Origin of the sequence: Rhodococcus sp. APC 3903, from assembly GCF_030407755.1 — a bacterium.
Classification (GTDB): domain Bacteria; phylum Actinomycetota; class Actinomycetes; order Mycobacteriales; family Mycobacteriaceae; genus Rhodococcus_F; species Rhodococcus_F erythropolis.
Map to the genome: position 1 here is coordinate 1 of NZ_JASDCV010000012.1, position 56,028 is coordinate 56,028.

55 protein-coding genes and 1 pseudogene (1 of these 56 only partly in view) are annotated in these 56,028 nt (G+C 62.5%); 35 read left to right on the forward strand and 21 right to left on the reverse strand.

All coding sequences use genetic code 11. The features are described from left to right. Window positions 1-454, reverse strand: a pseudogene (locus QMA15_RS17975) (hypothetical protein); the annotation flags it as partial. A gap of 178 nt (window positions 455-632) precedes the next feature. Here QMA15_RS17975 and QMA15_RS17980 point away from each other — a divergent pair. Further along, window positions 633-1,133: an ImmA/IrrE family metallo-endopeptidase gene (locus QMA15_RS17980; RefSeq protein WP_003946241.1), complete on the forward strand. Its 501-nt coding sequence runs from the start codon at window positions 633-635 to the stop codon at window positions 1,131-1,133. Further along, the gene (locus QMA15_RS17985) at window positions 1,130-2,131 is read left to right on the forward strand and encodes a hypothetical protein (RefSeq protein ID WP_060939738.1); all 1,002 of its coding nucleotides are present in this window, start codon (window positions 1,130-1,132) and stop codon (window positions 2,129-2,131) included. Before QMA15_RS17980 ends, QMA15_RS17985 begins: the two co-directional genes overlap by 4 nt. Before the next feature lie 42 nt (window positions 2,132-2,173). On the opposite strand, the gene QMA15_RS17990 is transcribed toward QMA15_RS17985, so the two are convergent. Further along, entirely contained in the window at window positions 2,174-2,590 is a 417-nt protein-coding gene (locus QMA15_RS17990; protein WP_003946231.1) for a helix-turn-helix domain-containing protein, read from the reverse strand. Between the two features lie 492 nt (window positions 2,591-3,082). Between QMA15_RS17990 and QMA15_RS17995 the strand changes: the two genes are divergently transcribed. From QMA15_RS17995 to QMA15_RS18005, 3 genes are all read left to right on the forward strand, one after another. Continuing rightward, window positions 3,083-3,226 (forward strand): hypothetical protein, encoded by a 144-nt coding sequence (locus QMA15_RS17995; RefSeq protein WP_162267916.1) that lies wholly within the window; start codon window positions 3,083-3,085, stop codon window positions 3,224-3,226. A gap of 142 nt (window positions 3,227-3,368) precedes the next feature. Next, window positions 3,369-4,214 (forward strand): SDR family oxidoreductase, encoded by an 846-nt coding sequence (locus QMA15_RS18000; RefSeq protein ID WP_060939739.1) that lies wholly within the window; start codon window positions 3,369-3,371, stop codon window positions 4,212-4,214. Between the two features lie 48 nt (window positions 4,215-4,262). Further along, the gene (locus QMA15_RS18005; RefSeq protein WP_047888452.1) at window positions 4,263-4,745 is read left to right on the forward strand and encodes a DUF2505 domain-containing protein; all 483 of its coding nucleotides are present in this window, start codon (window positions 4,263-4,265) and stop codon (window positions 4,743-4,745) included. On the opposite strand, the gene soxR is transcribed toward QMA15_RS18005, so the two are convergent. Together soxR and QMA15_RS18015 are read right to left on the reverse strand one after the other, a co-directional pair. Further along, window positions 4,731-5,210, reverse strand: coding sequence for a redox-sensitive transcriptional activator SoxR (gene soxR, locus QMA15_RS18010; protein ID WP_019744715.1), 480 nt, complete (start codon window positions 5,208-5,210; stop codon window positions 4,731-4,733). The two genes, QMA15_RS18005 and soxR, sit on opposite strands and share 15 nt — an antisense overlap. Window positions 5,211-5,215: 5 nt before the next feature. Beyond that, window positions 5,216-5,704, reverse strand: a complete 489-nt coding sequence (locus QMA15_RS18015; protein ID WP_020970333.1) for an FABP family protein — start codon at window positions 5,702-5,704, stop codon at window positions 5,216-5,218. Between the two features lie 99 nt (window positions 5,705-5,803). On the opposite strand from QMA15_RS18015, the gene arcA reads away from it, so the two are divergent. Next, window positions 5,804-7,021: an arginine deiminase gene (arcA, locus tag QMA15_RS18020; RefSeq protein WP_019744713.1), complete on the forward strand. Its 1,218-nt coding sequence runs from the start codon at window positions 5,804-5,806 to the stop codon at window positions 7,019-7,021. Window positions 7,022-7,031: 10 nt separating this feature from the next. On the opposite strand, the gene arsC is transcribed toward arcA, so the two are convergent. Next, window positions 7,032-7,385, reverse strand: a complete 354-nt coding sequence (gene arsC / locus QMA15_RS18025; RefSeq protein WP_020970331.1) for an arsenate reductase (glutaredoxin) — start codon at window positions 7,383-7,385, stop codon at window positions 7,032-7,034. 94 nt (window positions 7,386-7,479) lie between these two features. Between arsC and QMA15_RS18030 the strand changes: the two genes are divergently transcribed. From QMA15_RS18030 to QMA15_RS18045, 4 genes are all read left to right on the forward strand, one after another. Further along, window positions 7,480-8,163 carry an SDR family oxidoreductase gene (locus QMA15_RS18030; protein ID WP_020970330.1) on the forward strand — a complete coding sequence of 228 codons (684 nt, stop codon included), beginning with the start codon at window positions 7,480-7,482 and terminating at the stop codon, window positions 8,161-8,163. 25 nt (window positions 8,164-8,188) lie between these two features. Then, entirely contained in the window at window positions 8,189-8,548 is a 360-nt protein-coding gene (locus QMA15_RS18035) for a GntR family transcriptional regulator (RefSeq protein ID WP_020970329.1), read from the forward strand. A 48-nt stretch (window positions 8,549-8,596) separates the two neighbouring features. Then, window positions 8,597-9,028: a DoxX family protein gene (locus QMA15_RS18040; protein ID WP_020908616.1), complete on the forward strand. Its 432-nt coding sequence runs from the start codon at window positions 8,597-8,599 to the stop codon at window positions 9,026-9,028. A gap of 84 nt (window positions 9,029-9,112) precedes the next feature. Next, window positions 9,113-10,747, forward strand: a complete 1,635-nt coding sequence (locus QMA15_RS18045; RefSeq protein WP_019744709.1) for a BCCT family transporter — start codon at window positions 9,113-9,115, stop codon at window positions 10,745-10,747. 54 nt (window positions 10,748-10,801) lie between these two features. Here the strand turns inward: QMA15_RS18045 and QMA15_RS18050 are convergent, their stop codons facing one another. Then, window positions 10,802-12,361: a phospholipid carrier-dependent glycosyltransferase gene (locus tag QMA15_RS18050; RefSeq protein ID WP_024487795.1), complete on the reverse strand. Its 1,560-nt coding sequence runs from the start codon at window positions 12,359-12,361 to the stop codon at window positions 10,802-10,804. 23 nt (window positions 12,362-12,384) lie between these two features. Between QMA15_RS18050 and rsmI the strand changes: the two genes are divergently transcribed. Continuing rightward, complete coding sequence (gene rsmI / locus QMA15_RS18055; RefSeq protein ID WP_021332320.1) at window positions 12,385-13,215, forward strand: 16S rRNA (cytidine(1402)-2'-O)-methyltransferase; 831 nt, start codon at window positions 12,385-12,387, stop codon at window positions 13,213-13,215. Here rsmI and QMA15_RS18060 read toward each other — a convergent pair. Together QMA15_RS18060 and metG are read right to left on the reverse strand one after the other, a co-directional pair. Then, the gene (locus QMA15_RS18060) at window positions 13,212-14,459 is read right to left on the reverse strand and encodes a DUF2786 domain-containing protein (RefSeq protein ID WP_223257847.1); all 1,248 of its coding nucleotides are present in this window, start codon (window positions 14,457-14,459) and stop codon (window positions 13,212-13,214) included. The two genes, rsmI and QMA15_RS18060, sit on opposite strands and share 4 nt — an antisense overlap. 81 nt (window positions 14,460-14,540) lie before the next feature. After that, window positions 14,541-16,139 carry a methionine--tRNA ligase gene (gene metG, locus QMA15_RS18065; protein ID WP_060939741.1) on the reverse strand — a complete coding sequence of 533 codons (1,599 nt, stop codon included), beginning with the start codon at window positions 16,137-16,139 and terminating at the stop codon, window positions 14,541-14,543. A 21-nt stretch (window positions 16,140-16,160) separates the two neighbouring features. On the opposite strand from metG, the gene QMA15_RS18070 reads away from it, so the two are divergent. Together QMA15_RS18070 and QMA15_RS18075 are read left to right on the forward strand one after the other, a co-directional pair. Then, the gene (locus QMA15_RS18070; RefSeq protein WP_060939742.1) at window positions 16,161-16,988 is read left to right on the forward strand and encodes a TatD family hydrolase; all 828 of its coding nucleotides are present in this window, start codon (window positions 16,161-16,163) and stop codon (window positions 16,986-16,988) included. A gap of 77 nt (window positions 16,989-17,065) precedes the next feature. Further along, entirely contained in the window at window positions 17,066-17,455 is a 390-nt protein-coding gene (locus tag QMA15_RS18075; protein WP_060939743.1) for a DUF6578 domain-containing protein, read from the forward strand. Between the two features lie 36 nt (window positions 17,456-17,491). On the opposite strand, the gene QMA15_RS18080 is transcribed toward QMA15_RS18075, so the two are convergent. Beyond that, a complete protein-coding gene (locus tag QMA15_RS18080) occupies window positions 17,492-18,238 on the reverse strand; it encodes an amino acid ABC transporter ATP-binding protein (RefSeq protein ID WP_141488724.1) in 747 nt (248 codons plus the stop codon). A 17-nt stretch (window positions 18,239-18,255) separates the two neighbouring features. Further along, complete coding sequence (locus QMA15_RS18085; RefSeq protein ID WP_019744701.1) at window positions 18,256-19,704, reverse strand: ABC transporter permease subunit; 1,449 nt, start codon at window positions 19,702-19,704, stop codon at window positions 18,256-18,258. Window positions 19,705-19,940: 236 nt separating this feature from the next. On the opposite strand from QMA15_RS18085, the gene QMA15_RS18090 reads away from it, so the two are divergent. From QMA15_RS18090 to rsmA, 3 genes are read left to right on the forward strand one after another with little or no spacing between them, the layout of a single operon-like run. Next, window positions 19,941-21,065 (forward strand): resuscitation-promoting factor, encoded by a 1,125-nt coding sequence (locus tag QMA15_RS18090; RefSeq protein ID WP_019744700.1) that lies wholly within the window; start codon window positions 19,941-19,943, stop codon window positions 21,063-21,065. A 33-nt stretch (window positions 21,066-21,098) separates the two neighbouring features. Further along, window positions 21,099-22,226 carry a resuscitation-promoting factor gene (locus QMA15_RS18095; protein ID WP_019744699.1) on the forward strand — a complete coding sequence of 376 codons (1,128 nt, stop codon included), beginning with the start codon at window positions 21,099-21,101 and terminating at the stop codon, window positions 22,224-22,226. Between the two features lie 9 nt (window positions 22,227-22,235). Next, a complete protein-coding gene (gene rsmA / locus QMA15_RS18100) occupies window positions 22,236-23,135 on the forward strand; it encodes a 16S rRNA (adenine(1518)-N(6)/adenine(1519)-N(6))-dimethyltransferase RsmA (RefSeq protein ID WP_003946263.1) in 900 nt (299 codons plus the stop codon). A 58-nt stretch (window positions 23,136-23,193) separates the two neighbouring features. On the opposite strand, the gene QMA15_RS18105 is transcribed toward rsmA, so the two are convergent. Genes QMA15_RS18105 through QMA15_RS18115 form a run of 3 tightly spaced genes read right to left on the reverse strand, consistent with a single transcriptional unit; the run spans window position 23,194 to window position 26,586 of the window. Further along, window positions 23,194-25,455, reverse strand: coding sequence for a heavy metal translocating P-type ATPase (locus QMA15_RS18105; protein ID WP_019744698.1), 2,262 nt, complete (start codon window positions 25,453-25,455; stop codon window positions 23,194-23,196). Then, entirely contained in the window at window positions 25,455-26,369 is a 915-nt protein-coding gene (locus QMA15_RS18110; RefSeq protein ID WP_019744697.1) for a hypothetical protein, read from the reverse strand. The genes QMA15_RS18105 and QMA15_RS18110 overlap by 1 nt, the downstream gene beginning before the upstream one ends. Before the next feature lie 7 nt (window positions 26,370-26,376). Continuing rightward, window positions 26,377-26,586, reverse strand: a complete 210-nt coding sequence (locus tag QMA15_RS18115) for a heavy-metal-associated domain-containing protein (RefSeq protein WP_003946267.1) — start codon at window positions 26,584-26,586, stop codon at window positions 26,377-26,379. Between the two features lie 314 nt (window positions 26,587-26,900). Here QMA15_RS18115 and QMA15_RS18120 point away from each other — a divergent pair, with 314 nt between their 5' ends. Beyond that, window positions 26,901-27,104: a cold-shock protein gene (locus QMA15_RS18120; protein WP_003946232.1), complete on the forward strand. Its 204-nt coding sequence runs from the start codon at window positions 26,901-26,903 to the stop codon at window positions 27,102-27,104. A gap of 97 nt (window positions 27,105-27,201) precedes the next feature. On the opposite strand, the gene QMA15_RS18125 is transcribed toward QMA15_RS18120, so the two are convergent. Then, window positions 27,202-28,170 (reverse strand): YafY family protein, encoded by a 969-nt coding sequence (locus QMA15_RS18125; RefSeq protein ID WP_019744696.1) that lies wholly within the window; start codon window positions 28,168-28,170, stop codon window positions 27,202-27,204. 96 nt (window positions 28,171-28,266) lie between these two features. On the opposite strand from QMA15_RS18125, the gene QMA15_RS18130 reads away from it, so the two are divergent. From QMA15_RS18130 to QMA15_RS18145, 4 genes are all read left to right on the forward strand, one after another. Further along, a complete protein-coding gene (locus tag QMA15_RS18130; protein ID WP_019744695.1) occupies window positions 28,267-29,262 on the forward strand; it encodes an ATP-binding cassette domain-containing protein in 996 nt (331 codons plus the stop codon). A 37-nt stretch (window positions 29,263-29,299) separates the two neighbouring features. Beyond that, window positions 29,300-30,076 carry an ABC transporter permease gene (locus tag QMA15_RS18135; RefSeq protein ID WP_019744694.1) on the forward strand — a complete coding sequence of 259 codons (777 nt, stop codon included), beginning with the start codon at window positions 29,300-29,302 and terminating at the stop codon, window positions 30,074-30,076. A gap of 81 nt (window positions 30,077-30,157) precedes the next feature. Continuing rightward, window positions 30,158-31,093 (forward strand): 4-(cytidine 5'-diphospho)-2-C-methyl-D-erythritol kinase, encoded by a 936-nt coding sequence (locus QMA15_RS18140; protein WP_024487798.1) that lies wholly within the window; start codon window positions 30,158-30,160, stop codon window positions 31,091-31,093. Beyond that, complete coding sequence (locus tag QMA15_RS18145) at window positions 31,093-32,901, forward strand: ABC-F family ATP-binding cassette domain-containing protein (RefSeq protein WP_290285695.1); 1,809 nt, start codon at window positions 31,093-31,095, stop codon at window positions 32,899-32,901. The genes QMA15_RS18140 and QMA15_RS18145 overlap by 1 nt, the downstream gene beginning before the upstream one ends. Here the strand turns inward: QMA15_RS18145 and QMA15_RS18150 are convergent. Then, on the reverse strand, window positions 32,898-33,395 hold the full coding sequence (locus tag QMA15_RS18150) for a TetR family transcriptional regulator (protein ID WP_019744692.1): 498 nt from the start codon (window positions 33,393-33,395) through the stop codon (window positions 32,898-32,900). The genes QMA15_RS18145 and QMA15_RS18150 overlap by 4 nt on opposite strands. A 273-nt stretch (window positions 33,396-33,668) precedes the next feature. On the opposite strand from QMA15_RS18150, the gene QMA15_RS18155 reads away from it, so the two are divergent. Then, window positions 33,669-34,907 carry an HNH endonuclease signature motif containing protein gene (locus QMA15_RS18155; RefSeq protein ID WP_290285698.1) on the forward strand — a complete coding sequence of 413 codons (1,239 nt, stop codon included), beginning with the start codon at window positions 33,669-33,671 and terminating at the stop codon, window positions 34,905-34,907. A 66-nt stretch (window positions 34,908-34,973) separates the two neighbouring features. Here QMA15_RS18155 and QMA15_RS18160 read toward each other — a convergent pair whose 3' ends face one another. Continuing rightward, complete coding sequence (locus QMA15_RS18160) at window positions 34,974-36,464, reverse strand: acetyl-CoA acetyltransferase (protein ID WP_019744689.1); 1,491 nt, start codon at window positions 36,462-36,464, stop codon at window positions 34,974-34,976. 139 nt (window positions 36,465-36,603) lie between these two features. Here QMA15_RS18160 and QMA15_RS18165 point away from each other — a divergent pair, with 139 nt between their 5' ends. Next, window positions 36,604-37,428, forward strand: a complete 825-nt coding sequence (locus QMA15_RS18165) for an AraC family transcriptional regulator (protein WP_003946247.1) — start codon at window positions 36,604-36,606, stop codon at window positions 37,426-37,428. Between the two features lie 43 nt (window positions 37,429-37,471). Here QMA15_RS18165 and QMA15_RS18170 read toward each other — a convergent pair whose 3' ends face one another. Together QMA15_RS18170 and QMA15_RS18175 are read right to left on the reverse strand one after the other, a co-directional pair. Next, a complete protein-coding gene (locus QMA15_RS18170; protein WP_021332707.1) occupies window positions 37,472-39,229 on the reverse strand; it encodes an ABC transporter ATP-binding protein in 1,758 nt (585 codons plus the stop codon). After that, a complete protein-coding gene (locus QMA15_RS18175) occupies window positions 39,226-40,884 on the reverse strand; it encodes an ABC transporter ATP-binding protein (protein WP_252858526.1) in 1,659 nt (552 codons plus the stop codon). The genes QMA15_RS18170 and QMA15_RS18175 overlap by 4 nt, the downstream gene beginning before the upstream one ends. A gap of 258 nt (window positions 40,885-41,142) precedes the next feature. Here QMA15_RS18175 and QMA15_RS18180 point away from each other — a divergent pair, with 258 nt between their 5' ends. Genes QMA15_RS18180 through QMA15_RS18200 form a run of 5 tightly spaced genes read left to right on the forward strand, consistent with a single transcriptional unit; the run spans window position 41,143 to window position 46,112 of the window. Next, window positions 41,143-42,030 carry a siderophore-interacting protein gene (locus QMA15_RS18180; protein ID WP_020970316.1) on the forward strand — a complete coding sequence of 296 codons (888 nt, stop codon included), beginning with the start codon at window positions 41,143-41,145 and terminating at the stop codon, window positions 42,028-42,030. Beyond that, window positions 42,027-43,154 carry a Fe(3+)-siderophore ABC transporter permease gene (locus tag QMA15_RS18185; protein WP_020970315.1) on the forward strand — a complete coding sequence of 376 codons (1,128 nt, stop codon included), beginning with the start codon at window positions 42,027-42,029 and terminating at the stop codon, window positions 43,152-43,154. The genes QMA15_RS18180 and QMA15_RS18185 overlap by 4 nt, the downstream gene beginning before the upstream one ends. Further along, window positions 43,151-44,200 (forward strand): iron-enterobactin ABC transporter permease, encoded by a 1,050-nt coding sequence (fepG, locus tag QMA15_RS18190; protein WP_019744683.1) that lies wholly within the window; start codon window positions 43,151-43,153, stop codon window positions 44,198-44,200. Before QMA15_RS18185 ends, fepG begins: the two co-directional genes overlap by 4 nt. Window positions 44,201-44,223: 23 nt before the next feature. Next, on the forward strand, window positions 44,224-45,075 hold the full coding sequence (locus QMA15_RS18195; RefSeq protein ID WP_044479581.1) for an ABC transporter ATP-binding protein: 852 nt from the start codon (window positions 44,224-44,226) through the stop codon (window positions 45,073-45,075). Beyond that, window positions 45,072-46,112: an ABC transporter substrate-binding protein gene (locus QMA15_RS18200; protein ID WP_046378965.1), complete on the forward strand. Its 1,041-nt coding sequence runs from the start codon at window positions 45,072-45,074 to the stop codon at window positions 46,110-46,112. The genes QMA15_RS18195 and QMA15_RS18200 overlap by 4 nt, the downstream gene beginning before the upstream one ends. A 1-nt stretch (window position 46,113) precedes the next feature. Here the strand turns inward: QMA15_RS18200 and QMA15_RS18205 are convergent, their stop codons facing one another. Both QMA15_RS18205 and QMA15_RS18210 read right to left on the reverse strand, forming a co-directional pair. Continuing rightward, complete coding sequence (locus QMA15_RS18205) at window positions 46,114-47,088, reverse strand: ABC transporter substrate-binding protein (protein ID WP_021332711.1); 975 nt, start codon at window positions 47,086-47,088, stop codon at window positions 46,114-46,116. 71 nt (window positions 47,089-47,159) lie between these two features. After that, entirely contained in the window at window positions 47,160-47,798 is a 639-nt protein-coding gene (locus QMA15_RS18210; RefSeq protein WP_021332712.1) for a TetR/AcrR family transcriptional regulator, read from the reverse strand. Window positions 47,799-47,882: 84 nt separating this feature from the next. On the opposite strand from QMA15_RS18210, the gene QMA15_RS18215 reads away from it, so the two are divergent. The 7 genes from QMA15_RS18215 to QMA15_RS18245 all read left to right on the forward strand — a co-directional run bounded on the left by QMA15_RS18215 (window position 47,883) and on the right by QMA15_RS18245 (window position 55,770). Then, window positions 47,883-49,265, forward strand: a complete 1,383-nt coding sequence (locus QMA15_RS18215) for an MFS transporter (protein WP_031331007.1) — start codon at window positions 47,883-47,885, stop codon at window positions 49,263-49,265. A 55-nt stretch (window positions 49,266-49,320) separates the two neighbouring features. Further along, window positions 49,321-50,190 (forward strand): ABC transporter substrate-binding protein, encoded by an 870-nt coding sequence (locus tag QMA15_RS18220; protein WP_279163668.1) that lies wholly within the window; start codon window positions 49,321-49,323, stop codon window positions 50,188-50,190. Further along, entirely contained in the window at window positions 50,187-52,076 is a 1,890-nt protein-coding gene (locus QMA15_RS18225) for an ABC transporter ATP-binding protein (RefSeq protein WP_252858527.1), read from the forward strand. The genes QMA15_RS18220 and QMA15_RS18225 overlap by 4 nt, the downstream gene beginning before the upstream one ends. Beyond that, the gene (locus QMA15_RS18230; RefSeq protein ID WP_021332716.1) at window positions 52,073-53,809 is read left to right on the forward strand and encodes an ABC transporter ATP-binding protein; all 1,737 of its coding nucleotides are present in this window, start codon (window positions 52,073-52,075) and stop codon (window positions 53,807-53,809) included. Before QMA15_RS18225 ends, QMA15_RS18230 begins: the two co-directional genes overlap by 4 nt. A 21-nt stretch (window positions 53,810-53,830) precedes the next feature. Next, complete coding sequence (locus QMA15_RS18235; protein ID WP_020908585.1) at window positions 53,831-54,472, forward strand: TetR/AcrR family transcriptional regulator; 642 nt, start codon at window positions 53,831-53,833, stop codon at window positions 54,470-54,472. Window positions 54,473-54,569: 97 nt separating this feature from the next. After that, on the forward strand, window positions 54,570-55,070 hold the full coding sequence (locus tag QMA15_RS18240) for a nuclear transport factor 2 family protein (protein ID WP_020970307.1): 501 nt from the start codon (window positions 54,570-54,572) through the stop codon (window positions 55,068-55,070). A gap of 25 nt (window positions 55,071-55,095) precedes the next feature. Next, complete coding sequence (locus QMA15_RS18245; protein ID WP_021332717.1) at window positions 55,096-55,770, forward strand: pyridoxal 5'-phosphate synthase; 675 nt, start codon at window positions 55,096-55,098, stop codon at window positions 55,768-55,770. A 15-nt stretch (window positions 55,771-55,785) separates the two neighbouring features. Here QMA15_RS18245 and QMA15_RS32790 read toward each other — a convergent pair whose 3' ends face one another. Then, window positions 55,786-56,028: the 3' portion of a hypothetical protein gene (locus QMA15_RS32790; RefSeq protein WP_283301934.1), read on the reverse strand. Its footprint extends 66 nt past the window's final position; only the last 243 of its 309 coding nucleotides appear in the window; its start codon lies off the right edge, out of view — the gene reads right to left on this strand; the stop codon is at window positions 55,786-55,788.

Genomic DNA, 56,028 nt, shown 5'->3' on the forward strand with positions numbered 1-56,028 from the left:
CGACCACGACGACTGAGCCGACCACGACGACTGAGCCGACCACGACGACTGAGCCCACGACAACTGAGGCCTCGACCAACCCTTCGGCGTCGCAACGTCCGAGCAGCAGCGCTTCCCCTGCGACCAACGCAACTTCGCAGACTGAGAGTTCATCTAGCGAAGCAGCCTCCGAGACGACGCAGTCCCCTTCCGAGTCGCAGTCGAGTTCCGAGCCATCCTCGGAGGCAGCGGTTCCGCCGGCTGGACCGTCTGATCCGCAGGGGCCGTCAGCAGGCGGCGGAGCACCTGCACCCTCTGCCGGTGGACCGGCGAACGCTGCGCCGGGCGCAGTCGCAGCACCGTCCGCGCCCGAGGTTCTGGCCGCACCGGCTCCCGTAGCTCCCCAGGTACCGTCGAACGCTCCGAACGTCGCGAGTCCCAGTGAGAACCCGCAGGCATTCCCGACGGCGTTCACTCAAGGCCTTCCACCGATTCTCAACGCTGCCGCCGTCGCAGGCGGTGTGGGCGGAATGGCAGTCGTAGCGGCCGGTGCGGGAGCAATGACTTTCCGCGGAGCATCGTTGCAGAAGGCACGTATGGCTGCCGCACGTGCCGAATTCCTGGCACCCGGATCACAGGGAGGTGCGTGAGTCGTGCCGGACAGACGTTCACATCGCCGCGTTCTGGCCGCGGTGGATGCCGTATGTGACGCAGCAGCGTCGTCGGAGGCTGTGTCACTGCTTACGGTGGTGCAGACAGTCGCCCGAGAGCGCGGGCGCCCGATCGAGATCGATCTGGAAACCCCTCTCGCCACCGGAGTGTGCGGTCAGCGCCGGGCCTACGACGACCACGACGTCATCGTTTTGGCTCCCGGGCTACCCAATGTCGAGCGGACTCTGGCACATGAGTTGGGGCACATAGTGTTTCGCCACGAGGGTGCCGAGATCGCCGAGGCGACGCTCGAGGTCAGTGATGATTTGATCGCCTACATGTTGAGTCAACGTTCTCTGCGGCGCAACGAACCCGTGCCGATGGATGACATCGCGGAGTGGGAAGCCGAGACGTTCGCGTCGATGTTGATCATGCGTCTGCGAACGATGAGTGGCCGTGGGACACCGCTGTCGGTGTTGCGGTACGACGAGGCGATCGGATGATCTTTTGGGCTGTGGCCCTTCTCGTCTGGGTTGCAGCCGGCGCGAGACTGGGTCGAGTTGTCGCGCGCACCGCGACGCCGTTGCGAATGTCGATGGTCTTCGCAGGCTTCTCGGTCGCATTGTCGTCGACGGTCATGGTGCCGGCGGTGTGGGACATCGTCGATCGAATTGCGCCGGAGCAACATGCCGCAGCGATGATCGTCATCGTCTTGTGGACCGCGTTGTCTGCGGCCAGTGCAGTCGGCGCCGTGTCTGCCTGGCCGGTGATGTCGCGTCCAGCTATGCGCGGCCTCGCCACGGTGCTGTACTCGGTGGGGCTCCTGGTGGCGATCGCGGTTCTTTTCGGATACCCAGCGCCGGCCCTGATCTTTATCATTGTCGCTCTGTCCCTTGTCATTTCGACGGGGCTACGGCACGTTGCCTGGGCGCCGTTGGGTCGCGGTATCGCATTGATCGTGACAGGTTCGTCGGTCTTGCTTGTCGTGGTCGTCGTGATGCTGGTCGAATCGATCGGTGGCACCAGCGCACTCGAATCGGATATCTGGACGGGCGCAGGGGTGTGGTTCATCGCTGCCTCGAGTGTTCTGATAGCGCTGGGCATCACGTGGGTGCTTCTCGAGACGTGGTTGCGCGCACGACGAGACTTGTATCGCCTACGGCGGATGCATGCGCTTCTGGTGAAGCGATTCCCCGAGGTTGTCGACGCGGACAGCGCCGGAAGTACGTCAGTACTCCGGGCATCGGACATGATCGCCCAGATCATGGATGCGATGTACATACAGTCCGGCGCCGGGATGTTCGACGTCGGTGGTCAGGAACCGCCCCGGGCAGTTACCGCCCATGCAGGAATACTTGCGGGGTGGATCGCGGATCCATTGGCCTCGGATGTGTTGGACACCAGATGGATTGCGCCACCGGAGAAGATGTCGGCGCGCCGATGGGTGTTGTTGTTGGCGAAGGAACTCGATGAAACGACAAAAGTAGGTCGACGTTCGTAGTCGACCTACTCCATGTCAATTCAGTGCTTCAGCACATTTGCATCAGCGTGACGCGTCGGGCGGAACCTCTGGCAAACCCTCACTCGCGCGGAGCTTTTCAGCCATCGTGGTGAGCAGATTCTGCGATTCTTCCGACAGGTCGAATGCGCGGCTCGAGAGGCGGCGAAGGCCGTAACCTTGGAGCTGCGAGAGCAGTTCGAGGTCGTGATCGATCTTGGCAGCGTAGATGTCGTTGAAGAAGTAGTCGGGCTTCACCTTGAAGAACCGGGCGAACGCAGCGACTGTCTCGTCCGAGGGGTTGGTGCGCTGTCCCGAGCGGAGCTGCGAGATGTACGGCTTGGAGATCTGATGGCCGTCTTCGATGAGCGCTGCCGCAACCTCGGCGTTGGTGTGGGGTTTGCGCCCCGGAGGATGAACACTGTCGAACAGTTTGTTCAATCGTTCTGCAAAGTCAGCCATTGTGAACCGCCCCGTAATCCTCTCTAGCTAGCAATTGTCCGTTCAGTGAATCCTACGGTATCACGCGGATAACCGATCGGTAGCTCACCGTAGTCTGTTTAGTGGACCAGTTGTCAAATGTGTCCGAGATTCGTTTCGTTCGGCCATTGAGTGCTCAGCTATGTCTCAGCGCACATTGAGTATCGGCCGCACGAAGATTGTGCAGCTACGGTCGCGCTATTCGAACCTTCCATTACTTGGTTAATGTGCCCAGTATCAAACCTTTTACCCGTTTTGGCGATATTAGCTAAGCGTTAGCCTGGTTTTTCATATGTGTTCCGAAAGGAAAACCGCAGTTCAGTGACGGTGTGGAGTGATGCGGTTGCAATTATGGCGACTGTTCGCGATGTTGCTCGAATCACTTCGGGGTTGAACCTTGAACGGTTTGCCGGAATGCAATCTGCGCTAGCTAAACCCCCTGCGTAGGTGCAGAATTGTGATATGAAACACACGATGAGCGATGACGAACTGCGCCGCGCGATCCGTGAAATCCAGGATCGAGCCCACGACGCACGCAAGCGTGGGGACGATGTAGCGGCGGAAGAACTCGACCGTACGGTCAGGGGCTATCAAGAGCAGATGGCTCAGCGTCTGTAGCTGTCGGTGGGTTCGGCGGCTGCCGCCGAGGTCGTGGGTTCTGGCATGCTCACGGCCGCAATGCGTGTTTCGGGGCGGCCGCACAACGCGTGCGTAGACTTTCCCGCATGTCCACAGTACGAGTGCGGGGGAGTGTCGATCCATGTCAGTAAGGTCGCTTGAGGGTAAGAAATGCCTGATCACCGGCGCTGGTAGTGGGATAGGACGCGCAACTGCACTGCGGGCATCCGAGGCCGGAGCTGAATTGTTTCTCACTGATGTCAACGACCGTGGATTGCAAGAGACTGCCGCAATGGTTGGTGCCGGAGGCGGCACGGTCAGTTTGGCCAAGGCACTCGATATCTCGGACTACGACGAGGTCGTGAAATTCGGTACCGAGATTCACACTCAATTCTCTCCGATGGATGTCGTCATGAATATCGCCGGCATTTCAGCGTGGGGAACTATCGAGAACCTCGAGCATCGGCACTGGAAGTCGATGGTTGACGTCAACCTGATGGGACCGATCCATGTCATGGAGACGTTCGTTCCGCCCATGATCCGCGCCGGCAAGGGTGGGCACCTGGTCAATGTTTCTTCGGCCGCTGGGCTCTTGGCACTGCCGTGGCATGCCGCTTACAGTGCGAGCAAGTTCGGCCTTCGCGGGGTCTCCGAGGTGCTGCGATTCGATCTGAAGCGGCACGGAATCGGCGTCAGTCTGGTTGTGCCTGGTGGGGTGAAGACGCCTTTGGTGGGAACCGTGGAGATCGCGGGTATCGACCGGGATGACCCGCGGGTCAAAAAGCTCACGCACCGGTTCGAGAAGCGCGCGGTCTCCCCGGAGAAGGTGGCCTCGTGCATTCTGCGGGGAATCGAGAAGAACACGTACCTCGTGTATACGTCCAATGACATTCGATTCGGATACTGGTGGGCCCGCAAATTCGCCCCGCCTTACGAGTTCGTGATGCAAAAAGCGAACGACCAGTTCAGTAAATTGCTCAAGCGATGAGCATTAACTCCGACGGGACTTTTATCTAGTCGAATAGGGACCAAAGTCATGCCGAAGAGTTTTCACTTCGATATCGAATTCAAATATCCGATCGACGACGTGCATCGAACTTTGACAGACCCGAGTTATTGGAAAGTCCGACTCGGAGACCTTTATGCCACCTCGGACATCGAAGCTGGAGACGGATCGATCGAAGTATCCGTGTCCGAGGAAATCGACTCCGCCTCCCTCCCGACCCTGGTCGCCAAGGTTGCGCCGAGTCGACTGGGTCTGACACGGGTCGACCACTGGGGGCCTCTGTCTGACGGGAAGGCCGCAGGGTCGGTCACCGGGATCGCGCACGGACTGCCGATACGAATCGAGACGACGCTGGGCCTCACCGCCGCCGAGTCCTGCACGCGACTGGTCGTCGACGGGACGGCCGAAGTGAAGATGCCGATTATCGGCGGCCAGATCGAGAAGTTGCTGAAGAAGACCGTCGAGGACTTGCTGGGGCGCGATCGGGACGCTGTCGAGTCATTTCTCGCCTGAGTCGGCGCCGAAATCCACCTCCAGAACGCGTGCACCTGGGCCGGCGGCAGCGAGTTGATCGTGAGGGTTTGCGAGGGCGCATCCCTCCAGTGAGAGACACCCGCAACCTATGCAACCGGTGAGATTGTCGCGTAGTCGTTCCAGTTGCTCGATGCGGAGATCGAGGTGGCGCCGCCATCCGGTCGACAACCGTTCCCAATCTGCGCGGTTCGGGGTACGGCCTTCAGGAAGTGTGCCGAGGGCTTCCCGGATTTCCGACAGTGGAATGCCGACGCGTTGCGAGATTCGGATGAAGGCGACGCGTCGAAGCGTGTCTCGTTGGTATCGACGCTGGTTGCCGCTGGTCCGGCGACTGACGATGAGGCCTTCTCGTTCGTAGAAATGCAGGGCCGAGACGGCGACACCGCTGCGCTCGGAGAGCTGGCCGGGCGTAAGTTCCTTGGCTTTCCACGACGGCATCTCCATGGCGACTACCGGTCCGTCGCCCGGTGGAGGGTGGCGTGGAGATGATGCGTCAGCGGGGTGTCGCCGTGCGCCATCCACAAGTCGTAGGTCAGGGTGTCGCCTTGGACGCGCATGACTCGCCGGACGTCGTGAACCGGTTTTGCGTCGGGCGATGCTGCGAGCGTGAGACGGGTCAAGGCGAGAGTGCCTTCGGAGTCGACGGTGCCGCGATGGATCTCGACAAAACCGGTGGGCTGGCTGACCAGCAGTTCGAGCTCACCACCAGGTGTCGGGCGCAGGTATCCCGATTCCATGTGAAGTGGTCGGCCGTCGGGGAGCCCTCGAGTGCGCGACGAGTAGGTGACAAACGGTTTCGGAGTCGGAGCGAACTCGATCTCCTCGGAGTACTCGAAGTCGTCGATGGTGGGGAAATGTCCGGCTCCAGCGCCGACCCAGCGCCCGGTGAACCTGTCGATTCCGGCGCCGCCCAGCGCCGCCTGATCCGTGCTACTCATTGCGTGGTCCTCTCGCCTGCGTCGGATCAGACGTTACGCGGGAAGATATGGCAGCTGCTCATCCCTGCTGGGTGGGGCCTACGGGATTAGTGTTCACTCATGAACGCTTCTGGCTCCGTCCCCCTCGGTGTCGATTCCGAGGTGGGCCGATTGCGATCGGTCATTCTTCATCGTCCGGGCGACGAGTTGAAACGATTGACTCCGCGCAACAACGACGAGCTGCTGTTCGACGCGTTGCCGTGGGTGGACCGCGCGCAGGAAGAACACGATCAGTTTGCGACCGTCCTTCGTGAGCGCGGCGTCGAGGTACTGCTTTTGTCCGATCTCCTCACCGAGGCGCTCGAGGTCAGTGGCGCAGCGAGGATCCAGGGAATCGCGGCCGCCGTCGACGCACGCAAGATCGGCCACGCGCTCGGACAACACCTGGCTGCGTACCTGCGAAAGGTAGAACCGAAGGAGCTGTCGTCGATCCTTACTGCCGGAATGACGTTCGACGAGCTGCCGATCGACGCCGGCTCGACCTCGTTGGTGCGCAGGATGCATCACGGCGGTGACTTCGTGATCGACCCGCTGCCCAACTTGCTCTTCACCCGCGATTCGTCGTTCTGGGTCGGGCCACGGGTCATCATCACGTCCTTGGCGTTGTCAGCGCGAGCTCGCGAATCCTCGATCACGGATCTGGTCTACGCGCATCACCCTCGATTCAAGGGAGTGCGCCGCGCGTACGAGTCGCACACGGCTCCTGTCGAGGGAGGTGACGTGCTGCTTCTCGCGCCTGGGGTGATCGCGATCGGTGTCGGTGAACGTACGTCACCCGCCGGCGCAGAAGCATTGGCGCGTAGCGTGTTCGACGATGGTCTCGCCCACACGGTGTTGGTTGTTCCGATCGAGCAACGCCGAGCGTCGATGCATCTCGACACGGTCTGCACCATGGTCGAGGCCGACGCGGTCGTCATGTATCCGGCCATTCAGGACACATTGGCAGCGTTCACCCTTCGCAAGGAAGACGACGGGGTGAGTATTCGCGGTGCGACGCCGTTCCTCGAAGCGGCAGCCGACGCCATGGGAATCGGAAAACTTCGAGTGATCGACACCGGACTCGACACGGTCACTGCCGAGCGTGAGCAATGGGACGACGGCAACAACACGTTGGCCGTCGAACCGGGCGTCGTCGTCGCTTACGAGCGCAACGTCGAAACGAATGCCAGGCTGGAGGCCTCGGGTATCGAGGTTTTGCGAATCGCGGGTTCCGAACTGGGCTCCGGTCGCGGTGGACCTCGCTGCATGTCCTGCCCGATCGCCCGCGATCCGCTGTGAGCGGTAGACGTCAGAGAATCTCTTCCACCTTGGCTGCCGGACGCGCGAGCACCGTGCCCTTGTCAGTGACGACGAATGGGCGTTCGATCAGAATTGGGTGCTCGATCATCGCGTCGAGGATCTCGGATTCGGAAGCGTCGGCGAGTCCGAGGTCCTTGTACTGCGTTTCGCGCTTGCGAACCGCTTGACTGGGCTCGAGGCCGGCGTCGGCGATGAGTTTTTCCAGCTCGGATCGGGTAGGCGGAGTATCGAGGTACTTGACGATGGTGGGTTCGATGCCGGCTTCCCGGATGAGCCCGAGAACGGTCCGCGAGGTGTTGCACCGTTGATTGTGGAAGATGGTTGCAGATGCCATGTTCGTCATTCTGCCTCTGCGTCCGAACTCGTGGGACAAACAGGGGAACAACGGGCCGCTCCGGAGTGCTGCACTTGAAGTACCGACGTGTGAGGAGAAAACGATGACGGAACATCGAAGTGTGGACGAACGACGCGTGGTCATTGCCGGTGGGCACGGCAAGATCGCGCAGCACCTGACGTACCTGCTGGCAGGGCATGGTGATCGGCCGGTAGCGCTGATCCGCAACTCCGCGCACGAGGGTGCGGTCCGCACACTCGGCGCGTTCCCCGTGGTGATCGATCTGGAATCCTCCACGGTCGAGGAAGTTGCGAAGGTACTCGACGGTGCCGACGTCGCGGTCTTCGCCGCGGGCGCCGGACCTGGTAGCTCGATCGAGCGCAAGGACTCCGTCGACCGAGCTGCGGCGGTGCTGTTGGCCGATGCCGCCGAGAAAGCGGGAGTACGTCGGTTCATACAGATCAGCGCCATGGGTGCCGGTGACGAAATACCGGAGAACACCGACGAGGTTTTTGCCGCCTACCTGCGGGCGAAGACGGCAGCGGAGGAAGACCTGAAGACAAGGTCTTCGCTCGATTGGACGATTCTTCGGCCAGGACTTCTGACGGACGACGACCCGACCGGTGAAGTATTGCTTGCGCAGCCGCCCGTCGATCGAGGCTCTGTGCCTCGAGCCGATGTCGCCGCGGTCGTCGAAGCGCTCATCGATGCGCCGTCCAGCGTCGGCAAGACATTGGTTCTGACCTCCGGCCCGCATACGATCCGCGAGGCGATCGAGGGCCTGTGACCGAGAAGATACGACGAGGGTGACGATGAAGATCGCAATCGAACACGATTCCTCCACAGCTCCGTACGACCAACTGCGGCAACAGATTATCGAGCAGGTTCACGGCGGCGGATTGATCGCGGGAACCAAGATCCCGACGGTGCGAGCGTTGGCCTCGGAGCTGGGATTGGCGGCCAACACCGTCGCGAAGGCTTATCGCGCGCTCAGCGATCAGGGCGTCATCGAAACGAGGGGAAAGCAAGGGACATTCATCGCTTCGGGGACCGATCCGGTGCAGGCGCAGGCCGAGCAGGCGGCGACCGCGTTTGCGCATAGGGTCCGCTCGCTCGGGTACTCCGACAGTGAGATCGTCGCCATGGTGGAGTCGGCATTGAGAGGTGCGTGACACAATGTTTAAGTTGACGCTTCAACTTAAAGCTGTCAGTCTTGGCTCATGAATTCGTCGATTGCTCGTGACCTCGGACTCCTCATCGCCCGTGTCGGCCTCGGGATCATCTTCATCGCCCACGGTTGGCAGAAGTTCTTCACCTACAAGATCGCCGGAACGCAGGCCGCGTTCGAAGGGATGGGCGCCCCGCTCCCCAAGATTTCTGCGGTTGTGGCTGCATCCATCGAACTCGGCGGCGGAATCCTGCTCATCGCGGGTCTGTTGACCCCGCTCGTCGGCGCGCTGCTGTTCCTCGACATGGTTGGCGCGTTCTTCATCGTGCACGCGGACAAGGGTGTCTTCATCGACAACGGTGGCTACGAACTCGTCGTCGCACTCGGTGTCGGATCGCTCTTGATCGCTGTGATCGGCGCAGGACGCATCAGTATCGACGGATTGATCGGCAAGGGCAACGGTTGGGTTAAAACCCCAGCTTGATCGGGGTGAGAAGGCGGGTTCAACGGACGTTGAGCCCGCCTTCCGGCTTGCTTTTGGCCCATAAAGTGACGAACGTAGTCATCTATGGTGACGAAATCTGATCGATCCGAACAAGATTCCGGGGCCAACGAAGAGCGCCCGGAGACGGGCTTTACTCGAGTAGGCGTTCGGACCGACTACGTGGTGTTTTCCGTGGCGGCTGCCGCGGTGCTGGCTATTGTCGTGTGGGGCCTCGTAGCTCCCGACAACCTCGATTCGGTAACCGGAAGTGTTCTCGGCTGGTTGGTGACGAACATCGGCTGGCTCTTCGTACTCGCAGCTTCGGCTTTCGTGCTGTTTTCCATCTACCTCGCGGTCAGTCGATTCGGCGACATTCCGCTGGGCAAGGACGGTGAGAAGCCCGAGTTCCGAACCGTCAGCTGGATCGCGATGATGTTCAGCGCCGGCATGGGGATCGGCCTGATGTTCTTCGGTGTCGCGGAACCGCTTGCGCACTACGTGACTCCGCCTCCCGGCACCGACGGTGGCGTCGGAACTGCCATGGCCACCACCATGTTTCACTGGGGTCTTCATCCTTGGGCGATGTATGCCGTTGTGGGCCTTGCCATTGCATACGGGTCGTATCGCCGAGGACGCAAGCAACTGTTCAGTTCGGCCTTCATTCCGTTGCTCGGTCGCAAGGCCGAAGGGCCGATCGGCAAGGTCATCGACATCCTGGCGATCTTTGCCACACTTTTTGGTACCGCAGCATCTTTGGGGCTCGGCGCACTTCAGATCGGCTCCGGTTTCGAGGTAGTCGGCTGGATGGAAGAAGCCGGCGTTTTCCTGCTCGTGGCCATCGTTGCGGTGCTGACCCTGGCATTCGTCGCTTCGGCAGTTTCCGGTGTGGCCAAGGGAATTCAGTGGCTCTCCAACATCAACATGGTGCTCGCGCTGATCTTGGCCCTGTTCGTGTTCGTTCTCGGGCCGACCGTGCTGATTCTCAATCTGCTCCCGACGACCATTGGCGCATACGTTTCCGACCTCGCCCAGATGTCCGCCCGCACGGGTGCATCATCGAATCCTGAAACGGGCGCGTGGCTTTCGTCGTGGACGATCTTCTACTGGGCATGGTGGGTGTCTTGGACGCCGTTCGTCGGCATGTTCCTGGCACGCATCAGCCGCGGCCGCACGATCCGCCAGTTCATCGTCGGCGTCATCGCCGTTCCCACGACTGTCAGCTTGCTCTGGTTCGCGATCTTCGGCGGCGCGGGCATCGGCGAGGAACGTGACGGAATCGGCTTGTCCGGCCGAGGCTCGGAAGAGGCTCAACTGTTCGGCATGCTCGACAATCTGCCGTTGGCCGGAGTGACGACTGTCCTCGTCATGCTGCTCGTGGCAGTGTTCTTCGTTTCCGGCGCAGACGCTGCGTCGATGGTGATGGGGACGCTCTCGCAGCGCGGAACGCTCGAACCGAGTCGCTGGGTCGTGGTCTTCTGGGGCATGTTGACCGGTGGCGTCGCGGCGCTTCTGCTGTGGACCGGTGGCTCTGAAGCGCTCGACGGCTTGCAGACCATGACGATCATCGCTGCGGCGCCGTTCGTGCTGGTCATGATCGGACTGTGCTTCTCGCTGTACAAGGATCTTTCGCACGACCCGATCATCATTGCGGCGAAGGAGCAGAAACGTGCTCTCCTACGCCCGAGGCGGGGACGTCGCGTCGGTAAGCCGACAGAGTAATCGTGAAACGAAGGAGGCACCGAACCAGGTTCGATGCCTCCTTCGTCTGTCCCACTATTTCCAGCTAGGCAGCCACAGATGGTTCTGCCACGATTCCGGCGTGATCGGCATGGCGGTGAGTATCGGCCAGAGGTAGACGAAGTTGGCCACGACCAGACCGATGTACAGACTGACCGCAAGAAGTCCGGTGGTACGACGCTCGACGGACGCGCTCGCCTTGCCCAGAACATCGCCGAGGACCAGCGCAAATCCCATGACCATGAACGGGGCGAGTGCAACTGCGTAGAAGTAGTACATCTGGCGGTCGAGCGTCGCGAACCACGGAAGGTAAGCGGCGCCGTAGCCCGTCAGGACCACGGCGTATCGCCAGTCCCTGCGCACGAACGTCTGCCAGATCGCCCACGCCAACATCGGTAGTGCCAGCCACCACATCGCCGGTGTGCCGATCAGCATCACGGCCTTGACGCAGCTGGCGGCCCCGCAACCGGTGACCTGCTCGCCGTCGGCGTAGTAGTAGAGCATCGGTCGTAGCCCCATCGGCCACGTCCACGGTTTCGACTCCCACGGGTGGTGGTTTCCGGCGGAGTTGGTCAGACCGGCATGGAACTGGAGAACGTTTCCGCTGTAGTACCAGAGTGAACGCAGTGCGGAGGGAATGAAGCTCCACGTGCCGCCCTCACCGATCTCGTTACCGACGGCATGGCGGTCCACGCCGGTCTCGCTGGTGAACCAGGCCCAGTAGCTCGCGAGGTACACACCGAGCGGAATGACCACCAGCGCATACAGAGCTGGACCGATGTCGCGAACTGCGGTGCCGACCCACGGGCGCTGCACGCGGTATGCGCGGCGCGCTGACAGGTCGAAGGCAACACTGAGCAATCCGAAGAACAGAATGAAGTACATGCCGGACCACTTGGTTCCGCATGCCAGACCGAGCAGGATGCCGGCGCCGAACCTCCACCACCGGAAACCCAGCCGTGGACCCCAGGCGGAATCGCCGATTCGACCTTCCTCGTACACCTTCGCCATTCGTTCGCGGACTTGATCGCGATCGACCACCAGACATCCGAGGGCGGCGAGGACGAAGAAGGCCAGGAAGATGTCAAGCATCCCCAGGCGTGAGGAGACGAAGGTGACGCCGTCCACGATGAGCAGGATTCCGGCAATCGCCCCGATCAGCGTGGACCGCGTCATGCGGCGGACGATCCGGATGATCAGCAGGACCATCAGCGTCCCGACCAGGGCTGACGAGAATCGCCACCCCCAACCGTTGTAACCGAAGAGTGCTTCGCCGATCGCGATCATCTGCTTACCGATCGGCGGGTGCACCACCAATCCGTAACCGGGATTGTCCTCGATGCCACCGCCGGTCAGAACTTGCCAGCCCTGCGGAACGTAGTGCTTCTCGTCGAATACAGGTGTGCCGGCGTCGGTCGGGTAGGCGAGCATCGTGAAGCGGGTGATCGCCGCGATGGCGGTGATGAAAGCGGTGACGATCCAGCCGCGCAATCTGTCGGTCGGGCCGAAATCAGGATCCGGTACCAGCGGGCCGGGACTACGCACTACCCGATCGCTCGTGGCGGGCGTTGGCCGCTCGTCCGTCTGCACAGTCACCTGGCAATCGTAGGCTGTCAGGTATGACTGGTCGTTTGGTACTCGCCGCAACACCCATGGGAGATGTCGGTGACGCGTCCCCGCGTCTTCGGTCTGCTCTCGCAACCGCCGACGTCGTCGCTGCGGAGGACACACGACGCACCAAGTCTCTGGCGTCCGCGCTCGAGGTCACCATCACGGGGAAGATCGTCAGTTTCTACGACCAGGTCGAGATTTCGCGGCTGCCCGCGTTGGTCGCCGACGTGGCCGAAGGCAAGACCGTCCTGCTGGTCACCGATGCAGGCATGCCGTCGGTCAGTGACCCCGGATATCGCCTCGTTGCCGCCTGCGTAGCCGAGAACCTCGCCGTCACGTGTCTCCCGGGCCCGTCGGCGGTCACGACGGCGCTGGCACTCTCGGGTTTGCCGGTGGAGCGGTTCTGCTTCGACGGATTCCCGCCGCGAAAGCAGGGGCAGCGCAAGACCTGGCTTTCGGCCCTGGCAACCGAGCAGCGAGCGTGTGTGTTCTTCGAAGCACCCCATCGCCTTGCCGACTGCCTCGCAGATGCGGTGGAAGTTCTCGGGCCCGATCGCCGCGCCGCCGTGTGCCGGGAATTGACCAAGACCTACGAGGAAGTGAAGCGCGGCACTCTCGGAGAGTTAGCTACTTGGGCGGCCGAGGGCGTTCGCGGAGAGATCACGGTGGTGCTCGAAGGCGCAGTACTGGTGGCATCTGATCCTGCCGATCTGGTCGACGAGGTGGAAAGGCTGGTCGAGGGGGGAGCACGATTGAAGGACGCGTGTGCTCTGGTCGCAACGGCCGGAGTCTCCAAGCGTGAGTTGTACGAGACGGTCCTGGCCGCTCGAAAGGACTAGCGGGAGCGGTTCACGGCGGGTGCGCCGGGACGCAGGTTGGCGTCGTCGGCTGCGGCCTGGCCGGCGTGCCAGCCTTCGGCGTCGACGGACCGTCCGCGAGTTTTGCGGGTTGTCGGGAACAATCGATCGAATTCGGCGTCGACGGCCTCGGAAGTGGTGGCCAGGATCGGCAGAAGATCCGCGACGTCCATCGATGCCGCGTCGGCCGCTTCGGCGGTGGCTTTGGTGCCGGCGTCACGCAGGCGGTGTCCGATGCGGCTGGCGAACCCGGCCAGGAATCCCTTGCGGAACGAGGTGGTGCGTGAGCCGCCACGATTGCTCGAGTCGGCGAATTGCATTGCACGGGTTGCCTGTACGAGCAAGGAAGTGAACAGCATATCGACTTGCTGAAGGTCGACCGGAGTGCCGACGACGGTCGCGAGTGCAATGTCGCTGAACCAGACAGTCCTGACTCGATTCGATTCGCCGATCTCGGTCAGGAGGTGAACCTTTTCCTTCACGTACGGGTTCTCGATGTGAATGCGTCGGGCATTCACGGATGTGTCGGTGACCCCGGCGCGAGAGTGGAGCAGCGCGGAATCGATGGCGTACCGGGTCATCAACTCCTGAGCCTTCGCGGTGAAAATCTCGGCTTCTTCCGCGAAGTTGGTGGCTTCGGCTTTGGCGAGTAATCCACGAATTCGCTTGAGTACCTTGGCGTCGACCTCGGTATCACCGACGCCGGCATAGGTGGTGTCGGTCCGTTGCGACGGCCAGGTGGATGGTGGCGCGAGCAACACCGTCCACTGAGGTAGGCGCATCCACGATCGCGCGACGTCGACGATTTGCGAAACAAGGAAGTAGGGATCCTGGAACAGAAGGCCGGCCGCGAGGGAGCGAAAAACGTCGTCGTCCACGGTGATTCGAGAAGCGATGCGTCGAGACTTCGCATACTGCTCGCCGATCGTCTGCAACTGCCCCACCCATTCGAGCGGTGCGCGATCGGAGGCGCGCGACGCTTTCGCATCGAACAGGATGGTGGTGGCGGCGAGATCGGCGTCGGACGCTTCTTTGCTTCGACGCGCCAGATGAATCAGATCCGCCGGCTGCCATCCGCGGTCGTACGCCGCGGACAGTTCGGAAACGAGATCTCGCACCGCGGAAACGGATTGAGGGCTGACCTCCTGAGTGGACACCCGCGCTCCGTTCCATGGCAGTGTCTGCGCCGAAGCGCTGGTTCGAATGTATGTTCTATTCGTCGTCATGGCTGGAGTGTGCACGTGGGGTCCGACACATCCGCCTGTAACCGGATATCTCGGACCCCACGTGCGGCACTCTCGCTTAGCTCATTCCTCGACGAAGCGGGGGAAAACTGGCGCCGGAGCAGGCAGTTTCCGGTTGGCGTCGATGCGAACCGCGATGTCGGCGAACTGCCGGTTCTCTTCGCTCTGGCCGAGCAGATCGAGGATGCGTGACGCCGCGTCGGGCATCACCGGCTGAACGAGAAGCCCGACGATACGGACCACTTCGAGCGTCACGTACAGAACCGTCGCCATGCGTGCCGGATCGGTCTTACGCAGAACCCACGGTTCCTGCTTGGAGAAGTACCGGTTGGTCTCGCCGAGAACGCCCCAGATGGCTTCCAGTGCGAGATGCAGAGCCTGCACGTCGAACTCGCTGCGGCACTTGGCGAGCAGGGCATCCACCGATGCCAGCATCGCCAGGTCGTCCTCGGTGAACTCGCCGGGGGTGGGTACCTGGGCGTCGCAGTTCTTCGCGACCATCGTCAGCGAACGCTGCGCGAGATTGCCGAGTTCGTTCGAGAGATCAGCATTCATGCGCGTCACGATCGCTTCGTGACTGTAGCTGCCGTCCTGACCGTACGAGATCTCGCGGAGCAAGAAGAAGCGGACCGCGTCGAGGCCGTACTGATCGACCATCGCGATGGGGTCGACGACGTTGCCGACGGACTTCGACATCTTCTCGCCCTTGTTGTACAAGAAGCCGTGGACGAACACCCGCTCCGGCAGTTCGATGCCGGCAGACATGAGGAATGCCGGCCAGTACACGGTGTGGAACCGCGTGATGTCCTTGCCGATGATGTGCAGGCTCGCGGGCCAGAACTTCTTGAACTCCTCCGAATCGACGTTCGGGTATCCGACGCCCGTCAGGTAGTTGGTGAGGGCGTCTACCCAGACGTACATGACGTGGTCCGGGTCGCCCGGCACCTTGACGCCCCAGTCGAACGTGGTGCGCGAGATCGAGATGTCCTTGAGGCCGCCCTTGACGAAGCTGACGATCTCGTTGCGGCGTGTCGTGGGGGCGATGAATTCGGGGTGCTCTTCGTACAGCGCGAGGAGACGCTCCCCGTACGCCGAGAGACGGAAGGTGTAGTTCGACTCCTCGGTCCACTCCACCGGGGTGCCGGTCTCGGTGGACTGACGGGTGCCGTCCTCCAGAAGCGTGGTCTCGGCTTCGGTGTAGAAGGCCTCGTCCCGAACCGAGTACCAACCCGAGTACGTGTCGAGGTAGATGTCGCCCGATGCGGCCATCTTCTCCCAGATCGCCTTGCTGGCGACCTGGTGATCAGCGTCCGTGGTGCGGATGAACCGGTCGTACGAGATGTTCAGGACCTTGTCGAGGTTCTGGAACACGTCGGAGTTTCGAGCCGCGAGTTCGCGTACGTCGATGCCCTCTTTGATCGCTGTCTGCTGCATCTTCAGACCGTGCTCGTCGGTACCGGTCATGAAGAACACTTCATGACCGTCCAAACGCTTGAAGCGGGCGAGCGCGTCCGAGGAGATGTACTCGTACGCGTGGCCGATGTGCGGAGCGCCGTTGGGATACGCGATCGCTGTCGTGATGTAGAACGGCGATCGTTCCGCGCCTTCCGGGGCGGCGGAGTCCGGGCGCGGGGTCTGGGAGGGTGAGGCAGGCACAGTCATGGTGGGCTTACTCTATCGGGCGTGAGCAAAGACCGTCCCGCCCCCGATGCCCCTGAGCCCTTGTCGCCTCTGATCGACGCCCATACGCACCTCGACGCGTGCGGCGCACACGACGCTGCGACCGTGGCCGAAATAGTCGATCGAGCCGAGGCCGTCGGCGTCGGACGGGTCGTCACGGTGGCCGACGACCTCGATGCTGCACGCTTTGCCGTCGACGCTGCGAACTGGGATTCGAGGGTTTACGCAGCCGTCGCAATCCATCCGACCAGGGCGAACGTCCTGGATGCCGACACCAGGGCCGAGATCGAACGGTTGGCGTCCGATCCGCGGGTCGTCGCGGTGGGGGAGACCGGGCTGGATCTCTACTGGCCAGGCAAGCTCGAAGGGTGCGCCACGATCGAGGAGCAGGTCGACGGTTTCCGGTGGCACATCGATCTGGCGAAGCGTCTCGGTAAGACGCTGATGATTCACAATCGCGAAGCCGATCAGGATCTGCTGCGGGTGCTGCAAGAGGAAGGCGCGCCGGAGACAGTGGTCTTCCACTGCTTCTCCTCGGATTCGGAGATGGCGCGGGAGTGCATCGCAGCCGGGTACGTGTTGAGTTTTTCGGGAACCGTGAGTTTCAAGAATGCGAAGGCGCTGCGTGAGGCCGCGCTGTTGGTGCCGTCGGATCAGCTGATCGTCGAGACGGATGCGCCGTTCTTGACGCCGCACCCGTTCCGCGGTGCGCCTAACGAGTCGTACTGCCTGCCGTACACAGTGCGTGCACTCGCAGACATCCGCGGCGAGGATCCGCAGACGCTGGCGGCAGCGTCCACGGCGACAGCGGAGCGCGTCTACAAGATCTGACGCTATTCTGGTTCGACAGGTAACTCCGCGCCCGGGATCGTCGTGTCCCGGTCCGTCTACTGCGCGGGGTATTTCAGATGAATGACTACAACGTGGTCACAGTCCGCATCGAAACGTGGGAATTAGAGTGCTGTGCACCGTTGCCGGTGGTCGGCGAAAAATCTTCGTGGGCTTTGCACCCGATACCTGACTCGCTGTGGTTCGACGGGTCGGTTCATGGAGGAATCTTTCCCGACGACGTGGAACCTACTGCCGGGATCGTTCTCTCGATCCGACTCGAGCGCGGGGAATTTGTCGAACAAGAACCCAGACACTGGGTGTTGGTGCCTGGAAGCACCGATCATGTTCGAGTCGAGAAGGTCCCACCACATTTTCGCGGAATGTCGTCGCTGGTTGCCGGTCGGCGTGGCTGGATGGAGACGGCCGTTGTCGTCGAATTGGCCACCACCCGTGCGCCTTTCCGGTAGTCCCCACTACCAAAAAGGCGCACAGGGGGCTTGCCCCTACAGGACCTTCGCCAGGAAGTCCTGGGTGCGCTGCTGCTGGGGGTTGCCGAACAGGTTCTCCGGCTTGCCTTCTTCGACGATGTATCCGTCGGCCATGAAGATGACTCGATCGGAAACCTCACGGGCGAAGCCCATTTCGTGGGTTACGACGACCATGGTCATGCCCTGCTTGGCGAGGTCACGAAGCACCTGTAGAACCTCTCCCACCATCTCCGGGTCGAGGGCGCTGGTGGCCTCGTCGAAGAGCATGATGTCCGGGCTCATCGCCAGTGCGCGGGCAATGGCCACGCGTTGCTTCTGCCCACCGGACAGGCTGGCGGGCTTGGCATCTGCCTTCTCCGCGAGACCGACCTGGCCGAGCAGTTTGACGGCGATCTCGCGAGCCTGATCCTTGGTCGATCGCCCGGTCTGCACCGGGGCGAGCATCACGTTTTCGACGACGCTCATGTGTGGGAACAGGTTGAAGTGCTGGAACACCATCCCGATGTGCTGGCGCACCTTGTCGATGTCGACGTCCTTGTTCGTGAGGTCGAACTGGTCGACGCGCACGGAGCCGGCGGTGATGTCTTCGAGGCGGTTGAGGCAGCGCAGGAAGGTGGACTTACCCGAACCGGAAGGCCCGATGACGCAGACCACTTCACCGCTCTTGATGTCGACGTCGAGGCCTTTGAGGACCTCGTTGTCGCCGAACGACTTCTTCAGTCCCTTGACCGAAATCTTGACCTCGGTGTTGGACTTGCCCATGTTGACGGCTGTTTCGGTCACTTGTTGATCCTCTTCTCGAGGCGGTTCGACAGCTTGGTGAGCGCCATGATGATGATGAAGTACATGACGCCGATGATCAGCCACATGTTGAACGACTGGAAGTTGCGCGCGATGATGATGCGCCCTGTCTGAGTGAGCTCGGCGAGTCCGATGACCGACAGGATCGACGTGTCCTTGAGGGTGATGACGAACTGGTTGATGTACGACGGGATCATCGTGCGAATTGCCTGCGGCATGATGACTTTTCGCATCGACTTCATGTAGCTGATGCCCAGGCTTCGTGACGCCTCCATCTGTCCCTTGTCGACGGACAAGATGCCGCCGCGGACGATTTCAGCCATGTACGCGCCGGCGTTGAGCGAGAGCGTGATGATGCCTGCGGTGAAGGCGGACATCTGGAAATGCAGGGCTGCCGGGATGCCGAAGTAGATGAAGAACGCCTGCACCAACAGCGGTGTGCCGCGGAAGATGTCGACGTAGGTCGTGCCTATACCTCGGACGAACATGTTGGTGGACACGCGGCAGAGACCGAAGATCGCACCCAGGACCAGAGCGATCGCGATCGAGACGACCGAGAGAACGATCGTCAACCACAGGCCCTTGAGGAGCTGGGGATAGGTGCTCTTGATCAAGCCGATGATGGAGTTGTCCGACGTCGACGCGCCCTGACCGAGGTAGGTCGAGACGATTTCGTCGTACTGGCCGTCGTCGCGCAGGTTCTGCAGTCCAGCGTTGAACATCTGGAGCAGTTCGGCGTTCTGGCCCTTGTTGACTGCGAAGCCGTAGCTCGCGCCCACCTCTTTTTCGGTGACCGTCTTGAGGCCGTTGCCCTGTGTGATGCCGTAGGCGAGGACGGGGTAGTCGTCGAAGACTGCGACGGAGTTTCCGGTGCGGACCTCGTCGTACATGCTGGCGGAGTCGGCGAAATAGACTGTCGTGAAGCCGTATTGGTCCTTGATGGACTCGGCGAAGCTGGCGCCCTCGGTGCCGTTCTTGACGGCGACGCGCTTGCCCTTCAGATCCTCGTACGCCTTCACGTCGTTGTCGGTCTCGAGGACCGCCATCTGCACGCCCGACTCGAAGTACGGGTCGGAGAAGTCGAAAACCTGCTTGCGGGCGTCGGTGATGGACATGCCGGCGATGACGCCGTCGGCCTGCCCGGCCTGCACGGCCTGAAGCGCAGCGTCGAAGCCGAGCTGCTTGATGTCGACCTTGAAACCTTGGTCCTCGGCGATCGCGTTGAGGAGATCGATGTCGATGCCGACGAGTTTGCCGTCTTCGTTCTCGAATTCGAACGGGGCGAATGTCAGATCGGTGGCGATCGTGTAGGTGCGACCGGGTTGCGCGCTCGCGATTCCGGGGGCGAACAGCGCTGCGATCAGCGCCAGCAGGATGGCCAGGATCGGCCACCTGGCATTACGTGGTCTGTCGAATCTTCTTCGCACTATCGCCCAGCTTTCTTCTGTCGCGCCCGGGATCGCCGGACTGCTTTGAACCAGACGAGAACATACTGCGCCCAGAGCTGAATCGATACACGGGTATCGGAGCCGGAAAGTGCAGAACACACGACACGCCGTTGCCGTTCCGTGACAAAAGTCGCATTTCGTTGTGATTTGGTTGCCGATACAACGCTCGGTCGTTACCGTATTGTGATCGAACGTCGTCTGCCTTGGGATTTCCTGTGTCGCCTTTTGCCAAGATCAACTCCACGAAGTCACCACTTCTCTATTCAGTGGTGGGTGCGTTGCTTCTGACGCTCATCGTCGGAGGTGCGCTCGCCGTGGTTCGGCACAAGACGATCACCCTCGACGTCGACGGCGACATGATTTCGCTGTCCACGATGTCGAGCAGCGTCGGTACCGCTCTCGAGGACGCCGGATACCCGGTCGATCCCAAGGACGCGCTCGCTCCCAGCGCCGATTCCTCACTGTCCGACGGCGATACCGTCGTACTGCGACGTGCCCGTGAGTTGGCGCTGACCGTGGACGGTCAGCCGACGACCATCTGGACCACGGCATTGACGGTCGACGAGGCACTGAAGCAGGTAGATGTTTCCGACGACTTCGCAGTCTCGGCTTCGCGCTCGCATCGTCTGCCCCTCGAACGCACCGAGCTCGACGTCGTCAGCCCGAAGACCGTCAGCGTCAGCGACGGTGGTGCTCCGGCGGCCGAGATCAAGCTCGCCGCCGTGACCGTCGGTGATCTTCTCGCGGCCAAGAATGCGCCGCTCGAGCAGGCCGACTCGGTGGTTCCCACCGCTGACACACCCGTTACCAACGGCCTGACCATCCAGGTCACCCGCGACCGCACGGACACTCGCGTCGAGACGCAGCCGATCGCGCCGCCCGAGAACAAGGTCGAAGATCCCGAGCTCGAGAAGGACAAGACCGTCGTCGAAAACCCGGGTGTTGCCGGCGAGCGCACGGCCACCGTCGAGGTCAAGACCGTCAACGGCGTGGAGGCCGGACGAACCGAACTGTCCGCGACCGTGATCAAGGAACCGGTCGCAGCAGTGGTGAAGGTCGGAACCAAGCAGACTTCCGCGCCCGCTGTGTCCAACGCGTCGACGTGGGACTCCATTGCTCAGTGCGAAGCGACCGGAAACTGGGCCATCAACACCGGCAACGGTTTCTACGGAGGACTTCAGTTCACCCAGAGCACCTGGGAAGCATTCGGCGGCGGTCAGTACGCAGCGCGCGCCGACCTCGCATCACGTGAACAGCAGATCGCGATCGGCGAGAAGGTCCGCGCCGGTCAGGGCTGGGGTGCGTGGCCGTCCTGCACCAGCAAATTGGGCCTGCGCTGACGCGCCCACACTCCACACAGAACTCAGGAACCCATGTCACCGTTCGCCAAGATCAACTCGACCAGGTCGCCGTTGTTGTACTCGGCGATCGCCGCTCTTCTCCTGACGGTTCTCGTGGGTGGCGTTCTGGCCGTCGTCCGGCACAAGACCATCACCATCGACGTCGACGGTGAGCAGATTCACCTGAGCACCATGTCGACCAACGTCGACGGCGCTCTCGAGGACGCGGGTTACCCGATCGGTGACAAGGACGCGGTTGCTCCCGCGGCCGACGCGTCGCTGTCCGACGGCGACACCGTGGTGCTCCGTCGTGCTCGTGAGATCACGCTGACGGTCGACGGTCAGCCACAGAAGCTCTGGACCACCGCCTTGACCGTCGACGACGCGCTCAAGCAGTTGGATGTCTCAGCGGATGTGCACGTGTCGGCGTCGCGCTCGCAGCGTCTCCCGCTCGACGGCGCCGCGCTCGACGTCTTGACACCTGTCGTCGCAAAACTGGTCGACGGCGCAAACGCGGCGGCCGACGTGCGTATCGCGGCACCGACGGTGGGCGAGTTCCTTACGGCCAACGGCACTCCGCTCGAGCAGTCGGACACGGTGGTTCCCGCCGCCGACGCTCCGCTGACCGAGGGCCTCGAGGTCACGGTGACGCGCAACCGCACCGAGAACAAAGTCGAGACCTTGCCGCTCGATCCGCCGGATCAGCGCATCGAGGATCCGACGATGAACCAGAGTCGCACGATCGTCGAGAATCCGGGCGTTCCCGGCGTGCGTGACGTGACGTTCGCCGTGAATCTCGTCAACGGTGCCGAGGCCGGACGTACACAGGTATCGGAGACGATCACCACACCGGCGCAGCCGAAGGTCGTGCGCGTGGGAACGAAGCCGGGCACCGAGGTGCCGCCCGTGGAGAACGGTTCGACGTGGGACGCGCTCGCACAGTGCGAGGCCACCGGCAACTGGGCTATCAACACCGGCAACGGTTTCTACGGCGGCGTGCAGTTCGACCAGAACACGTGGGAACGGCAGGGCGGGTTGAAGTATGCGCCTCGCGCCGACCTCGCAACCCGTGAAGAGCAGATCGCGATCGCGACGCAAACGCAGCGCACTCAGGGCTGGGGCGCATGGCCGTCGTGCTCGGGTCGCCTCGGACTGGGATAAGTTCTACTGGTGTCAGACGCCGAACAATCGAACGAACCCATCGCTACTCCGCGCGGGCAGGCAGCCCTGCTCGGTCCGGTCGAGGTGCGCGCTCTTGCCGAGGAATTCGGTGTCCGGCCCACGAAACAGTTGGGGCAGAACTTCGTTCACGACGCCAATACCGTGCGACGCATCGTCACCACGGCAGGCGTCACTCGTGACGATGTCGTTCTCGAGGTGGGGCCGGGTCTCGGTTCGCTGACGATGGCGCTGATGGACGTCGTCGATCGTGTGATCGCGGTCGAGATCGATCCCAACCTCGCGGCTCGCCTCCCGAAGACGGTGGCCGAGCGAGCGCCGGAGTTGGCCGATCGACTGACCGTCGTCGAAGCGGACGCGATGCGTGTGCTGCCTTCACAGATACCCGGCGAGCCGACCGCACTGGTTGCGAACCTGCCGTACAACGTCGCGGTGCCGGTGCTGTTGCATCTGTTCGCATCGCTCCCGAGTCTGCGGACCGCACTCGTGATGGTGCAAGCCGAGGTTGCCGATCGCCTGGCGGCTGATCCGGGAAGCAAGATCTACGGCGTTCCCAGCGTCAAGGCCAACTTCTTCGGCGAGGTTCGCCGCGCCGGTGCCGTCGGACGCAACGTGTTCTGGCCGGTGCCGAAGGTGGAATCAGGTCTGGTTCGTATCGACCGGTACGCGGAGCCGCCGTGGCCGATGGACGAGAAACACCGCAAGCAGGTTTTTGCTGCCATCGACGCCGCATTCGCGCAGCGCCGCAAGACTTTGCGTGCCGCGCTCAGTGGTTGGGCAGGTTCGCCTGCCGAGGCCGAGCGACGGCTCCTCGCTGCCGGCATCGAGCCACAGACGCGTGGCGAGATGCTCGACGCAGCAGCCTTCGTTCGGCTGGCTGGAGGCGAATAGCCCCGTGCGCGGTTAAGGAGTGCAGGGACTCCCTAACCGCGCACAGGGGCTTGCCCCCTTACTTGAACCGCCGCAACCTCAGGCTGTTGCTCACCACGAACACACTGCTGAATGCCATTGCGGCACCAGCGAGCATCGGGTTGAGCAGGCCGGCCGCAGCCAGCGGGATCGCAGCCGTGTTGTATGCGAATGCCCAGAACAGGTTGCCCTTGATGGTCTTGAGCGTCTTGCGGGACAGTCGAATTGCATCGGCTGCCGACCGCAGGTCACCTCGCACCAGGGTGATGTCGCTGGCCTCGATCGCAACGTCGGTACCCGTGCCCATCGCCAGACCGAGATCGGCCTGAGCCAGGGCCGCCGCGTCGTTCACGCCGTCGCCGACCATGGCTACGACGCGTCCTTCCGCCTGCAGCTTCTTGACGGCGTCGACCTTGTCCGCCGGCATGACCTCGGCGAAGACGGTGCTGATCCCGACCTGATCCGCCACAGTGCGGGCGACGGTGGCGTTGTCACCGGTCAGCAGAACCGGTTCGAGGCCGAGTGCCTTCAACTGCGCGATTGCTTCGGCGCTCGTGTCCTTGACCGCGTCGGCGATTACGAGGATGCCGTGCGCCTTGCCGTCCCAGCCCACCGCGATTGCGGTGCGCCCGGCCTTCTCTGCTTCAGCTTTCGCGTCACGGAGATTTTCCGGCAACGGCATCGACCAGTCGGCGAGCAGCGCGTCTCGGCCGGCAACAACGGCATGACCCTCGACCATTCCCTGCACGCCGCGACCGGCGACGTTCACGAAATCCTCGACCGCAGGCAATTCGCCCACGGCTTCGGTCGCACCCTTCGCGATCGCAGCGGCGATGGGGTGCTCGGAGCGATGTTCGAGGGCGCCGGCCAGCCGAAGGACCTCGTCGACGGTTGTTCCTTCGCCCACCACGGTGTCCAGCAATGTCATCTGACCGGTGGTGACGGTTCCCGTCTTGTCGAGCACGACGGTGTCGACTGCGCGCGTCGATTCGAGCACCTCGGGTCCCTTGATGAGGATTCCCATCTGGGCTCCGCGGCCGGTGCCCACCAACAGAGCTGTGGGCGTTGCCAATCCGAGAGCACAGGGGCACGCGATGATCAGGACGGCGACCGCAGCGGTGAATGCCATCTCGATGGGGTTGCCGGTACCGAGCCAGTAGCCCAGTGTCGCAACGGCAATCGCGATGACGACCGGTACGAAGATGCCGGCGATTCGATCGGCGAGGCGCTGAACTTCGGCCTTGCCGTTCTGGGCGTCTTCGACCAGTGCCGCCATCTGGGCGAGTTGGGTGTCGCTCCCGACGCGGGTGGCCTCGACGGTCAATGTTCCACCGACGTTGACGGTGGCCCCGACGACGGTGTCTCCGACACCGACTTCCTCCGGCACGGATTCGCCGGTCAACATGCTCATGTCGACGGCTGAGCGGCCTTCGGTGATGATGCCGTCGGTGGCGATCTTCTCGCCGGGCCGAACGATGAAGGAGTCGCCCGCTGCCAGTTCTTCGGCGGGGATTCGTACTTCGACGCCGTTTCGCAGTACCGCGACGTCTTTTGCACCGAGTTCCATGAGCGCGCGTAGTGCGGCGCCGGACGTGCGCTTGGACTTGTGCTCGAAGTAGCGTCCGGCGAGCACGAACGTGATGACGCCCGCGGCAACCTCGAGGTAGATGTTGGCGCTGCCGTCCATCCGGTCGACCGTCAGTCTGAACGCGTGTTTCATTCCCGCTTCGCCCGCGGTGCCGAAGAACAGTGCATACAGCGACCAGACGAACGCTGCGATGGTGCCCAGCGAGATGAGCGTGTCCATCGTTGCGGCGCCGTGACGCAGGTTGACCCAGGCAGCCCGGTGGAAGGGAAGGGCCGCCCACACGATGACCGGTGCGGCCAGCGTGAGGGAGAGCCACTGCCAGTTGTCGAACTGCAACGCAGGAATCATCGCCATCGCGATGACCGGCACGGAGAGCAGAGTCGAGATGATCAGGCGGGTACGAAGCTCGCGCAGATCACGATCCTGCGGGGTTTCCGCATCCGGGTCGACGGTGTCTGGCGCGCTGGGCGGTTTCGGGAGCGCGGCAGCGTAACCGGCATTCTCGACGGCGGTGACCAAATCTTCGACGGGTACTCCGTCCGGGAAGGTGACCTTGGCTTTTTCCGTCGCGTAGTTGACCGTGGCTGTGACGCCGTCGATCTTGTTGAGCTTCTTCTCGATTCGTGACGCGCAGGAGGCGCAGGTCATTCCGGTGATCGCGAGTTCGACGCTGCTCGAGTTGGCAGCATTGTCGACCGCAGTCGGTGACGTCATCAGTGCCCTCCCTCGTGATTGTCTGGAACTGAAGCTGCGGAAATGCCTGCATCAACAGTGAATTCGGCGGTGCGAACCACGCCCTCGTGCTGGAAGTCGAGGAACAGTCGGTATGTGCCTTCGCTCGGCGCCTGTGCGTGGAAGGAAACGTCAGGACCGGGAGAAGTGACGCCGTCGCCCGGTTCACCCTCGGGGTGAACGTGCAGGTAGGCGAGGTCGCCGGTGCGAAGCGCAACAAGATGACCGTAGGCACCGAGGTACGGATCGAGATCGGTGACCGGGGCTCCGTCGCGAGCAACGCTCAGCGTGATCGGGCCGCCGGCAGTGGTCAGATCACCGTCGAGAGTCACGGTGTATCCGTCGACGGTTGCGGTCGCGCTCTTCGCGGGCAGCGGCGCAGGAGTGAATTCGCCTGCCACGTCGAAGTTTCGGCCGAGTGTCAGTTGGGTGCCGTCGGTGGGATCGAAGTCCGCGAAGACTCGGTAGGTGCCGGCGACGGGCCAGGTCCAGTCGATCGACCAGGTGCCGTCTGCGGCGAGAGAAGGATGTACGTGGCGGAATTCGCTGGTGTCGTTTCGGACGACGATGAGGTGGAGCTTCTTCTCGTGCAGGAGGTCGAAATCGACGACGGGCTTGTTGGTGCTGTCGAGAATCCGGAAGGTCAAGGTTCCCGGCTCCCCAGCTCGACCGGGTGCGGTCATGTCGGTGAGTGTGTATCCGCCGGAAGAGACTTCGAGCCCTGCGGGTGTCGCCGAATCCATGCCTGGCATCGATTCAGCGGTTGATTCGTGAGTGCTGTGCTGGGTAGTGGACATGTCTATCGGGCTTCCGATTGCGGCCCCCACGCCGAGGGCGGCGCCGAAGACGGCGACCAACCCGACGGCGTAGGTGGCAAGTGTTGTCGAGGTGCGCACGGCTGACTCAGCTTGGTACGACTGCGTAGCCGGCTTCGTCGACTGCTGCGACGACGTCGGCTGCGGAGACGGGGGCATCGCTGGTGACAACGACGCGTCCGCTCGCCAATTCGACATCCACCGCGGTTACGCCCGCGATGTTGCCGATCTCTTCCTTGACGGATCCGACGCAGTGTCCGCAGGTCATTCCGGAAACGGTGTATTCGGCGGTGGTCATCGCAGATCCCTTCGCTTGTGTAAAACTCATTTTACGGATACCCGGTGTAGGTATCTCCCTGGGACTGAAGGTACCCCCAGGGGGTATGACTGTCAACGGGTTGGGCAGTGACGAAGGCCTCAGGGAAGACAACAGGGCGGATGTGTGGTCTACTTGTGTTGGTCGTAAGTGTTTGTGTTTGTGTTTCCACGCTCGCAAATGGTTAGGTTGCGAGCGTTTGGACATCCTCCACGGATTTGTCTCAGAACGGTCGTAGTAAGTGACCCGGGCGGTCGAAGCGACTGCCTGTTGACACTGTGTTAGAGGAGATTTACATGGCAGAGGGCATCGTGAAGTGGTTCAACTCCGAGAAGGGGTTCGGCTTCATCGCTCCCGAAGACGGCAGTGCTGACGTCTTCGTTCACTACTCCGAGATCCAGAGTGGCGGCTTCCGCACTCTCGAGGAGAACCAGCGCGTGGCGTTCGAGATCGGTCAGGGCAACAAGGGCCCGCAGGCCACCGGCGTTACCATCGTCTAAGACGTCCATGTGAGTCGGGCAACCGACGCATGACGTACTGACAAGACCCCAACTCTTCGGAGTTGGGGTCTTGTTGCATTTTGGGTGAAAAGTGCTCTCACGCATCGAGATAACGCTGAGCGGCCACTGCGGTTTCTGCTGCGATCGCGCGGCATTCCTCGCGGAGTTCGGGTGGATTCACAACGGTGAAATCGACGTCGAAAGCCCTGAGCCACATTGCGATCGACCGTAGGGAAGTGCCCGAAAGCACTATGACGCAACGCCCTTCGTCGGTGGACTCCACTGATCCCCACTGCTCATTGACCATTGGTGCTATCTGCTCGATGGGTGCATGCAGTAGAACTGTTGCGCGCGTGGAGGAATAAGCCCGGGCGACGCCGCGCGAAACGAAGTCTGCCGCGCCACCGGCCGGTAGTTCCCGCGGCGTGAACCGCGGACCGGTGGGAATCTTGGGTTCCATCCGGTCGACGCGGAACGACCGCCAGTCTTCGCGAGATAGATCCCAAGCCACCAGATACCACCGAACACCCGACCGTACGAGCCTGTACGGTTCCACCTCGCGTCGGCTCTGGGTGCCGTCGTGAGTGCGGTAGTCGAATCTCAAACGCTCGTGGTTGTGGCATACGGACGCGATGGCGGACAGTACCGACGCATCGACTGCGCTCGCGGCGGGCTCGCGTGGCACGACGTCGATCGACAGCGACTCCAGACGGTGTCGCAGCCTCGACGGCATGATCTGCCGCAGCTTCGCCAGCGCGCGCATCGAAGCCTCGCCGATGCCGACCACAGAGCCGGTCGCTCCGGACTGCAAAGAGAGCGCCACCGCGAGCACTTCTTCGTCATCGAGCTGTAGCGGGGGCATCTCCGCGCCCGCTCCCAGGCGATATCCACCGCCGACGCCGACCGTCGCGTCGACCGGGTAGCCGAGATCGCGGAGGCGGTCCACGTCGCGTCTGACTGTGCGCGGGGTGATCGCGAGCTTGTCTGCGAGTTCGGCACCGGACCAGTCTCGACGTGTCTGGAGCAGTGACAGCAACCGCAGTAGGCGAGCCGATGTCTCCTTCATGGCAAGAAGTCTGCCAAACATTTAGGACCCAATGCGTCCTCAATTGAATTTAGGTTGGTCCTCATCCGACCAGTCGAGAAGAAATTGGGGCACATCATGAGTCGCATCAACAACGGCAGACCGATGATCGAGACGGAGGCGCTCACCAAGCACTTCGCCCAGGGCAAGAAACTCGTGGAAGCAGTCAAGGGAGTCACTCTTGACGTAGCGGAGGGCGAGTTGGTCGCCTTGCTTGGGCCGAACGGTGCCGGAAAATCGACGACGTTGCGCATGCTGACCACCTTGCTCGAGCCCACTTCCGGTACTGCGCGGATCGCAGGATTCGACATCGCTGCGGCACGAAACGAGGTGCGCTCCAGCCTCGGATACGTCGGACAGGGGAACGGAGCCGGCCACAACCAGCGGGTTCGCGACGAGTTGGTGACGCAGGGGTTGTGCTACGGAATGCCCAAGGGCGACTCGCAGGTCCGGGCCGACGAATTGCTGCGTGATCTCGAACTCACCGAGTTGGGTACTCGAAAGGTCAGTACGCTGTCCGGCGGGCAGCGACGGCGGCTCGATATCGCTCTGGGCCTGGTCCATCGCCCACCGCTCCTGTTCCTCGACGAGCCGACCACGGGCATGGACCCGCAAAGTCGGGCCAACCTCTGGGACCACATCCTGCGGTTGCGGCGCGAGATGGGCACCACGATCGTGCTGACCACGCACTACCTCGAAGAAGCGGATTCGATGGCAGAGCGGGTCATCGTCATCGACGAAGGCACTGTCATCGCGGACAACACCGCTGCCGCACTCAAGGCCGATCTTGCCGGAGATCATTTGTTGCTCACGTTCGACAACGCCGAAGCGGCCGCCATCGCGGCGTCGGTGGCCGAGCAACTTGTCACTGTGCGTGAGGTCACGGTCGAGGCAAGCTCGGTGAGTATCCGTGCCGGCGAGGGTGATTCGACGCTACCGGTATTGCTGCGTGAAGCCGATGCCCGCGGCGCCCGCGCAGTCACTGCCGACATCACCAGGCCGACTCTCGACGACGTTTTCCTCACTCTCACCGGCCGCAGCCTGCGCGAGAGCGCCGCCGCGGTTGCTTCCTAGAACTACGACGAAGAACTACGACGAACAGGAATCCGCCATGACAATCACACTCGATACCCCACGTAGCGCGCACGGCAACATTGTTCGAGACAGCGCGATCGTGATGGGCCGTGAACTGCGACCGATGTTGCGTGACCCGGTCAGCGTCATCTTCAGCCTCATCCAGCCGCTGATCCTGTTGGCCCTGTTCGGGCCTCTGCTCAAAGGGGTCCCGGGAACCGGCGACGGCGTATGGAATTGGTTCATCCCCGGTGTATTGGTGATGATCGCGATCTTCGGCACGACGATGACCGGTTCCAACCTTCTGATGGAGATGCAGCAGGGATCCCACGAGCGAATGTTGGTGACTCCGCTCAGACGCTCTTCGTTGTTGATCGGGAGGGCATGCAAGGAGATGGTTCCGCTTGCCGCGCAGGCGATTCTGATCATCCTTGTTGCGCTACCGCTCGGATTGGACGTCAATGCAGCGGGCGCTGCGCTCGGAATCGTCCTGCTGGGAGTGTTCGGCGTCGGACTCGGTGCGCTCTCGTACGCTCTCGCTCTGGCTGTGCGGGAGCAGGATTGGATGTTCTGGGTCGTTCAGCAGACGCTGATGTTCCCGCTCCTGATCCTGTCGGGAACCATGCTTCCACTCGATGACGCACCAGGTTGGATGAAGGTCCTCGTGAACATCAATCCGCTGGGCTACGTCGTAGACGCCGAGCGGGCACTCTTTGCCGGTGACTTCGCGTCGGGCAGCGTTCTGGCAGGAATCTTCGCTGCCGTCAGCGTGGCTGTGGTCGGGCTGGGGATAGGCGTGCGCGCGGTGAAATAGCGTGGGTGTGCTTGCTGTCGGATGGGATGCGGCGGTCGCAGGTTTTCGCCCAGGTGTTCGCAGCGCCTATTGTTGTTCCTTGTGCTCTCCGTCGTTCCTCGCCCCGTAGTTGTCCGGGCCCCGTCCAAGGTGAATCTCCACCTTGCCGTCGGGGACCTGCGAGACGACGGCTATCACGAACTGACGACCGTTTTTCAGGCATTGTCGCTGGCAGACACTGTCACGGTGGCGCCTGCGGACACCTTGACCGTGCGGGTGATCGGCGACGACGCCGCGGCCGTACCGACCGATCGCACCAATCTCGTGTGGCGTGCCGCCGAGATGCTTGCGGCCGAGGGTGGCGTGGCCCCGAATGTCGAGATCGTCATCGAGAAGGGCATTCCCGTCGCAGGCGGTATGGCCGGCGGGAGCGCCGACGCGGCAGCCGCGTTGGTTGCGCTCAATTCGTTGTGGAAACTCGACTTCTCGCGGCCTGATCTCGACGCCTTCGCGGCACGTCTCGGGAGTGACGTTCCGTTCTCGCTGCACGGTGGCACTGCCCTCGGGACCGGTCGCGGTGAACAACTTGTCCCCGTCTTGACGCGCCGCACCTTTCACTGGGTGTTGGCGCTGGCCAAGGGAGGCTTGAGCACGCCGGTTGTCTTCCGGGAACTCGACAAGCTTCGCGCCGAAGGCACACCGAATCGATTGGGTACCGCTGACGAGTTGATTCACGCGCTCACCACCGGTGACCCTCATGTGCTCGCCCCGCTGCTCGGAAACGATCTGCAGGCGGCAGCACTCTCACTCAACCCGGATCTACGACGGACGCTGCGAGCGGGTGTCGAAGCCGGAGCTTTGGCCGGCATCGTCTCCGGCTCCGGACCGACGTGCGCCTTTCTCTGCGCCGACGCACAGTCCGCGGTGGAAGTGAGCGCAGAACTTGCGGGAGCGGGGGTGTGCCGCACCGTTCGCGTGGCGAGCGGACCCGTTCCCGGAGCACGAATACTCGACAATGCGGCAAAGGGACAGCACTGATGGCGAATCTGATCAATCTGGAAAACGTGTCGAAGTCTTTCGGCGTCAAGCCGTTGCTCGACGGGGTCTCCCTGGGCGTGGAGGAAGGCGAGCGCATCGGTGTCGTCGGCCTCAACGGCGGCGGCAAGACGACCATGCTCGAAGTCCTCGCGGGTGTGGAGCAGCCGGATTCGGGACGCGTGAGCCGCGTCGGCGGATTGCGCATGGCCGTCGTGACGCAGCGCGGTGTGTTGCCTCCAGGCTCCACGGTCGGTGAAGTAGTCCTGGGGCCGCTCGGAGTGGCTCAGCACGAGTGGGCCGGCGATGCTCGAATTCGTTCAGTGCTCTCGGGTATCGGCATCGACAACTTGGGCGCCGGCGGCGAGCGGTCCGCATTGGACGCCAAGGTCGACGGCTTGTCCGGCGGTGAGCGTCGCCGCGTGGCTCTCGCTGCGGCTCTGGTTCAGGACCTCGATCTGCTGGTGCTCGACGAGCCGACCAACCACCTAGACGTCGAAGGTGTTCAGTGGTTGGCCGAGCACCTCGTCTCGCGTCGCAGCGCGCTTGTCGTCGTGACCCACGATCGCTGGTTCCTCGACACCGTCGCCACCCGCACCTGGGAGGTTGTCGGTGGCGGCGTCGAAAGCTACGAGGGTGGCTACAACGACTGGGTGTTCGCCCGCGCCGAGCGTTCGCGTCAGGCCGACGCTTCCGAAGAGCGTCGACGCAACCTTGCGCGCAAGGAACTCGCATGGCTGCGCCGCGGTGCGCCGGCCCGTACATCGAAGCCGAAGTACCGCATCGAGGCCGCGGAGGCCTTGATCGCCGACGTTCCGGCACCTCGTGACGCGGTGGCACTTGCGTCCTTCGCCCAGCGTCGACTCGGCAAGGTTGTCATCGAACTCGAAGACGCGCGTCTGGAGACCCCGGACGGCCGCGTACTCGTCGAGGATCTGACCTGGCGGCTCGCTCCGGGGGAGCGTGTAGGCCTGGTCGGTGTCAACGGCTCGGGCAAGACGACTCTGCTGCGGACGCTGGCCGGTGAACTCGAGCCCGCAGCAGGCAAGCGCATTCAGGGGCAGACCGTCCACATCGGTTGGCTCAAGCAGGAACTCGACGATCTGCCGACCGACATGCGCGTACTCGACGCGGTCAAGGACGTAGCCGAGCGAATCACGCTGGGGGACAAGGAAGTGTCAGCCGGTCAGCTGGCTGAGCGGCTGGGCTTCACACCGGCGCGTCAGCGCACCCCCGTCGGCGATCTGTCCGGTGGTGAGCGCCGCCGTCTGCAGTTGACGCGTGTCCTCATGGCCGAGCCCAACGTTCTGCTTCTCGACGAGCCCACCAACGATCTCGACATCGACACGCTTCAGCAACTCGAGGATCTGCTCGACGGCTGGGCGGGCACCATGGTGGTCATCTCGCACGACCGGTACCTGATCGAGCGCATCTGTGACACCACCTGGGCTCTCTTCGGTGATCGCAAGCTCACCAACCTGCCGGGTGGTATCGAGGACTACCTGCGTCGACGCGCAGCGATGGGGGACGGCGACAACCCGTCGGTGGCCTCGACGGCGAGTGGTGCGTCGAAGAGCAAGCAGGTCCGCGACGGTGCCGCGGATCGCGCTGCACGCAAGGAACTTTCGAAGCTCGAGCGATCCATTGCGAAGTTCGACGACCGCGAGAAGAAGCTGCACGCTTCCCTCGCCGACGCAGCCACCGACCCGGACAAGCTGCCGAAGCTCGGGGCTGAACTCAAGCAGGTCATCGCGGACAAGGAAGCCGCCGAGGAGCAGTGGATGGAGCTGTTCGCCGAGCTGGACGGCTAGGGGAATTTCGCTCCGAACTTCTTGAAGATTCGCTCTGGATCCACACTCTCCGGTGCTTGCTCGCGTAGCAGTGCGTCCAGCACGATCCCGTCCAGTGCTGCGACCAACTCCGTTGCATCGGACGATGTCATGCCGCGTTCGACCAAGATGTCGACAAACCGATCCCGACCACGCACCAGTTCCACTGCGAGGTCGGGATCGTGGAATGACGCGATGATCAGTTCGTAACGCGCCCGGGTGCGGCCGGATTCAGGCCCCAGCCACCGGGCCACTTGTTGCTTCGGCGTCTCGCCTGGGCGAGGAAGATCGCCGTCCAGAAGGTGTCGCACCACCTCGACTATCAGTCCACGTTGATTTGCGAAGTAGTGCCGTGCGCTGCCGTGTGGCACGCCTGCCTCGTCTTCGACGCCTCTCATCGACCAGGCTCGAAACCCAACCCGGCCCAGCAGGTCGAGCCCGGCGTCCAGAAGTGCTTCTCGCGTCGATTTCTCCACGCAGAGAAGATACCGTGATACGTTCTTCTCCGCGTGGAGAAGTTCTTGAACTGGGTTGAACTCACTGGGGGTGAAGCATGGTCGTCCTTTTCGACATCCTGCTCGTGCTGTGTGTTGTTGCGATTGTGTGTTTTGCGGGGTATGTCTTCTATCGCGTGATATTGGACGACTAGGTGAATGTTGATGTACTTCAACAGGTCTCGAGTCTTCATGTTCCTGAAGTTGTCCGCTTTGTCTCTGGCTATCGAAAGTATGTTCGATTAAGATTTCGGTATGGACAGTCGGGATGCGTGGCAGCTGGATGGTGAGGGCCTCAAGTGTGAGGTTCTGGATCTGGTGCGTGTCCGGCACGAGTTGCAGTCGCGGATGGTGTTGCTGATCGTGGAGATGTTTTCCCGTGAGGTTCTCGGCGGGAAGGGTTTTCGGGCGATCGCACAGTGGTTGCATGGTTCGACGAATTTGGAGATCGGTGAGTGCAGTCTGCTGGTCGGGTTGGCGCGGTTGTTGATGCTCGAACCTGTTGTGGGCGATGCGTTTCACCGTGGTGATGTGGATGCGTTGAAGGCGCGTCAGGTGGCGTCGTTTTGTCAGCATCCGCCGAAGAACATGACCCTGGCGGATGTGGACAAGGCCCGGGGGATTCTGCTCGGGTTGGCGTCGAAGAACATTGCCGATTGTGATGCGGTGCGGGCGGCGATCCGGCGGATCGAGAAGCAGTACGGCAAGCGTGAGGACGGTGTTCCGGTCGGCGAGGATTCCGAACGTAATGAGTTCTACGCCTCGAAAGGCTTGTACGGGCGGGAGTCTGTGAAGGGCGATCTGGATGCGGTCAACGGGGCACGGTTGATCACGCTGCTGTCGAGCCTGTCCGCTCCGACACCGGAGAAGGACGGTGTCAAGGACACCCGCACGCCTGCTTTACGACGGGCGGACGGGTTCTGCGAACTCCTGCGCCGGTATGAGCGGGCGGGGTTGGGTCCGATCGAGGGCGGCGTGAAACCACACATCACGGTGACTGCGTCGGCCAAGGACATGACGGACCTTAAAGTTCTGAAAGACCTCTTGCCGTCCACCGAGGAGTTAGGGTTCGCGTGGACGGATTGGGTGGGTCCGATCAGTATCGACACTGCCCGGATGCTGGCCTGCGACTGCACCGTGACGCGGATCTTGTTGGATGAGAACGGTGTTCCGCTCGACTGCGGTAAGGAAGTAAGAACAGCGACGGTTCCGCAGCGGCGGGCGTTGGCGGTTCGGGATGGTGGGTGTGCGTTCCCGGGGTGCGGGACGCCGTCGGGGTGGTGCGATGCTCACCATATTGTTCACTGGAACGATGGTGGCCCAACGGATCTCGACAACCTGGTTCTGTTGTGCGGTCATCATCATCGGACGATGCATCACACGGAGTGGCGGGTGGAGATCGGCCCGGATCGAAAGACGGTGTTCTATCCGCCGATGTCGGTTGATCCGCACCAGCATCCGATCGGCGGGAACAGTCCGCCCACCGCGGCGTGAATCGCGACAACTGAAGACGTGAGCGCCGGGGCACAAACATGCCCCGGTGCTCACGGCTGTCGACCGTCAGAACGTGAGCGTGAGCTTCCCGTTCTCGTCGCTGATATGAACGGTCCGCCCGATCGCCGCCGGGTTGTCACCGCGAAGCTGGGTCAGTTCGGCGGCATTCTCGGGACCGGTGTGACCGGCGACACGGCCGCCGTCCGGCGTTGTTGCAATCACGAACCCGATCTCAGGTTCGCCAGTGCGACCGTATTCGACAGAGGCAGTGACGATTTCCGCAGTGCCCTGGTAATCGGTGATCAGTTCCGGAGCTTCCGCGGTCAAAGCACGTGCGTCGGGGTCACCGACGTACCCGTCGGCATGAGCGGCGGCCGACAGCAGTACGCAGTGCTGGTATGTGAGGAATCCACCGTTGGCGTGGACGAGGGCAAGGTTCGCGCCGTCGCGAATTCGCCTGGTGACTTCAGCGACGGAATGCAGGGTGTAGCTGTTGAGCGGTCCGCCGAAGAACGAGTGACCTCCTGTGACGCTTGGGATCGCGGTATCGGGAAGTCCGAGTTCGCGGATCAACAGCTTGGGCACGATCGGGAAGCAGCTGTAGGCATCTACGATGTCGAGTGCGTCGGCGCCGACTCCGGCACCATCGAGTGCGCGATGCACGGCGTCATGCATCGCGGCCGAGCTGTCGAAGCTGTTGCGGCTGAGGATGTCCAACGGATCACTCGCACCAGCGCCGCCCCAGAGGTACACCAGTTTGCTTTCATCGATCCCGAACTCGCGGGCCGTCGACAACGAGCAGACGACAACGGCCGCAGCCTGATTGACGAAGGGCATGGCGTTGAGCATCAGTGGGTACGGCTCGGAGACCATCCGATTGCCAGGTCCGACGGTGCCGATCTCGTCTGCCGATCGGATCTCCGACGTCCAGGAGGCTGGATTCTTCGATGCCAGTTCCGAGAATGCGGCGTACATCTTCGCGGACCAGGCGAGCGATTCGCGGGCGCCGTGGCCCTCGGAAGCACTGAAACAGTTCTCGAAGAGCGGGTAGACGCGCGTCGGCACGATGAAACCGGCGCGCTGCATTTCAGGGCTTCCCAGGTCGGCCGGATCGAATCCGGGAGGCCCACCGGGCGCAGCGGTCCACCCGATCGAGTCGGGAGCGACTCCGGACTTTCGCAGCGCGGTGCTGCTGGCGTGCGATTCGCCGCCCACGAGCAGAGCAGCCGAGGATTCACCGCGAGCGATGGCCGCGCCGATCCGATCGAGGAGTGCCGCCGGCCAGTGGCCACCGATCGGCGAGGTAGAGGTGACAGTGGGGGTCGCGCCTAATCGTGAGGCAAGCAGCCCGGGGAGATCGTCGTACGACCAGCTGACCGTCTTGATCGCGAACACGGAATCGATCTGTGTTCCCAGCTCAGCGCGTCCACTGTCGTTCAACGCGGCGACGGTGGCGTCGTGAATCAAGTCAAGAGGTTCGCGGTGCCCGTCGGCAGGATTCCAGCGCAGATCGCCGACGCCGACGATGACCGGGATTCGTGATGCGTCAACCATCATGTACCTCTCGTTGCCGACCCGTAGCCGGGAGTTGCAGTCACGATATCGGGGACCCTGGTATGTGTAACTCTGGGGTCACAGTCAACAATTTTCGGGTTCCTATTTAGGTATGCCTAACGAAAGTCCTATACTCGTCTTCATGACAGCTGTGGCAGAGAGAATTTCGGTGCCCGTGGGGCCGCGTTCCATCGATCACCCCTACTCGATGACAACGGTGACTCTGAAGCTCTCTCATCAGCGGCAGTGGGCCCCGCATCGTCATCCTGAACATGAGCTGATCTGGGGAAACTCCGGTGGAATGCTCACGGTTGTCGCTGACGGCATCACCTGGGAGGTGCCGCCTTCGGCCGGACTGTGGCTGCCTGCCGGGGCGTTGCATGCCGTGAAGGCGGGCCCAGGTACCGAGTTCTTCTGCACGTACTTCCGGCCTGAGGCGCACGCCGCGCCGTCGGGTGTTCCGGGCTTGTTCGGTGTCAGCGCTCTCCTGCGTGAGGTACTCCTGCACATGCATCGGCGGAACATGCCCGACGAGGCGCGCAGTCGCGCCGAGCGGGTGGCCTTCGACATGTTGCAGCCGCTCGAAGTTGCTGCGGTGGAGGTTCCGATGCCGACCGATCCGCGAGCGTTGTTCGTCGCCGAAGCGTTGGTCGCCAATCCGGCAGACCAGCGGTCGCTGTCCGAATGGGCGCTGACGGCCGGCGGTAGCGTCCGTACGCTGACGCGTGTGTTCGCTCAGGGCACGGGAATGACCTTTGCACAGTGGCGAATTCAGGTTCGAGTCCGCGCAGCACTGACGTACCTGGCTGCTGGCGTGCCGGTTTCGGTTGTCAGTAGGCGGGTCGGATACGAAACTCCGAGTGCTTTTGTCGCAGTGTTCCGCCGGGTCACCGGCCGGACACCCGGCAGCATGATGAACAAGGGGAGCGTGGCTCCCGAATCGGTGCCGTATCTCCTGCACGCTTGAGTTGGGTTGCACCGGGCGGAAGTGCCCGGTGCAACTGTCGCGATCAACGCCGCGGCGCGGACCACGCTTCCCACAGTTCCGCGTACCGACCCCCGATGTTGACCAACTCGTCGTGAGAGCCGTGCTCGACGACGCGGCCGTCGTCCATCACCAGAATCTGATCGGCGTCGACGGCCTGTGAGAGTCGGTGTGCCACTGTGACAGCAGTGCGCCCCCGGGTCAGAGCCAGAGCGGCATCGTCGAGGACCTTGGCTCCGGCGCTGCCCGCTTCGGCGGTCGCCTCGTCGAGAATCAGCAGCGGCGGATCCAGTAATTCGATTCTTGCCAACGCAAGTTGTTGTGCCTGTGTTGCGGTCAGCCGGTGTCCACCGTCCCCGACGACTGTCTCGAGTCCGTCCGGGAGCGCCCGCAGCCAATCGGAGGCGCCGACGGTATCGAGCGCTGCGATGATGTCGCTGTCGGTTGCCGACGGGTCGGCCAGCCGCAGATCCTCGGCCAACGTGCCGGCAAAGACGTGGACCTCCTGAGTCACGAGGGCCACCGCGCTCCGAGAGGTCGACGGTGGCAGTTCGTTCCGGGGCACCGTCCCGATCTTCACGACGCCTTCGGTCGGTTCGTAGGTCCCCGCGACCAGTTTTGCGACTGTCGATTTTCCGGCTCCGGTAGCGCCGACGAGTGCCGTGACGGTTCCTGCCGGAAGGGTGATGTGGATGTCTCGCAGAACAGGAGCGTCGCCGCTTCGGTACGAGAATGTGACGCGTTCCAAAGACGCCGAGCTGTCGACAGGTTCCTGCGGATCGGTCGGTGCGGATGGCACGGGCGCAAGGGTGACTCCGACCAGGCGAGCCAACGCGATTGTGCCTTCCTGCAATTCGTCGAACACGCTGAGAACTGCGCCCACCGGATCGAAGAGGCGGTGGAAGAACAGGGCGGCGGCGGTGGCGGCGCCGATGCTGATCTGACCGTCTTTCACCAGCCAGAAGCCTGTGATCAGCACAGCGGACAGGCCGATGAACTCCGCGATGTTGAGCCGGCCGAAGAACCTGGTGCGTAGACGCGTGGTCAACAAGCTCAGGCGGACGGCGGCCATCGATCGAGATTCGATCTGTTCGAGATGCGGCTGGGCCAGGCGAAGCGATCCGACGGTGTCGGAGTTGCTCAGCGAGTCCAGGAGCTGTTGCGCACGTGCACCTTCCGCCTCCCGCTCCTCGCGATAGACCGGTGCAGACCTCGAGAGGTACCAGCGCAGCGCCTGGATCTGGATGGGTGCCGCGATCACCGCGGCGACAGCGAATCGCCAATCGAGGCTACCCAATCCGATCAGCGTCAACACGATGGTCAGTGCCGCGGTGGCAAAAACCGGAAGTGCTTCGGATACGGCCCGAGTCACCAACCGCACGTCGCCGGTGATGCGGGAGACCAGGTCTCCGCGCCCGGCGCGTTCGACGTCGCTCTGGGGAAGGTCGAGAACCCGGACGACAACTTCTTCGCGCAGGTCGGCGACAACACGTTCACCGACACCGGCAAGCAGGTAGTTGCTCACTCCGACGAGAAGGGACGAGGCAACCGCGATGCCGACCAACGCGAGAGTCAGTGTGCCGATGCGAGAGACAGCGTCGCCGTCTCCGTCGGTCACGGCGTCGACCATGGCGCCGAGGACCAGCGGTGTGAGCAGACCGATCGCGGTCGCGGCGGTCAGGGTGACGACTGCTGCGATCGCGGAGATCCGGTGGGGTCCCATCAACCGAAGTGCCGCGCGGCGCGCTTGTTTCGGTGTTGCGGTGGGGAGTAGTTCGTTCACAGCTCGATCACCCGATCGCAGATATCGAGCAGCACGGGGCTGCTGGTCAGAAGTATTGTGGCGTGCGCCCCGCGTACCTCGGCGATCCCGCGAGCAATGCGCGCTTCGGTGACGGAGTCGACGGCAGTGGTGGGATCGTGCAGCACCAGGACGGGCGCTTCGCTTGCCAGTGCCCTCGCCAACGCGATGCGCTGACGCTGTCCGCCGGACAAAGAATTCCCTTGCTCGGTGACTCGGGTGGCGAGGCCGAGCGGCAGTGCAGAGATCACTTGATCTGCGGCGGCAGCGGCTATGGCCTCGTCGTTGCGGCGACCGATCGGTGCGAGGGCGTCGATGTTGTCGCCGACTGTGCCGATGAACAGTGCCGCGTCGTGCGGTGCTGCCAGAACGTGAGTGCGAAGTTCGTCGATGTGCAACTCGTGAATGGCGTTGTCGCCGAGATGAATTGTTCCGCTCGAAGGCTCGATTCGACGCGCCAGTGCGTCGACCAACGCATCCGCCCATGCGGCATTCTCGGTGACAATGCCGATGATCTCGCCGCGTTTGACGTCGAGATCGACTGGTGACGCTCCGGCCAACACGACGTCGCGCAGCGTCAGGAACTCGGAGTGATTCAGGGGCACAGGTTCACCCGCGGGAGTCACAGCCTCGGTGGTCCCGAGAAGTGCTGCGACGCGGTTGGCGGAAGCACGCGCCCGTGCCAGGCCGGCGCCGAAGTAGATGATGTCGATCAACGGACCGCGAAGGAACTGTGCCAGACCAACCACGGCAACGAATTCACCGACCGAGATGCTCCCGGACGCTGCCATCCGTCCACCCACGTACGCGATGACGGCGAGGAAAGCACCGGCGATCGCAACATTGGCGGCGGAGTACATCGCTTGGTATCGCTGTGCGCGAAGGGTTGCTTCCAGCGAAGTCCGGCTGGCTCCCCGATACCGCTGCGCTGCAGCATCTCCGGCGCCGATGCCGGAGAGGATTCGAAGTCCGGAGAGTAGATCTGCGGCCAGGGCACCGGCCTTGGCGCCCTGCCATTGATCGGTCTCGGCTCGGCGTTCGAGCGGTCGACTGACCACCTGCATGAGAGCCAGCACCGGGGGCGTACCGAGAATGACGAGCAGGCCGAGTGGCACCGAGATCACCAGAAGCGAAATCGCGGCGGTCAGCACTCCACAGGCGGCCGCAAGTTTTGTGCTCAGCGTGTGTGTGAATCCGGCCACCGAACCCGCGTCGGATGTTGCAATCGAGTAGACCTCGCCAGGCATGCGCCGCGGCGACATGCCGTGCGGATCGAGGCCTCGGCGCGCGATGTCCATCCGCAAGCGATGCGCACCGTGCTCGGTGACGGAATCGGAGATGCGTGCCGCGAAGCGCCAACTGAGCAACAAGCCGGTGAAGAGAATTCCGAGAACGAGGATCCACTTTCCGAGTGCGGCGGCATCGCTGGTCGCGACAGCACGGTCGATCACCGCACCGATCACCACCGGCACCAACGCTTCCGCGACCTGGTGGCCGGTGAAGCCGACGGACGCCGCCGCCAACTTGGCTCCGCGACCTTCGGAAGCGATCGCGCGTGTGATTACCTGGCGCGGCGTGATCGCCGTGCCGGTTGGGGGACCGTTTGTCTCGGCCGAAAGAAGTGGTGTCGAAGGCACTGGGTCCACGCTAGGGATCGTGGGCGGTAGTCAGAAGTCACACCGGTGCCAATACTTGTCGTGAACAGGCCATATGTATTGCGTTGGCCGAATTGCGATAGTAGTTGGCCCCGTTGCAGCGGAGAAGGCATCGACTCATCGACAACACTGCAATAAATTAAGGTCTACCTTACTTAGCGCGGGTTAACTATGTCCGGAAGTCGGATTTGATCCTTGTGTTCGGGTCCGGTTCATGTTCCATCGATGTTGGAGATTGTTGTGAGTCTTGTGTTCGGCGAGGTACTTCACAAGGAGTACGTGACCCCGGGAATGGTTCGTATCGTGTTCGGAGGGGAGGAACTGACCGCCTTCGAAACCACCGGTACCGGTGACGAATACCTGCGCCTCCACTTCCCGGTCCCGGCTACAGGCGAGTTCGTTCTACCGGCGGAAGATCCGGACGCACCGCGCGGTTGGCGGTACCCGGAGGGCGAGGAACCGTCCCCGTGCCAGCCGTACACCGTGCGACGGTTCGATGCCGAAACCAGCCGAATGACAATCGACTTCGTCGTTCACGAGGGCGGAATCGCCAGCGACTGGGCGCAGAAAGCCGAGATCGGTGACAAGTTGGCGATCGGCGAGTCTCGTGGCCTCTACGAGCCGCCGGCCGACGCACGCTGGCAGGTGTTCGTCGCCGACGCAACCGGACTCCCCGCACTCGGTCGTCTGATCGAACAGTTGCCGGCCGGCATGTCGGCCAAGGCGATCGTCGAGGTGGTGGACGAGTCGCACAAGCAGCAGATCACCTCGGACGCCGACGTCGAGTTCATCTGGCTGGTCGGCAGTGGCAACGGTGTTGCACCGTCGAAGCTGCCGGACGCGGTTCGCGCGATGAACCTGCCCACTGAACTCGGATACGTGTGGGTGGCAGGCGAGAGCACGATGCTCCGTGACATCCGCAAGTACCTTCGCCACGAACTCAAGTTGCCGGGTGAGCAGTACAAGGTCATCGGCTACTGGACCTACAAGGCAGAGGTCTGGAACGCGAAGTACGAGGCCCTCGACGAGAGTGTCCGCGCGGCACTCGATGCGGCCTGGGAATCGGACCGCGACGAGGAAGAGATTCGCGACGAGGTCGAGAAGACTCTAGAGAGCGCCGGCTTGTGACCGTTGGATTAGACAAGAGTGCCGTCGATCAGAGTGCGGCTGACGAGAGAGCCGTCGACAAACACACCGAAGAACTGATCGACGAGTCGCTGCAAGAGAAGCAGAAGCAACCGGACGGCCTGGTATCGACCAACTCTCGTCGTATGGCGGGTCTTCTGGTGTGCCTGGTGGTGCTCGCCGCCGTGCTCCTTCTGAGCATTGCGGTTGGATCGAAGACCATTCCGTTCGGCACGGTCATCGACGCGCTGGTGAACTACGACGACTCGAACGATCACGTGATCATCCGTGACCTGCGGCTGCCGCGTACTCTGCTCGGTCTGATAGTCGGCATGGCGCTCGGCGTGGCCGGTGGCCTCATCCAGGCGATGACACGAAATCCCTTGGCTGATCCCGGAATTCTCGGTGTCAATGCCGGAGCAGGCTTTGCGATGGTTGTCGCCGTCGCGGTCTTCGGCCTGACCAGCATCTGGTCGTACATCTGGTTCGCGTTCCTCGGAGCGGTGATAGCCACGGCGATCGTCTACACGCTGGGCTCGATCGGTCGAGGTGGTGCGACGCCCATTCGGCTGACACTGGCCGGTGTTGCCATCGGCTCCGTGCTCGGCGGCATCTCGTCCGGCATCACCTTGCTCAACCCGACCGCCTTCGACCAGATGCGCCAGTGGAATGCCGGCTCACTCAGCGGGCGTTCCTTGGAAATCGTTCTGGCTGTTGCACCCTTCATCCTCATCGGGCTCTTCCTGGCGCTCGCGTTGGCACGCCAGCTCAATGCCGTGGCTTTGGGTGACGATCTGGCACGTTCGCTCGGTGCCAATATCACTCGCACTCGTATTCTCGGCGTCATCGCGGTGACGTTGCTGTGTGGCGCGGCGACGGCTGCGGCCGGACCGATCGGATTCGTCGGTCTGATGGTTCCGCACGTCGCGAGATGGTTCGTCGGACCCGATCAGCGATGGATTCTTCCGTACACATTGGTGTGTTCGCCGATTCTTCTCCTCTTTTCCGACGTCGTCGGCCGAATCGTGCTGCGCCCGGGTGAACTTCAGGTCGGTATCGTCACGGCCTTCATCGGTGCTCCGGTGCTGATCATGCTGGTGCGTCGAAGCAAGGTGAGCGGTCTGTGAGCATCGATTTCGGGCGCCCCACCACGGTGGTGCGCTCACCCAAAGAAGGGTGGTCCGCGCGGATCGACGTCCGCACGGTCACGGTCTGTCTCATCCTCGTTGCGCTTGCACTGGCGATCGGCGTCATCGCCCTCGGTAGTGGTGACTACCAGGTGCCGATCGGGGACGTCCTCGGCGCACTGTTCGGCGAGGCTCCCGCGCGTATCCACATGGTCGTCGTGGAATGGCGTCTGCCCCGAGTTCTGTTGGCGCTGATGCTCGGTGCGGCACTCGGCATGAGCGGTGCGATCTTCCAATCGCTCACCAGGAACCCGTTGGGTAGCCCAGACATCATCGGCTTCAACTCCGGTGCGTACACGGGCGCTCTTGTGGTCATCCTCCTCATCGGTGGTACTTACTACGAGATCGCAGTCGGTGCTCTGGTGGGCGGAATCGCGACCGCAGCAGTGGTTTACCTCCTTGCGTACAAGCGTGGTGTGCAGGGATTTCGGTTGATCATCGTCGGTATCGCCATCAGCGCGATGTTGGGCTCGGTCAACACCTGGATGATTCTCAAGGCGAAACTTGACGACGCCATGGCCGCCGCAGTGTGGGGTGCCGGTTCGTTGAACGGTCTCGGCTGGACTCAGGTGTGGCCGGTGGTCGTCGTGCTGGCGATCCTCGTTCCGCTGATCCTGGTGTTGGGCAGGCGGATGCAGATGCTCGAGATGGGCGACGACGCCGCCAAGGCGCTCGGCGTCCGGGCCGAACCCACGCGGCTTTCCCTGGTTGTTCTCGGAGTCGCTCTGACGGCCATGGTGACAGCAGCGGCCGGACCGATCGGATTCGTCTCGCTGGCGGCTCCGCAATTGGTGAGGCGATTGACCGGTAGTGCCGGAGTGACCCTGCTGCCGTCGGCAGCAATGGGTGGCGCGTTGCTGATGGTCAGCGACTGGGTGGCGCAGCGAGCTTTTGCACCGACACAGTTGCCGGTCGGCGTCGTCACGGTCTCCATCGGTGGCATCTATTTTGTATGGCTTCTCGCGCGAGAGGCCCGTAAGCAGTGATCGGTGAAGGAACGAGGAACAGCGTGAACGAGGCAAGTGCGGCGGGCGTCGTGGCTGAGAAGACGAATCGGCTTCGCGCCGAGGACGTCACGATCGGTTATGACAAGCGCGTCATCTCGGAGCACCTCGACGTCGAGATCCCCGACGGTGGCTTCACCGTCATCGTCGGTCCCAACGCCTGCGGCAAGTCGACGCTTCTGCGTGCGTTGTCGCGGTTGCTCAAGCCGACTACCGGCAAAGTTCTCCTCGACGGCAAGGCGATCACGTCGTACCCGGCCAAGGAAGTCGCGAGGCGACTCGGGCTTCTGCCGCAGACGTCGATCGCGCCGGACGGCATCAAAGTCGCCGATCTGGTTGCGCGAGGACGTTATCCGCACCAGAAGCTGATCCGTCAGTGGTCCCGGGAGGATGAAGCCGCCGTCATCAAGGCGATGGAGGCAACCAAGGTCACGGATCTGTCGGCCAGGCCGGTCGACGAACTGTCCGGTGGTCAGCGCCAACGTGTCTGGGTCGCTATGGTTCTCGCGCAGCAGACTCCGTTGGTGCTGCTGGACGAGCCGACGACGTTCCTCGACATTGCGCATCAGATCGAGCTTCTGGAGTTGTGCCGCGATCTGAACGAGAACGACGGGCACACGCTGGTGGCTGTGCTTCACGATCTCAATCACGCGTGCCGCTACGGAACTCACATCATCGCGATGAAGGACGGCGCCGTGGTCGCCGAAGGCCCGCCCGCGGAGATCATCACCGAAGAACTGGTGCAGGAGGTGTTCGGCATGGCGTGCCGCATCATCGACGATCCGGTTTCCCACACACCACTTGTCATTCCGCTGGGACGCGAGCGTCAGCGAAACATCGAAGGAGCAAAGGTATGACACTCGTCCTGGATACGCAGGTCACCGATTCGGAGTGGGCTCAGATCGTCGACCGCATTTCACGGCGCCGATTCTTCGGTGGCGCAGCCGGTGTGGCTGCAGCACTGGCGCTGAGTGCGTGTGGAACTTCGGATGCCGAGTCGGACTCGGCCAGTGACACTCTCCCGTACACGTGGGGCGAGTTCAGCGGCGACGTTCCGCGCGATCCCAAGCGCGTTGTGGTGCTGGACGGCCGCGTCGACCTCGAATTCGCGATGATGATGGACTACCCGATCGTCGGTTCGGGGAACTTCTGGTTCCCCGATGCCAAGGCAGGATTCCAGTTTCCCGGCCGTACCATCGAGGACGCGAGCTTCGTCAACGTAGCCGGCGATTTCTCCACCAATTTCGAGGCTCTGCTCGCTCTCGAACCCGATCTGATCGTGATCACTGCGATCGGCTACACGAGTGACTGGTACGGCACCGAGCGCTTGTCTTCGATCGCGCCGCTGTTGGTCGTCGGCGACGACGTCGAACCGATCGCCGGACACCCGGTCGACTGGCGAGGTGCGCTGATGGCGCAGGCTAGCCAACTCGACCGTGTGGCAATCGCCGAGGCTTCCATCGCGGAGTACGACGACAAGCTCGCGAGACTGCGACCCATGTTGCAGGAGAAGCTGGGCGGAAAGAAGATCGTGTTCGGCGTTCAGACGCCGACCGGATTCCTTGTGCATCAGCGGAATCTGCGGATCAGTGTTGCGATCGATGCCGGCCTGGACGTGCTTTTCCGTGACGACGACAATGCAGAGAACTCGTTCGAGTTGTCGTTCGAGCAACTCGACACCTTGGCTCCGGCGGATGTGATCATCGCCCAAGCGCGCGATCAGGAAGCACTCGACGCGATCAAGACGCAGCCGACGTGGCAGCGGTTGCCTGCAGTTCAAGCGGGCAACGTGTTGACCAGCGACGCGCGATACAACCAAGGATTTGCGCTCACCGCGGCCATCTTCCTCGACGTTCTCGAGGAAGCGGCCGGGCGAATCACTGCTGGGCAGTAATTCAGGCGACGTTGCGGGCCTGGTCGAGTAGTTGTGCAACCTGCTCGAACCAGGCGCCGTAATTGGCGTAGGTGTTGGGACGCTTGTCGTCGAAGTCGATCACCTGGTTCGCGGTCACCGCGGGCAGCTTGACGAACACGGGTGATACTGCGAATGCTTCTGCCGACTTCGCGAACTGGAACACGATGTCCGCCGGGTAATCCGGGACCTGCTCCCAGCTGAGGTCGGCCCAGCCTTTGTCGCCTCCCGGTCCGGTGAACTTCACACCGAGTTCTTTCAGATAACCGAACTGGGCGAGCGCCGTTGTGCCTGCGTACAACTCGGAGCTGTCACCGTTCAGGGCGAGGACTTCGATGTCGTCGACCTTGGCCGCGGCAGTTCGGATTCGCTCTGCACCGGATTCGAATGCTTCCTTGCCCTCGCGTGCTGCGGCTGTGTCGGTGTTCCCGTCGAGAGCTTCGGCGAGTGAGGCGTATTCGCTCAACACGTTCGGTGTCGAGGCTCCGGAGAACTTGACGCCGACAAACGGTGCAACATTGTTGACGGTGTTGCCCATCGGCTCGTCCCACCAAGTCCATCGCGTCGGGTCGTCACTGTTGCCGTACCCGATGACGAGGTCGGGGTCCAGTGCCGCAAGTGCTTCCGCGCTGAGTTCGCCTTCACGGCCGACGACCGTCATGGTCGACTCGTCGGCATGATCGGTGACGTCGGGATTGCCGACGCCGTAACCGAAGATGCCGACCGGCCGAATACCGTAGTCCCACAGCGCCGCTGCGGAATACGCGTCGACGACGATCCGCTTCGGGGCGTGATCGAGGGTGATCGTGTTTCCGTATCCCGTTGTGTAACTCCAGGACTGGTCGGCAGATCTGGTCTCGGTAGAAGGTGATGCGTCGCTACTTCCGCAACCGGTGAGTAGGAGTGCGGCGACGGCGGGTAGTGCGGCGAATCCGGCGAACCGGCGGGTGAGTTTCATGAAAACCTTCCGAACATGGCGAACTAAGCTAGGTAAGCCTAACCTGATGTTCCGTTCGGGTGTTCTCCGGGTCAGGTGCCCTGCCACATCTGAAGCCATTCGCTCCAGGATGGGGGAGTGATCGACGGTTGAGGTGTTCCGTCACGAAGTCCGTCGAGCATGAAATCGAGATAACGCGTGTGTATTTCGGTGGCTCGATCGCCATCGATCGGCAGAGTCGGCCGCAGATGCACTGTCATGAGCATGACGTCTGCAGCAGTGAAGCCGGGCGGGACTTCGTGAGCGTCGATGCAGACGTCGACCATGGATTGCAGTGCGGCCTCCAATTCTTCGGCGGCACGAGTGACTTCGGCGTGTTCAGGCAACCTGCCGCCGAGGACCGGAATGAGCGGTCCCACCGATTCGGTGAGATATCGCGAGAAGAACGTCTTCAATACGGCTTCATCGGTTTTCGCGGTGCTCACGCACTCTCGGGCAAGGGTGGCGAGGTGATCGATCGCCCAGACGCGCAGGGATTGCGCCAGTTCCTCCTTGCCTCGGTATCGGCGATAGATGCTGCCGACGCCCACTCCGGCCCGTGCGGCAATCGCCGATACCGGTGCATTCCAACCCTGTTCGGCAAAAATCTCGCGCGCCGCTCGCAGCACGGTGACGTCGTTGTCTGCGGCTTCTCGGGCGCGTCCGGGGAGGCTCGCATTCTCTTTCGCCATTCCCACAGGCTAGCAATGCATGGTTTACTCAATCGGAACGGAGTGTTCCGTTCCGATTCGATTCATGATTGGAGGAAGGTGTCGATGACGACCTTGGCAGAGGCGCCCACTCGATCCGGGAGCCGGGTGATCGCAGCCCTGGCTGGAGCGGTACTCGTCTACTCGCTCATGCAGACGATGCTGGTACCGGCGTTGCCGGTGTTGGGTGAGCATTTCGACACGTCCGTGGCGGTGACCGGGTGGATTCTTACGTCCTATCTGTTGGCGGCCGCGGTGATGGCTCCGATCGTCGGGGCAATGGGTGACCGGTTCGGCGACAAGCGAGTTCTGGTGATCGTTCTGATCATCTTTGCCCTCGCCACATTCGCCGCCGCGGCAGCGCCGAACATCGGGGTGCTGCTCGTCGTTCGGGCCGTCCAGGGAGTGAGTATGGCGAGCTTCCCGCTCGCGATGGCAGTGCTGCGGAGAACGGTAGTGGGCTCCGAGTTGTCTTCGGGGATAGGTTGGCTCGCTGGGACTTTGGGAATCGGTGCCGGAAGTGCACTGGTGATCGGCGGTGTCATTCTCGAGTATCTCAGTTGGCAGTGGTTGTTCGTGATCACCGGGATCTTGATCGTGCTCGCATTGGTCGCGGTGGTGGCCGTGGTTCCGGGTTCGCATCGCCGGCCGGGTATGCCGACGGACTGGGCCGGTGCCGGAGCACTCGCGTTCGGGTTGGTGAGCCTGCTCCTGGCGATCACCAAAGCCTCCGACTGGGGAGTTCTGTCGCTCGGATTCTGGGGTCTGGTTGTGATCGCGTTAGTTTCGTTCGCGACACTGATTGCCGTCGATTCCCGCCACGACGCGCCGATTGTCGACATGCGAGTCTTTCGGGACAAACCGATGATGATCACCAGCGCACTCACTCTGGTGTTCGGATTCGTGCCGTACATCTTTTACCTCTGCCTGCCGCGGATCCTCCAGGCGCCGGACACGTCCACGTACGGAAGCGGATTCACTGTCGTGCAGACCGGGTTGGCGCTCTTGCCTGCCGCTGTACTCGTCTTTCTCGGCGGGCGTTTGACGCCGGCTCTCGCGCGGCGATACGGGCCGCGAGTACCGGCGGTGACAGCGCTGGCACTCATGGCGACGGGCGCGATCGGACTCGCAATCTGGCCGATTTCGGTGGTTGCGATCGTGCTGTTCTTCTCCCTCGTCGGGTTGGGGAACGGCGTGGGGTTCGCGGTCTGTGCTCTGTTGGTTGCTTCGATCGTGCCGCCATCGGAGATGGCAGCGGCCAGTGGTGTCAACAGCGTGATCAGGACCGTGGGATCGGCGGTGGGTGCGCCGGTAACCACAGCAGTCCTGGCGATCGGTATTTCCGGTGATTCGTTCGGGGCGGCGTTCGTGATGGGCGCAGTCATCAGTGTTGTCGCGTGTCTGCCGGCGTTTGCACTTCCGGTGACGAGGGCTGCACAAACGGCTTGAGTTATTGTAGGCTCCCCTAATCGAGACAGTGTGTAACTAAAACAGGGAGAGAAGGATGCGGCAGCAGTGGGGCGCACTGGACGAGTTCGCAGCACTCAACGCGCTCACGCTCGGGGTCAAGCCCGATACGGTCTTTGCCACCCTGCAATCACAGGCGGCAAAGGAGATCTTGCAGAGCGAGGGCGTAGAGGTCATCGACAAACCGACGTTCTTCGAGTCACCCGACGTCGAACAGATCGCAGCAGTCGATCCTGACAGAATCCTGCTCAGTGACGTCGGGTCGCTGACGTCGATCACGGCTCAGGCCAACGAGATTGCCCCGACGATGGTGCTCGCCTATGCGGCGCCGTGGCGCGAAGTTCTGAATACCGCGGCGACTGCACTGGGTCGAGAGTCCGAAGCTCGCGAAATCGTGTCGAGGCTCGAGACCAAATTTGCCGAAGTATCCGGAACGGTCGAGGCGCAACCGCAGGCGTTGTCCGTGCTGGTGGGATTCTCCGGCGGCATCTACACCGTCATCCCACAGTCGCCGATGTCCTCGATCATCGAGGAAGCCGGTTTCAGGCGTCCACAAGCCGAACTCGACGCGAAGATCGGACCGAACACAGGTGTTGCCACGTCTTCGGTGTCGGGCGAGGAGGTCGGGCAGCACGCGGCGGACGCGATGGTCGTGACCTCGGGAAACATCTACGACGGCGCACTGGTACACGCAAATCCGTTGTTCAACGGGATCCCTGCGGTGCAGGCCGGGCGCACGGCAGACGTCAGCGGCGAACTCTGGTTCGGCAGTTATCCCTTCGCGGTCTACTGGATCCTCGAAGACCTCGAGGCACTTGCCGATCGCACACTCACCGGCGCGGAGCTCCAAGGACGCATCGCATCCGACGCCGACGCAGTTACCCGATGGAAGGCGTTCTCGAAATGACGACGACACAGGCCACGAAAGCAGACATTTCATCTGAAGAGGCCGACGTATCACAAGGAGCGGCGGCCGAAGCCTCGCAAGCCAAAGCTGAAGCGGCGGAGCACAAGAGCGCGCTTCGCGAACTCCTTGCTCCAGTGCGCACGCGGACCACCATCGCGATGGTGATGCAGGTGATCGCCGCGGTCGCCGCCATCGTGCCGTACGTGGCCATCGCCGAACTGGGTAAGACGCTGATCGTGGGCGGTGACGTCGACTCGTCCCGTGTCTGGACGATCGTGTGGGTGGTCGTCTTCGGTCTGGGTATGCGTGCGTTCTTCGGAGGCGGTGCGTTGATCGTGACGCACTTCGCCGATGTGAATCTGCAGGCGGTGCTGCGGCGTCGAATCGCAGCGACTCTCGGTCGACTTCCCCTGGGCTGGTTCACCTCCCACTCGTCCGGAACCGTGCGCAAAGCCGCGCAGAACGACATCTCCGATCTCCATTACCTGGTTGCGCACAGCGCCGTCGAGACCACCGGAGCCATCGCAGTGCCGCTCGTCGGACTCGGCTACGTGATCTCGATCGACTGGCGTCTGGGATTGGTCGCGATTGCCACGCTCCCGATCTACATGATCGCCTACGCGATGATGACCAAGGACATGGCCGTCAAGATGAGCCGGATGAATGAGGGCATCGCGGCCATCAGCAACACCATCGTCGAGTTCGTCACCGGTATCGCAGTGGTCAAGACCTTCGGTCAGGACAAGCAGTCACACTCCCGGTACCGCGACGCCGCCAAGGCATTTGCAGTCTCGTACGAGGGCTGGGTTCGCCCGATGCTCCGGACCGAGGCGCTGGCCTCGATTGCATTGAGCGCACCGGTAGTGCTGGTGGTCAACCTTGGCCTCGGCTCGTGGTTCGTCCACTCCGGATGGGTGTCACCCATCGATGTGCTGACGAGTTCTCTTGTTGCAATGGTGATTCCGGTGTCGGTGACGACCATCGGTTTCGGTATGCAGGCTCGCCGAGAGGCAGCCGCCGCTGCGGCGCGACTGATTGCGCTGTTCTCGACCGAGGCGCTGCCGGAAACCGATCATCCGAAAAGGCCCGCGGGGAATGAAGTTCGATTCTCCGGAGTTTCTTTCGCCTACGACGACGGCGCCGACGTTCTGACCGACATCGATCTGACGCTGCCGGAGGGCACGGTGACGGCGTTGGTCGGACCTTCGGGTTCGGGTAAGTCGACGCTGGCAACGCTGGTTCCGAGGTTCCACGACGTGCGTGCCGGATCCGTGGCCATCGGTGGTGTCGACGTCAGGGACGTGGCGACCGACGAGCTGTACCGCCACGTCGGATTCGTTCTGCAGGACGTGCAGCTGGTCGAAGCGACCGTGCTCGACAACATTCGGCTTGCCCGACCGCAGGCGACTTCGGCCGAGGTGAAGGCCGCTGCCGCAGCCGCGCAGATCGACACCCGAATCGAAGCGCTCCCGAGAGGCTACGACTCCGTGGTCGGGGTCGACGCCAGATTCTCGGGTGGTGAAGCCCAAAGAGTCTCCATAGCGCGTGCGATTCTCGCGGACACTCCTGTTCTCGTGCTCGACGAAGCAACCGCTTTCGCCGATCCGGAGTCCGAAGCCGATATCCAGGAGGCGTTGTCGCGCTTGACGGTCGGCCGCACCGTGCTGGTGATCGCGCACCGGTTGGCATCGATCGTGAGTGCCGATCAGATCGTGGTCCTCGACGCCGGACGGATCGTGGAGAAGGGCACGCACGATCAGCTTGTGGCGAGTGGTTCAACCTATGCCCGGATGTGGGCGAGTCACAGTCGGGCCGACTCGATTGAACACAGTCGGGCCGACAGCATCGCTGGTACGTCTGACGCAGCAGGAAAGGCCAACTCATGATTCGCGACCTCTTCCGGATACTCGGCCCGCAGAATCAGGGCCGCTATCGCGAGTTCCTGGTGTGGGCAGTGTTGTACGGCGTGATGCAAGGTTTGGCAGTGGCGCTACTGGTCCCGGCGGTGCAGGCACTGTTCGATCAGGACTGGGGCAGTTTCCTTCGGTGGCTCGCCGCTATGGCCGTGTGCGCTGGGATCAGTTCGATTGCGCATTACCTGCAGGCGATGAAGGGATTCGAGTCGGCCCTCACGCTGCTGAGGACTATGCATCTGCGCCTGGGAGATCATCTCGTCACTCTGCCGCTCGGCTGGTTCGGTGCCGGCCGACTCGGCCAGGTATCGCAGGTTGCCAGCAAGGGCACCATCTCGGTGATGGGGGCGGCTGCGCACCTCATGACACCGATCATCTCCGGAATCGCCAGCCCGGCAACCATTGTCGTGTGCATGCTGTTCTTCGACTGGCGGCTCGGGTTGGCGCTGGTGGTCAGCGTTCCGATTCTGTTCGCGGCAGCCAGATTTGCCTCGACGATGACTGCCAAGGCCGACGATCGGGCACATGCCGCAGCCGTCGAATCGAACAATCGAGTGCTCGAATACGCTCGTTGCCAACCGGTCCTGCGTGCTTTCGGACGCACACACGGGGTGTACGAACCGCTCGACGACGCGATCGAAGCGCAACACACTGCGGGTCGTTCACAACTGTGGTTCGTGGTGATCGGGTCCGTGGTCAACGGGATCGCCCTGCAATTCGTCTTCTCTGCCGTGATCATCCTGGGTGCATTCCTCGCGCTCGGCGGCGACATCGACCCTGTCACGTTGATCGCGCTACTCGGCCTGACCGCACGGTTCATCCAACCGCTGGGTGAGATCGGCGAGTTCGGCGGTGCAATCAGAATGGCACGCAACGAAATCCGTCGGATGTCCGAGATCCTCGAAGTGGAACCACTGGTAGAACCCGATACCAGCGGGCAGCCGACGGGGGAGACGGCCGTGCAGTTCGACGCCGTCGACTTCGGCTACGCGGACGGTGGGCAGGTGCTGCGGGACATCTCCTTCGAGGTGCCGCGGAAGTCGCTGACGGCGTTGGTCGGTCCGTCAGGGTCTGGCAAGACCACCGTCACTCGGCTGATCTCGCGCTTCTACGACGTCGACTCGGGGGTGGTACGTGTCGGCGGCGTCGATGTGCGGGACCTCACGAGTGCCGATCTGATGTCGCAACTGTCCTTGGTTTTCCAGGACGTGTACCTCTTCGACGACACGTTGATCGCGAACATCCGCCTCGGGCGCCCCGAAGCCACGGACGAGGAGGTCTTCGACGTGGCTCGGATCGCAGGCGTCGCGGAAATCGTCGAGCGACTTCCGCGGGGTTGGGACACCCGCGTCGGTGAGGGTGGGACGGCACTGTCCGGTGGAGAGCGGCAGCGGGTCTCCATCGCGCGCGCACTCCTCAAACGCGCACCTATCGTTCTGCTCGACGAGGCGACGGCCGCGCTCGATCCCGAGAACGAGGCCCATGTACAGCGTGCGATGCAGGAACTCGCCAGTGAAAGCACACTGCTCGTGATCGCGCACAAGCTGTCGACCGTCGTGGCCGCAGACCAGATCATCGTGCTCGGTGACGACGGCTCGATCGTCGAAGCGGGAACCCACGAAGTTCTGCTCGAAGCCGGTGGGAATTACGCCGCGTTCTGGAACCAGCGCCACCGTGCGTCGGGATGGCGATTGGTAGCGGGCTGAGCAGGTGGCAGGCTGAGCAGAATGCAAACCGGAAAGAAGACGGGGCGGCCGCCGACGTTGTCGACAGTGGACATCGTCGAGGCCGCCCTGGCTGGTGATCTGAGTGAATTGACCATGCCGAGTGTGGCAAAACGTCTGGGCGTCAGTCATTCTGCACTTTATCGCTACTTCGCGGACCGTGAAGCGCTGCTGCGGGCTTGCGCGGATCACGTTGTGCGTCAGACTGTATGGCCGGACACGGATCGTCCGTGGCGTGAGTTTCTGAAGGATTTGTGCGACGTTCTGTGGTCCTCGTTCGAGCGCTATCCAGGTCTAGCCCAGGTCGGTCTCGCAGTTCCGGGCACGCCACCGGCGATAATCGAGATCGTGGAGAAACTGGTCGGTTCGTTGACTGCGCAGGGTTTCACACCACATGACGCGGTCCTGGCGGTGGACTTCATCTCCGAGGTGACCATGACGCAGTTCGCAATGATGGCGGCGATGGACAAGACCGTGAGCTCTGCGGATTCGCGTTCTGCGCGCCAGGCGTATCAGGAGAGTTGGAATGCGTCGGAGTCGTTGGTCGAGGGGATCGGCGACGAATCGACGTGGCACGGGCGAGGTTGGTTGGACGAGAAGATCACGATCATGCTCGACGGCCTGGAAAAGCGTGTTATCGGCTGACATTTCTACTAGCTTTGAGAGTAATGCCCGTTTCGGCGTGATACAGGCTAATGTGCACACATAGGACGGGTGGTTGCTGCACCGGGAGGCGGGGATCATGGATCTCGAAGCGATTGTTCTCATCCAAAGACTCAAGTACCGATACGCACGCGCCTTGGACACCAAATCGTGGGTCGAATTTGCCGACACTCTGACCGTCGACGCCACCGCGATCTACGGAGAACAACTCAGTTTCGATTCCCGAGATTCGTTCGTCTCCTTCCTCGAGAACACCCTCGGATCACACGTCATCACTGAACATCAGTGCGGGCAACCCGAGATCGACGTCGATGGAGACACCGCAACCGGGATCTGGTGCCTCGCGGACACTGTGGTGATCCCCGAAGACGGCATGCTTCTTCGCGGATCGGCCTTCTATCACGACAGATACACCCGCTGCAGCGACGGTGAATGGCGAATCTCCCACACGAGCTACGAGCGGACCTGGGAATCGGTGGTGGCGCTCGCCGACATGCCGAGTTTCCGATTGACGTCCAACAAGTGGGCACTGCTGCAGCAACCCTCGTTCGGCGACTCGGTAGTGCGCAACGTCTCCTGAGGCCGTCCGCGATTAGAGTCGGCTCATGGTTGATGCAGATTTTTCGCTGCCTGACGTACGGACGTGGATTCGCGGTATCCCCGCACTGACCGGAACTCCGCCGCCCGCGCCTGAACATTTTCCGGAAAAGCCGGGAGAGCTGTTCCTCGACTGGCTCCGTGCGGCCGTGGCCTTCGGCGTCGTCGAGCCACACGTGTGTGCGCTCGCGACCGTCGACAGTGACGGTATGCCCGATTCCCGCTTCCTCATCCTAAAGGACGTGACCGAGGGCGGGTTCTGGTTTTCTGGTTCAGCTGCTTCGCCGAAAGGCATTGAGCTGAAAGAAAATCCGCGAGCGTCGCTCGCCTTCTACTGGCGTGAGACGGGCCAGCAGGTCCGGATTCGCGGGTTGGTTCGCGAGGGCGACGACGCACTTCGAAGCCGAGACTTCGTCGAACGCTCCGTCACTGCGAGGGCGGTGGCGACGGCAAGTAAGCAGAGCGAGGTGCTCGAAGACTTAGGGGCGTACGACACATCGGTGGCCGCTGCGGAAGCAAGAATCAGTGACGACCCAGGGTTCGTGTCGGAGGACTGGCGTGCGTGGTGCCTCGAGCCGGAGTCTGTCGAGTTCTGGCAGGCAGACTCCGGGCGTCGGCATCAGCGATGGTTGTACCGGCGCGGCTCGGACCGAGCATGGACACGAGCAGTGCTGTGGCCCTGAACAGCTGGGTCGAGCTCAGCTGGCGCTGATCTCCGGCGATACGAGGTTGACGACGATCGACTGTCCACCGAGCTTGGCGTGGATTTCTGGATGTTCGAACCCTGAGGACAACAGGTAGCTGCCGAGCATCGTGAGCAACTCGTCCAGATCCATCGTGGGATCGGAGGAATGCGTGCTCGAGGGTGAGGCCTGATTCGCGATGAGTTCGGTGTGGGTGAGTCGACCGGCCACTCGAACGGCGGCTACGCCCATCGCGTC

What these genes read in the sequence shown, in the direction of transcription:
- QMA15_RS18245 (WP_021332717.1), top strand. Translation starts at nt 55,096, where the DNA reads ATGGTTGATGCAGATTTTTCGCTGCCTGACGTACGGACGTGGATTCGC.
- QMA15_RS18040 (WP_020908616.1), top strand. Translation starts at nt 8,597, where the DNA reads ATGAATTCGTCGATTGCTCGTGACCTCGGACTCCTCATCGCCCGTGTC.
- QMA15_RS18145 (WP_290285695.1), top strand. Translation starts at nt 31,093, where the DNA reads ATGGCGAATCTGATCAATCTGGAAAACGTGTCGAAGTCTTTCGGCGTC.
- QMA15_RS18075 (WP_060939743.1), top strand. Translation starts at nt 17,066, where the DNA reads ATGAATGACTACAACGTGGTCACAGTCCGCATCGAAACGTGGGAATTA.
- QMA15_RS18160 (WP_019744689.1), bottom strand. Translation starts at nt 36,464, where the DNA reads ATGATGGTTGACGCATCACGAATCCCGGTCATCGTCGGCGTCGGCGAT.
- soxR (WP_019744715.1), bottom strand. Translation starts at nt 5,210, where the DNA reads ATGGAGATGCCGTCGTGGAAAGCCAAGGAACTTACGCCCGGCCAGCTC.
- QMA15_RS18240 (WP_020970307.1), top strand. Translation starts at nt 54,570, where the DNA reads ATGGATCTCGAAGCGATTGTTCTCATCCAAAGACTCAAGTACCGATAC.
- QMA15_RS18130 (WP_019744695.1), top strand. Translation starts at nt 28,267, where the DNA reads ATGAGTCGCATCAACAACGGCAGACCGATGATCGAGACGGAGGCGCTC.
- QMA15_RS18225 (WP_252858527.1), top strand. Translation starts at nt 50,187, where the DNA reads ATGACGACGACACAGGCCACGAAAGCAGACATTTCATCTGAAGAGGCC.
- QMA15_RS18095 (WP_019744699.1), top strand. Translation starts at nt 21,099, where the DNA reads ATGTCACCGTTCGCCAAGATCAACTCGACCAGGTCGCCGTTGTTGTAC.
- QMA15_RS18165 (WP_003946247.1), top strand. Translation starts at nt 36,604, where the DNA reads ATGACAGCTGTGGCAGAGAGAATTTCGGTGCCCGTGGGGCCGCGTTCC.
- QMA15_RS18210 (WP_021332712.1), bottom strand. Translation starts at nt 47,798, where the DNA reads ATGGCGAAAGAGAATGCGAGCCTCCCCGGACGCGCCCGAGAAGCCGCA.
- QMA15_RS18205 (WP_021332711.1), bottom strand. Translation starts at nt 47,088, where the DNA reads ATGAAACTCACCCGCCGGTTCGCCGGATTCGCCGCACTACCCGCCGTC.
- metG (WP_060939741.1), bottom strand. Translation starts at nt 16,139, where the DNA reads ATGACTGTGCCTGCCTCACCCTCCCAGACCCCGCGCCCGGACTCCGCC.
- QMA15_RS17995 (WP_162267916.1), top strand. Translation starts at nt 3,083, where the DNA reads ATGAGCGATGACGAACTGCGCCGCGCGATCCGTGAAATCCAGGATCGA.
- rsmI (WP_021332320.1), top strand. Translation starts at nt 12,385, where the DNA reads ATGACTGGTCGTTTGGTACTCGCCGCAACACCCATGGGAGATGTCGGT.
- QMA15_RS18115 (WP_003946267.1), bottom strand. Translation starts at nt 26,586, where the DNA reads ATGACCACCGCCGAATACACCGTTTCCGGAATGACCTGCGGACACTGC.
- QMA15_RS18045 (WP_019744709.1), top strand. Translation starts at nt 9,113, where the DNA reads ATGGTGACGAAATCTGATCGATCCGAACAAGATTCCGGGGCCAACGAA.
- QMA15_RS18120 (WP_003946232.1), top strand. Translation starts at nt 26,901, where the DNA reads ATGGCAGAGGGCATCGTGAAGTGGTTCAACTCCGAGAAGGGGTTCGGC.
- QMA15_RS18015 (WP_020970333.1), bottom strand. Translation starts at nt 5,704, where the DNA reads ATGAGTAGCACGGATCAGGCGGCGCTGGGCGGCGCCGGAATCGACAGG.
- QMA15_RS18105 (WP_019744698.1), bottom strand. Translation starts at nt 25,455, where the DNA reads ATGACGTCACCGACTGCGGTCGACAATGCTGCCAACTCGAGCAGCGTC.
- arsC (WP_020970331.1), bottom strand. Translation starts at nt 7,385, where the DNA reads ATGACGAACATGGCATCTGCAACCATCTTCCACAATCAACGGTGCAAC.
- QMA15_RS18080 (WP_141488724.1), bottom strand. Translation starts at nt 18,238, where the DNA reads ATGGGCAAGTCCAACACCGAGGTCAAGATTTCGGTCAAGGGACTGAAG.
- QMA15_RS18030 (WP_020970330.1), top strand. Translation starts at nt 7,480, where the DNA reads ATGACGGAACATCGAAGTGTGGACGAACGACGCGTGGTCATTGCCGGT.
- QMA15_RS17985 (WP_060939738.1), top strand. Translation starts at nt 1,130, where the DNA reads ATGATCTTTTGGGCTGTGGCCCTTCTCGTCTGGGTTGCAGCCGGCGCG.
- QMA15_RS18200 (WP_046378965.1), top strand. Translation starts at nt 45,072, where the DNA reads ATGACACTCGTCCTGGATACGCAGGTCACCGATTCGGAGTGGGCTCAG.
- QMA15_RS18220 (WP_279163668.1), top strand. Translation starts at nt 49,321, where the DNA reads ATGCGGCAGCAGTGGGGCGCACTGGACGAGTTCGCAGCACTCAACGCG.
- QMA15_RS18035 (WP_020970329.1), top strand. Translation starts at nt 8,189, where the DNA reads ATGAAGATCGCAATCGAACACGATTCCTCCACAGCTCCGTACGACCAA.
- QMA15_RS18215 (WP_031331007.1), top strand. Translation starts at nt 47,883, where the DNA reads ATGACGACCTTGGCAGAGGCGCCCACTCGATCCGGGAGCCGGGTGATC.
- QMA15_RS18125 (WP_019744696.1), bottom strand. Translation starts at nt 28,170, where the DNA reads ATGAAGGAGACATCGGCTCGCCTACTGCGGTTGCTGTCACTGCTCCAG.
- QMA15_RS18060 (WP_223257847.1), bottom strand. Translation starts at nt 14,459, where the DNA reads ATGACGACGAATAGAACATACATTCGAACCAGCGCTTCGGCGCAGACA.
- QMA15_RS18135 (WP_019744694.1), top strand. Translation starts at nt 29,300, where the DNA reads ATGACAATCACACTCGATACCCCACGTAGCGCGCACGGCAACATTGTT.
- QMA15_RS17990 (WP_003946231.1), bottom strand. Translation starts at nt 2,590, where the DNA reads ATGGCTGACTTTGCAGAACGATTGAACAAACTGTTCGACAGTGTTCAT.
- QMA15_RS18000 (WP_060939739.1), top strand. Translation starts at nt 3,369, where the DNA reads ATGTCAGTAAGGTCGCTTGAGGGTAAGAAATGCCTGATCACCGGCGCT.
- QMA15_RS18005 (WP_047888452.1), top strand. Translation starts at nt 4,263, where the DNA reads ATGCCGAAGAGTTTTCACTTCGATATCGAATTCAAATATCCGATCGAC.
- QMA15_RS18155 (WP_290285698.1), top strand. Translation starts at nt 33,669, where the DNA reads ATGGACAGTCGGGATGCGTGGCAGCTGGATGGTGAGGGCCTCAAGTGT.
- QMA15_RS18235 (WP_020908585.1), top strand. Translation starts at nt 53,831, where the DNA reads ATGCAAACCGGAAAGAAGACGGGGCGGCCGCCGACGTTGTCGACAGTG.
- QMA15_RS18230 (WP_021332716.1), top strand. Translation starts at nt 52,073, where the DNA reads ATGATTCGCGACCTCTTCCGGATACTCGGCCCGCAGAATCAGGGCCGC.
- arcA (WP_019744713.1), top strand. Translation starts at nt 5,804, where the DNA reads ATGAACGCTTCTGGCTCCGTCCCCCTCGGTGTCGATTCCGAGGTGGGC.